We start from the raw sequence: 53381 nt of genomic DNA, 5'->3' as shown, positions 1-53381 counted from the left end.
TAACATTCGAATTCATGGGACACTAGGCTATTTAACTCCAGTGGAATTCAAGCAACAGACCTTATAATTTTTGTCCAGTTTAGTGTTGACATACCAACGTTTAGCGTGGGACATTGCAGTGGCTCCCCCAAAACCCTTATATGATGTAGATACTTTAACAAAAGTCGGGGCAATAGCTCGTAAGTTAGGTATAACATGGGGCGGTGATTGGGCGCGCAGAATTGACCGACCACACTTTGAAGTGAAACGCAATTGGAAGATGCCTAGAGGGTACAAATTAGAAGGACAAGTAATCGTGCCAAGTAACAGTAGAATGAAAGTCCAATTAATTGTGAAAGACAAGAAGGAGGAAATCAACGTGGCAAATACAACATGGAATCCAGGTTCACCAGCAATGAGAACGGAGACGGAGAACTTTATTGCGCAGGCTGTGAAGGATGGTATTATCAATGCTTCACACTTGAAGGATTTACAAGATGGGGTGACGACAACTGATCGATTAATTGGTTTGTACATTACGATTCAACAGCGAAGGAATAAAAAAAGTCAATAGAACAGGAAGGAGGGTTATATGCATATATATTCAGAGAATTTCCTGTGGAAATCAATGCTGATTGTAGTGAAAAGAGAACCGTGTCAATCTACATTGGGGTTGGGGTTTGGACATTGAAAACGTTATTTTTGTATATGAAAGATTCGTGTAGACCTCTTAAATAACATATATGAAATAGAAGAAATATTAAAAAACGTGGGAATTAAATAAATATAATAAAATGATTTTACTTTATTAACATAATAGGTCGTGTATATCAATGATCTATTTTATGAACATTTGATAACAAATTATTTACCAATAATTAAAAAATGTCAATAGAATTAATCTGTTTTGGTGCTTTGTAACTATATTTTATAGGGGGAACGCCGATATTATGGCGTTGTAATTGGCGTAATATGGCGGCATTTATTGTTAATTTAGAAAAAACATAATTATCCCGCCAAAAAAATGGCGTTAAATAGTAATTGAAATGGAATAAATGGGAATGATAGGATGTAAATAACTCGAGGGAATGAAATAATGTTATAACGTTTACACAATTGAAGGATAATATTGGAGGAAAGTAAAAAATGTTGAAAAAAAACTGTGTTAAAAGTTTTGTAGCGTTTATTTGTTTTGTACTAGCATTTACAATGATTTCACCAAATCTTGCAAAAGCTAATGAATACCAAGATTTACAATTAAACAATTCATTTCAGGAAACAACTATAGGTAATGAACTAGAGAACGATTCAATTATACGACTAGATACAAATCAAGATTTAGATGTTCCATTTAATGAGTTGAATAATCCTGATGTTTTAATTGACGCAGAGTTACAACCGTTTATAGCACCAGTTATACCTTTATTAGCAGCTGTTACTATTAGATATGGTGTACCGTTTTTAGCAAAAACTGCTTCAAAACGAATAGTTTATGTATCAAAACATGCTGCTGAACAAGCATATGACCGTGGTATTACAGGAAAAATGATGGATGATGCTTTGTCTAATGGTACAAAATATGTAGACGGTTGGAGTGGAGAAAGAATTGCTTGGTTAGAGAATGAATCAGAAAATAATAGAACCGCAGTATTACTTAAAAAAGTTACAGATGAAATTGATACAGTATATAATCAAAAGTCAAAAAAACTGAAATGGTTGAAAAGCACTTGGCAGTATGTAGGAGATAAATAAAAAATTTGATAATTAAATTTAATTAATATTTTCTGGAATTCTATAAAGAGTATGACAACAATCCATGGTATAGTAACTATGGATTGTTGTTATTTGTCTAGTATTTCCAAATGCTAATTTGTATAAAGGGGATAATTTATGGCTATATTAAAAGATTATTATAATCAACCTAGTTGTGAAGTTGAAATCAATTTAGCATTAGTTAATGAATCTAGTGTTAGATTTAATATTCAATTTCGTTCAGGTGAAAATTTTCCGGAAATTAGTTCTGAAGTAGTTTGTTTGAGAAGAGACTTTGTAAAATTATTAGATGATTTAAGACAAATCGAGCTTACACATCTAAGTATGTTAGAGGCCCATGATCCAGGATTGTGTATATATCATATTCCTCTTTTTGGTACTTACTTTAATCCTGGATATGGTTTATATCAAGTGCCTGAACATGAAAGGGATGAGTGGGACCCTTATTATAGATTAGTTTTTGTGTTAGATGCAGGTGAGAGGAATAATCACATTGCATCAGAAACTGGCCCTGCAATATGTCTAAAAGTTAAAATGGAGCAAATAAACGAATTTGTAGACAGTTTAAAATCAGAGCTAAATAATTTCCATATTGCTTAATCAAGTGAAGAAAGACTTAAAAAATGGTCAGATGACAACGGATTGTTTGAATGGTTTATGTATTACAATTCAACAACGTAGAAGTAAATAAAAGATTTTGACCAGGTTCACTTTAAAGTGATATCCTGGTCTTTTTTAGTAGAGGGCGTAAAACAGAATAAATTAATATAATGCTTAAATTTTATACTTAATGTCTTACGTTTTATGTATTGCTACATAACAACGGTTGGAGAGGGTGTAGTACTTAGGTATGTTAAACAAACATTTAAAACTCAAGTGGAAAAGTTAATTGTTAGTTAAAATTAAAACCAGGCACGATTATAGTACCTGGTTATTCTATAAGTAAGAGATATTCAGAAGTGGCATGGAAATTTTTAGAAATTTATTTCTTTGACGTATTTTGTTTTTCATTTTCTTGAATAATACTATCTACTTTCTTTCTGAACTCATCCCATTGTTTAAGTGCAAGTTCTTTAAAGCTAAAACCTAGACTTTCGTATAAATCAACCTTCGGGTTAAAAATAACATATTCAAGTTTCCCTATTATTTTTACTTCACTTCTTTTTACAATTGTCATGTCATTTGACGAAGAAAGATTGGGCATTAAGAAGTGAAAATCTTTAAGGTTTTTTTCTGAGATATTTTGCAGAAGATCTTTTTGCGTTGCATCTTCTTTTAACCCTTTTATTATCCCCCAAACTAATTTTTGATTTAAAAAATTTCTTAAATAATATTTCTCTTCACTCTTTAAATAAATTAAATAAATATTAGTTACATTTGGTTCTTCATTTGCATTAATACCTTGACAATATAACAAATCGTCCTCTTTTAAACGTCCAGGTGAATATTCAAGATCAGTATTTTCAAAGAAAAAGTACTCATTTTCTTGGTAATCAATCTGACTATTATATAAGTCAGCCTGGAATAAAGGATTATATCCGATACCAGAAATGTCAGGGATAATATAGGGAAACTCTTCAAGGAGGTTATTTTTCTCAATATCTTCTTTATTGTCCTTTTCATTTTCAAAATAAGAATTATCTAAACTAGCACAATATAGAAAATCATCAGCATTATCATACTTACCATCCAAAGTATCTAAATGTATGTTATATAAATCACATATACGCTTTAAAATATTTAATGATGGATTTGTCTTATTTTTTTCGTAGTTATTGTACATTTGAGGTGAGACATCCATTTTTTCAGCAGTATACTTTTGCGTCCAACCTTTGTTCTCTCTTAGAACTTTCATTTTTTCCCCAAAAGTTTTCAACATATTCACTTCCCAAAATTAATAGTTTGTATATCAATGATATCAAATCATAATTAATAAAACAAACTATAAAAATAAAATAAGTTATACTTTGTAATTGAAATCAAATTTAATTTTATTTATAATTAAAATAAATTTGATAAAATGATTAAATTGATACATATACAAGATGTAAACTATTTCTCTGGGGCCGGTGGACTTTAGGAATTTCAACTGGTAAAAAAATATTTTAACATTGATTCTTGGGGCTTAAAGGGGGTGATAAATATAATAAAGACGTTTCTTATTAGAGGAACACATGTTATTGAATTGTTAAAATCGAAGTGAATATTACAAAATCTATATTGAAAGGATTATTGATGCCTAAAAACAGGAGGAATACTACATGAATCAATTAAAAGTAGTTTCATTTAATGGTCAGTTAGTAACGGATAGTCGAGATGTGGCGAAAATGGTAGGGATAAGACATTCTGATTTGTTAGAAAAAATCGGGGGAAGCAAAAAGGTTACACGATACATTACACATTTAACAAACGGAAAATTCCGTTCGTCTGATTTCTTTATCCAACATAGCTATACCGATGATAAAGGAGAAATACGTCCTTGTTATTTACTTACTCGAAAAGGTTGTGAAATGGTAGCTAATAAAATGACTGGAGAAAGGGGTGTTCTATTTACTGCAACGTATGTAACTAGGTTTGAAGAAATGGAACAAATAATAAGCCAAGCTTCAATATCAAAAAACTTTGTGGATTTTGAAAAACAGCTCATTGGAGTGAAGTATACATCAGAAATATTACGAGTGGACGGGCCGTCTAAAATTCGAATGTTAGAGGAAGTTCACAAACAGCATGGAGTCCCAACAAACCATTTGCCTAAATATGTGGAAGAAGAACGAAAGGTTGCACTGACACATTTACTTAAACAACATGGTGTAAAAATAAGTGCTGCTAAAGTGAATACTCGCTTAATTGAATTGGGTTTACTCGAAATTAAGGAGCGACCTTCGTCTAATAGTAGTGTTAAAGAATTTAAGTCTTTAACAGAACAAGGACTCTATTATGGTTCAAATGCTATCAGTCCTCATAATCCTAAGGAAACGCAACCGTTGTATTACCCATCTAAATTTGGTGAGTTACTATCGTTGTTGCTAGGAAATGCAATAGAGGTATCTTAAATGTTTGAAAATAAAAAAATCACAATCTAAGCGCCAACTTAGACTGTGAAATAAAATTCGAGTGACATCCACCCTCAAAAACTAACACTATTATAACCGAAAACGGTTCTAATTAGAAGTGGATGTTACTCCCAGGAGGGAGAACTATGCGAATACCAAGTGAAAGCTGTTTACAAGCCATGATCCATTATTCAGAGTTTTATAATCTGACACCACCACTAACAAATGATTTTCGCGATTGGAGCAAAAGTGTGGTGAATGAAATGGGTGACAGAGAAATCCACCTACTTTATTTGGCGGTGAATGCTGCATTAAATAAAGGTCTGGGTTGTCAAAAGTTAATGACTATAATGTTTTATGAACTTCAAAGACGTAAATCGGAAATAGAATTTTACGTAACTTATGCAAACGCATTATCACAAATCAACACCTAAATTGTAAATGTGAATAATATAAAGGGTGAACCATTTTAGTCAGGGGATCACCCTTTTTGCTATGCTTACTAATTGTTAATTAAGCGGAAAATTTACTCTAATACATAAAAAAAGACAGACAAACGATATTTGTTATCTAAAAGTAGACTTTTCATTTATTGACTTTTATATTTCATTTTGAATAAATATAAAAGTATGAATATTACTACGTTCAGTCATTTTTTTACACCTAAAAAAAGCAACCAAAGCAACAAAAAAGCAACCAAAAATCTGAATGCAGGTGAATATCGGTGAAATCGAAACATTATACAAGTGTGAAAAACCTTGCTATAATGGGCTTTGTGATTACATATGAAAGAGGGTAAAAGCATGAACGCTTACGACGAATGTAAGCGTTCATGCTTTTTCTATGTCTTGAAATATCAACGTTTGCAGGGGTTTTTTGAGGTTGCTTTTTTGGAGAAAGTCATGGAAAGTAAACATTTATTCTTGTTTTAGAAAGTAGTTCTTAGTTAAAGTGGAAATATTTAGATTAAAGATTTAGAATTTAAGATATAGTACGTTTTATTCAAAGAAACTTAAATCTTCCAATTGAATATATATTTTAACTGGGATGTCTTCATCTACATTATCATTATTTGGATTAGGATGTGATCTACTAGTTTCATATTCATATTCTTCAAATAAAAATGTATAGTAAGATTCATTTAATTCCATTATGCGGAATTTAGAAAAGATATTACCTAAAATTTCTTTGTGACTTTCAAAAAGATTATTTATTGATCTTTTTTTTCGAATTATTGTATTTCCAAATAAACCTTTGTCCATTTCAGCTGAATCTATATCACCAACAAACATATCTACATATTCTTCAAACATAGGGTAACATTTATCATGGATAAAATCATTAGTTAACGAAGCTAAGAAATCTTGTGTTTCTTCCTTTGAAATTATTGCTTTAATTACTTGTAATTCTTCGTTAGTTACACTATTTAAGTCATTATTTTTGAATATTTCCGATACAATTGAATAGCCAACATGATATTTATTAATTATTGAATCTAGATCTTCTGAAATTATGTATAGAAAATATGCATCTTCTTTATTCAATTCAATATCACAAATTAAGCAATTTCCTACATAACCCTTTTCTTCAGTTTCAATTAGTATTACTTTTTCTTTTACAAAATAATCTGAATCACAGCATGGACACTTGTGAAATGTAATAAACTTTTTATAGTTTACTTTGGCTATTTCTTGTTTTTTATCAAATTCCCCAGGAGTGGTACGTACGGTTTTAATTGTTTCTTTTCCCAAACGGATTTTATCGTATATAGTAAAAAATCTTTTAAACTTCCAAATTGTTAACTCTTCGATTTGGGCTGATCCATTTAGATTCAAGTCATACTTCTGCACATATTGATTAAATGTAGGAATTAGGTTATTAAATATAGGTGTAACTACTATCAATACTTGAGTTATTAAATAATTTATATGCTTTTCAGTAAAATCATACTCATGATGAGTAATTGCGTTTCTAACATAATTTAAATGCTCAATACTACAATAATCATTATCTGTTAATTTTTGTTTGTTTAAAATAATGGCTCTTTTTACAGATTCCATAAAAGTAATAGTATTGCCATTATACTCTGTCTTACCCTTTTTTCGAATTTTATTTATCTCAGCTGCGAAATATTGATCTAAATCTGAAAAAACAAATCGTGGCTCCACTTCTTGGATGCTATGTTTAAATAACGTTTCTATTGAGTGATGAAGACTTAATACGATTTCTTTAGCAATAATTTCTCTTTCCAATCCATGATTATTATCTAGAATTTTTAAGTTTTGTATTGTTTTTTTATACGAATGCAAACCGTTTTCTAATAGCTTCATTAATTAACCCTCCACTTATTGTTTCACTATTAAAAATAGCGTTACTTCCATTATATACCTGAAACTTAAAATAGTTAACGTATTTGCAGAAGAACTTATAAAAATGGAAGGTAACATCTAAGAGCTTGATAATGTGTGTTCCTATTATTCCATTAATTCAGAGAATTTGGTATGCATCTTCTCAGTAGCAGCAACCCGCATCCCAGCTGTAACATGCAAATAAATCTTCGTAGTTGTCTTAGAATTCTTATGTCCAACTCGATTCATAATAAAATTCAAATCCACCCCAGCCTCTGCCAACAGACTAATATGTGTATGGCGGAGGATGTAGGTGCGGAATTGTTTGTTAATGTCGGTGAGGGCGCCGATGCGTCGAACTGTTTGGTTGAGCATTTTGACGGTAGGGGGAATACCTTCCTTGTCACCGAAAACAAAGTCGGACTTTGCCCATTCGCGAAATTCACGCCATTGGTAAAGCTGCTTTATTTTCTCCACTACAATATCATCAATATCGACGGAGCGGACGCTGCCTGCTGTTTTTGGGGGAGTGAGCTCGAAGTCACCCCTTATACTTTTCTTCGCATACACCGTTTTGTTGATGTGTATGACTTTCTTCTCCAAGTCGACATCCTCATACTTTAAGGCTACAGCTTCGCCTGGTCGCATTCCTGTAAAAGCGATTGCGTAGATCAGCGTGCGATATATAATATTACGATGTTTATCCACGAAACTTAAAAATTCCTTCAGTTCATTTGTTTCTAAATAAAGTTTTGCTGTATCTTCACTGCTAGCTTCCTCTAACGTCATTTTCTTCTTTGGCACAAAAGTTGCCTCTACAGGGTTCATTTCAATCAATCCAGATTCTTTGGCATAGGCAAATAACATTTTGGCTGTATTATGAGTGCCACGGAGCGTATTATAGGCTGTTCCATTAGTAAATAAATGATTGAGTAAACTCTGTAATTCGATAGATGTGATTGCGGTAATTTTCTTTTTGGCCAAGTATCGATTGAGTAGGGTGATGCAATAAGTACGGTGTTCATTTGTCGTTTCCTTGTTGCCCTTCATACGGTAGAGCTTTAACCAATCTTGGCTAAATTCTTCAAACGTTATCTTTGCATCGAAGTAATATGCTTTGTTTAATTCAGCTATAGCTTTTTCAACTCTTTCACGTGCTTCAGTTTTACTTTTACCACGACGTGTAATTTGACGGCGTTTGCCAGTGGCAGGGTTACGGGGGCCCTCACCAGTGCACCGCCATGTTGTCTTATTAATTTGAACGAAATGCATTAGCTGTCACCACCTTTATAAAAGTACTTCCCAAATTATTTTTAGTTTCTCGACATCTTTCTCATTACAGTGGGGTAGAGACTTGTACCATTGCTGTAATGAGGGATTGTAGGGAAACGGTTCTTTTAATGCAGGATTATAAGAAGGGTCATCGGACAAACCTGCAATGTCAATTAGATTTATGTAATCATAGTGATAGGCTGTGGCAATGCGTTGCAATGTTTCAGGTGTTGGTTTGATCGCATTGCCAGTACGACGATCCGTTCCTCTTTCAAGCATAGCCAAGTAAGAAAACGTAATATCCATACGTTTTGCTGCATCACGTAAAGATTCATCACCACGTAGTTCCTTTAATAACTCACCTAAACTCAAATTCGTTCACCTCATTCCATTAGTTTTGAATGCATATACCATCCTGTTTCCAACTATAAAATAGAGTTATCGTTCTGGCTATTCCAATTCAGCATAAGTAACTTTTTACTGCGGTATTGTTCCAGTCGTTTGAATGCAAAGTCATATTCCACATTAAATAGCCGTTGTACATTTTCGACAGTAAGCTCACTAGGGTCTAGTTCATCCAACATAAATGAGGGGACACAGGCATGGTACATAAAGTTGTTTGCTTTATATTCTTGATATTCTCGGAATAGGGGATACATGCAGAATTTATCCCCAGTATGTAATAACACATGTGCTAACTCATGGCAAAAATCCTGCCATCTTTGCTGCTGGGTAAGGGATTCATCTAAGAATATGTAGGGTAGATCGTTAGCATATAACGCTTGACTAGTTTCTGACCAATAGAAAACTTTAATACCTAAATTTTTTGCAATATCTCTGAAATCCAAAAGGGGAGGAGTGGTGATATTCATTTTAAAGTAGAATTCTTTAATGAAATCTTCTGAATGACTGTAGTTCATGTAACCACCTCGGAATGGAACGTATGTTCTTTTTATTTTATAATAAAACCCTACTAATTGGTAGTGGCGTGAAACTTTATCTCATGAAGTATACTTGTATTGTATTTTATATTGTTAATAAATAATAATACATTTATTGATTTAGTTGTTGATTTAATTGGTTTATTGAGTGTATTATAAATGTATTAAAAGGAGGTTTATAATACATTGGGTATAGAAAAATTAGTTTCTCAGTTGATAAGAGCCTCTTTAGATAATAACTCAAGAGAAGTAAGAGCTATTTCAATGAGGATAATTAGAAAAATTAAAGATGATCATCCTAAAATTGCGGATGAAATAGCATCAGCATTAGCAGAACATTCAATAGGCGCAAGTACACAACGATCGATTGGAATATCTCCAACTCCTCAAGATTCAGAGTCTATGAAGGATTTAGTTTTAATTGAAGAATTTATTGATTTGGAGAAACCGATATTTTCTGAAAATATCGCAGAGCAACTAGAGACATTCATTAAAGAAAGAGAACAAAGTGAAAAATTAATGCAAGTGGGACTTACACCACCTTCATCTTTATTGCTTCACGGTCCTCCTGGAGTCGGTAAGACACAAATTGCTAAGTATTTATCTAGCAGATTCGAACTTAGCTTGATCACATTAGATTTATCTAGTGTTATTTCAAGTTATTTAGGAAAAACAGGACAAAATTTAAAAAAAGTTTTAGATTATGTAAAAAATCAACCATCAATTTTACTTTTAGATGAGTTTGATGCTGTCGCAAAAAGAAGAGATGATATGTCTGACTTAGGTGAATTAAAACGAATAGTAAACGTGTTGTTAAAGGAATTAGAAAATTGGCCATCACATACCATTCTTATTGCTGCAACGAATCATCCTAATCTTTTAGATCCTGCGATTTGGAGAAGATTTGATAGAGATATTGAAATTACACTACCAGGTCCAAAAGAACGTAAATTAATGCTTGAAAGTGAATTTAATGATGTTGCTGAAAATCTCAAAGAAATAATCCCTTTATTAGTACAATTTACTGATGGATTATCCGGAGCAGATATTAAGAAATTAAGTGATCGAACAAAACGCCGCGTGATATTACATGATGTTGATTATGCTGAGGCTATTATTCAAGAGTTACTACAATTTAAAAATGATGGCTCTATAGAGTTTAATAAGAAGTTCGCTAAGTTAGCCCATGAACAAGTTAGAATTCCAATCCGAACTATTGCAAAATGGCTAGGCAAAAGTAGTTCAGCTGTACAATATTATTTGAAAAAATAGGGGGTAATGAATATGGGAGAAATGTTTAGACCTATTTTAGGTAAAGGGGAAAATTATATTTATCATGAAGAGCCGAGAAAAGGAGCACCTAATCAAGATAATAGGCCAAGTTTTGATGAAGTAAAAATGAAATTGAAAAATCAAATATCACAAGTTAAACAGCAGATCCTTTATATAGATGCTGAAAATAAATTACCTGAAATAGTTCTTAATTTAAAGTTATCATTAGGTTATTCTGCTAAGTCTTATCATCCAAAAGCACTTATTAGAAGTATGGGAGCTACTGAAATTGGTACTAAAAAATGGAGTGGTATGGTAAATACAAAAAAAGGTGAAAAACTAAAGGATGGTAAAGATATTTTTATTAGGGTTAATGAAGATAATCTTAATGAATTGGAGAAAATCATAGCTTCGTCAGAGAAATTTTTGAGTCAAAATTTAATAAATGAAATAAGAACGGTAGAAGAAATCTATTTAGATTCCCATGAAAGTATGCTAGATATTTTTTCTGAAAATTGGTCAGCTGGTAGAATTGAATTTGTACTTCATCCTTTTGGGGAATTAGAGAGCGAGTTAATTGAGAAGTTTAAACAGTTATTTTCCAAAAATGGAGGAGATGTTTCAACTTTGAAAATTCGAAGTTATTCACCAGGACCAATCTTTATTAGTGCTTATTTAGACAAAGATACGTTAAAAAAATTGGTGAATTTTAATCCATTGCGTACTTGTCACCCACTACAATTCAGAGGGTTACCAAATATTAGGATTAATAATACTGAGGGATTTAAATTGCCGATACCACCTTCAGAAATATTTCAGTCATCTATAAAAGTAGGAGTATTCGATGGAGGGGTAGAGTTAAACTCTCCTTTAGTAGCACCATTTATAGCTGAACACAACCCTATTGAAACTGAAAAAAATTTAAATTATGTACAACATGGATTAGGCGTAGCCGGTACAATACTTTATGGTGATCTTAGGCATTATAGCAGTACTGATCAATTACAGACTCCGATAATTAATGTTGATAGTTACAGAGTATTACCTCTACTTAATGAAAAAGATTTTGATTTATATGACGTAATAGACGTAGTTGAAGAAGTTGTACCTAATCGACCTGATATTAAGGTTTTCAATCTTTCAATTGGTCCTTATGGCCCTATAGAAGATGATTACATATCTCGTTTCACATATGTAATAGATGGGTTATCAAAAAATGGTGAAAGATTATTTGTGGTTGCTGTTGGGAATGATGGAGAACTTCAAAATGGAAATGATAGAATTCAGGCACCTTCAGATACTGTTAATGGATTAGGTGTAGGTGCGTATACAATCAATTCTAAGCAAATTAAAGAGAGAGCTTCATATAGCTGTGTAGGAAGTGGAAGAGAAGGTTCTAAAATTAAGCCAGATATTCTTGATTTTGGTGGTAGTGAAACCACTCCTTTCCATTTAATTGGAGTGGATGGCATGAACAGATATTTATCTGCTGGGACTAGCTTTGCTGCACCGTTAGTTGCAAAAAAATCTGCTGAATTAATTGGGCGTTGTAATATAGTTGATCCTTTAGTAGCGAAAGCGCTGGTAATAAATAGTGCTGTACATCCTGAGGATAAACCTGATAAATATTGTGGTTATGGTTTGGTACCGGATGATGTTGAAGAAATTTTAGGGTGTACTAAAAACAAGGTTACTGTGTTATATCGTAATAGGATTTTACCAAAAAAGTATGCTAGATTAGCAGTTCCAGTTGCTGGGGATTTAGATTATAAGGGAAGAGTTAAAATCCAATGGACGATTTCAGTAGCTACTAAACCTAATGCTGTAAATACTGAAGACTACACTTCTGTAACATTAGAAGATACATTTTATCCTCACAATAATAAGTTTAAGTTAAAAGCGCCTAACGGAGTGAGCCCTAAAACAAAGATAGTCGACGTTATAGAGGAAAAACATCTTGTTAATCAACTACTAGCCCAAGGGTGGGAGATGCCCAAATACCCTATAACAACTGCACCAAAGAAACCAAAAACAGAGGAAGAGCGTAAAGCTGATTTCAAGTGGGACACAGTATTGAGAAAAGAAGCAACAGTTAATTATAAATCTTTAAAAAATCCATATTTAGTTTTACATGCTATGGATCGTTATATTAATGAAGATATGTCAGATTTCTTTAATTACGCTGTAGTTATTACAGTTGAGTATCTTGATTATAAAGATGATGCTTATAAAGAAACTATTAAACAATTTAATTTATTGGAACAAGCAAGTATCCGAAGTAGAAACGAATTAATAATTCGAGGGTAAAAAAGAAGTAGGTTATTTAGGTACTAAAAATAGGCATCCATTCGAAATGGTATGCCTATTTTTTAATAATAGAAAAATTAATAACAAGCTTTTAAGGACATGCAACTGAGCATGTCCTTATTTGATTTCACCGCTATCCTTCAAAATCTCCCACATTTTTCGTAGCCTTTGTAAATCTTCCTCACGATTCTTAGGTAAATCCTTATACCATTTTTGTAAAGATGGGTCGTTGGCGAAGGCTTGGAATTCAGCTTCGTCCTCTGTTTGGTTAAGTGGTATATCATAATCAGTGTTACCAAGTAAATAATCTGTTGTAGTATTTAAGGCTTTTGCTAAAAGTACAAGCATTTCATTAGAAGGAGTGCTATAGCCATTTTCATAATTACTAATTGTACCTTTAGTGGTTTGAACTTGTATCGCAAGTTGTTCTTGTGTAAGTTTTTTTGCCTTTCTGGCTATCTTCAAGCGGTGGTCTAACATTCGATCACTCCTTTGACATATGTAAATAAACTAGAGAAGTAAATAATATTTCTTCTAAAAATATTTTACATACAGAAGTGTCATAACGGATATACAATTGGTGTTACTTTATTTTATCTCACCATTATCCTTCAAAATCTCCCACATTTTACGTAATCTCTGTAAATCCTCTTCGCGATTCTTCGGTAAATCTTTGTACCATTTTTGTAATGAAGGATCGTTAGCAAATGCTTGGAATTCAGCTTCGTCATTTATGGATTGAGTATGAGGGTTTTTAACGTCACTTTCACATAAAATATATGCGACACTAACGCCATATTTTTCAGCTAATTTTTGTAGGCTACTTATTGAAATTTCATTGCGACCTTGTTCGTAATAACCATAGGCACTCTCAGAAATATTCAAGAATTTAGCAATATCAGCTTGTGTTAATTTGAATTCTTTTCTTAATTCCTTAAGTCTTTGTGGGACATTAGGCATGGTTACACCTCTTTCGCATATGTAAATAAACTAGTCAGGTATTATTTTACATCTAGAAGTGTCTTAATGGTATACAAATTGGTGTTACTTTAATTTATCTCACCATTATCTTTCAAAATCTCCCACATTTTACGAAGCCTTTGTAAATCTTCCTCACGATTCTTAGGTAAATCCTTATACCATTTTTGTAGGGAAGGGTCGTTGGCGAAGGCTTGAAAAGAAGCTTCGTCTTTTTCTTGTGGTGTGAGTGCTATTTTATCTGTACGACCTAGTAGGTAGTCTGTACTGACTTCAAAATAATCGGCTAACTTAGAAAGCGTTGAATTGTCAGGTTCACCTAAATTATTTTCATATTTTGCATAGCCTTGTCTAGTGATGCCTAGTAAGTCAGCCATTTCCTGTTGGGTCTTACGTTGCTGGGTTCTTAGGGCTTTTAATCGAATTGAGAGCATTGTAATCCCCCTTTTATAGTAAATATTAAACAATTTTAATTATAACGCAACTATAAGTTACTATATGCAACTAAAAGTAGCAATTATACTTGACAGCAACATTTTGTTGCTTTATATTATGGTTATAAGGTAACTAAAAGTTGCAAAGGAGAGGTGGAGAGTGAGGGAAAAATTAATTATTCTTCGAGGTGAAAAAACAATAACAGAGGTAGCTAAAGATCTTAATATTACAAGACAAATGTTAAGTGCAATAGAAAACAATGCTAGAACTCCTTCTCTAGCATTAGCTAGAAAAATTGCTGTTTATTATTCAACAACAATTGAAGATGTTTTTTTTGAATCTAAATGCAACTAAACGTTACCTTTGGTTAAAAGAGAAATTGGAAAGTTTGGGATGGAGCATGACAAGGTTGCTCTAGTAGCCATAATTTCCACATCCAATCTACCAATATTTTAGCAGATTGGAAGGATTATAAAAAAAGTAGGAGGTTATTTATGAATCCATTACAAGTAATCGTACATGACAATCAGCGTGTGTTAACAACAAATCAATTAGCAGAGAGTTATGAAACAGATGTAAAAGTCATTTCGAATAATTTCACTCGGAACAAAGATCGGTATATCGAAGGCAAACACTTTATTCATCTTTCTGGTGAGGACTTAAAACAATTTAAAGCCATTCATCAAAATGATGAAAGCCTAAAATTTGCTTCTTCGTTATACCTTTGGACAGAAAAAGGAGCATGGTTACACGCAAAATCTCTTAACACGGATAGAGCGTGGGATGCCTATGAAAAACTAGTGGACGAGTATTACAACATGAAAGAAAAGATTGTGCCGTTATCAAAAGACCAAGCGCTTGTCACAGTTCTTCGTACTACTGCAGATTTGGTTGAAGATACGCAGGAGATTAAAAAAGAACAACACGAAATCCGTAAAGAACTGTCACTTATCAATGAAAAGGTTGAAGAGCAAATTACCCTAACGTCAGGTGAACAGCGTGCCGTACAAAAGGCTGTAGCAACAAAAGTCTATGAATGTGAAAAAGACACAACACTACGGCCAAAACTCTTTCGTGAATTATATCGTGAAATTAAAGACCGGTTTGCTGTAGCCAGTTATAAGGATATTCGTCGTCAGGATTTACAACTAGCGCTACGATATATCAATTCTTGGATTCCACGAAAAGTTACATTGGAAGAGGCTGCCGGGCAAAGCAGCCTATAGATTGGAGGGCTGGTAATGTTTAGCGAGGATTTTAAGAAGAATATGATGCTTGAGTTTCGCACGATGATTCGCGAGGAGATGGAAGCAACATTACAGGGGACATATGTACAAATTCAACAGTTGCCACCGTTTTTAACGAAAGAAGAGTTAAAAAAATTGCTTCGAATTGCAGATACAAAGGCTTCAGCGTTGCTTGCACGAGCCGATTTTTCGGTATTGCGAGAAGCGGGTGTTTTAGTACCCTCTCACTTATTTATACAATGGGTTGAAGCCAACACACAGTGGATTGATTTAAATACAGGGTTAGCCCCTCATGCACTAAAAGCATTAAGACCAATTAAGCCCTACATACTTACTTAAGTGATTGGGCATACAACCTCTTGACACTATTTTACCTCAATTATTAACAACAATTGGTTCTGCTTTTGCTATCCCTTGTTCCGCCTTGGAACATTGAGAGGAGGTGAGAACAATGTCATACGGAGCAATTTTAAAAGCGCTACGGGTAAGAGCCAATCTTACACAACAAGAACTCGCAGACAAACTACATCGCAGCCGTTCGTGTATTTCTAAGTTTGAAAAAGAGACTAAAACTATCGATATGCCAACATTCATGCAGTGGATACAAATTACGGATGGGCAAGTTGCAGCGGCTGCCATGATGTTTGGAATGGATGCCTTATCAATCGTAAATCAGATATTACCGTTTATCGGAGGAGGTTTTATATGGTGGATGTCATGACAATAATCAAGCATCGCAAGGCGATTTACGGGGCTTTGGGTGCGGTTGAAACAAATATGGTGTTGGAAGATTACGACATAGCCATTGAAAGAGCTTATGAAATTATCAGTAGTTTAAAAGCTTTACAAGCCAATCAAAAAATAGATTTAGCAGAAGTAGATAGAGTGATAGATCACATCCAGCAGTGGGAGGTTCAAAATGTTCAAGTTTAAACGATGGAGCAAATTATCGTTACAACAACGTCTAGTGTCGGTCGGCAATTGGTGGTGCCGATGGTGAAGTGGTTAGTGGATTACTTCTACATGCCAGACGATGGCCGTGACCACCGCCACAAAGTGTTCTGTGTGAAGTGCGGTCTAATCATCATCGCCATTGGTGTACCAGTAGTTATTGCTTGTTGGCAATAAAAAAAGCTGCTTAATCGCGGGAACGATTAAACAGCAGTGCGGTTTTGTCTACACATATTATACCACAATAATCGACGTTTGCGAGTCGCAACTCGCTCTCGTCAAGCAGTTCATAATCCTCTTCTTTCGTCTGGTTAGCCGAAACATTATGAGCTGCTTGATGGGATATGCCATCAGAAAGAAGGTGAGATATGAAATGAATAGTGCGCCGTTCAAGTACAAGATGCCTGTTGTACGAATAGAGACGGAAGAGTTTGAAGAACGTTTCAGCGAGTATGACATTATCAGTCAATTCAATGGCATCATTCTGACGCTCGTTGCTGTTGAAAATGACGTGCGGTATATATCGTATGTCACAGCATCTTATGCAGAAATTTTACGGAAACAAAAGGAGGAGAAGATGTGAATTTATTGATTGAAAATCCAATGGTATTAGGCACTATTGAGCAAGTAAATCATGCACCAACACTTCATTATGATGAAGATGATTTCCGAGATATCTATGGATCTCTAATCGTTAGTAATGACGATTACATGCAATTTTTAAACGGTGATGTAGTTCATATGGATAACATTCATACGTACTTAGAAGAACATTATCAAGCGGAATTTTGCACAAAAAAATAAACCACTTGGCAGAGTGGTTTAAACAAAACTAATTCTTGCGCTCATTATAGCGCACTACAGGAGGAAGTTCAATGACGAATCTTAATGAACAATTCAATAATTCTCAAATGGGGCAACCTTCGTTTCAGGGTGGAACGTTAGCCCAAGCTAGTGCTTCACGCGAAATGGAAGAAGTAAAAGGTCAAATTTTCATGGCGAAACAGTTTCCACGTAACGTTTTCCAAGCTGAACAACGTATTTTAGATACTTGTCGTAGACCGGCACTAGCACAAGTTGCTATGTATCAATACCCTCGTGGTGGACAGCGAGTAACTGGTCCATCCATTCGATTAGCAGAAGCCATTGCACAAAATTGGGGGAATTTATCGTATGGCATTCAAGAATTAGAACAACGTGATGGTGAATCAGTCGCAAAAGCATTCTGTTGGGACCTTGAAACGAATGTCCGGCAAGAGAAGGTATTTACTGTTAAGCATTCTATGAAAGCGAAAGGGACTATCAAGAAACTTGACGATCCACGTGATATTTATGAAAAGGTAGCAAATGATGGGGCTCGTCGTTTACGTTCATGCATTCTAGGCGTCATCCCAGGTGACATTATTGATAAAGCCATTGTGCAATGTTATGAAACGTTAGCTGGAAATAGCCAGGGGCCATTAAAGGATCGTATTGCCAAAGCTTTGCGAAGTTATAAAGAACAGTATCGAGTTACACAAGAAATGATCGAAGCGAAGTTTGGTTATAATGCTGATTCGTTTACAGAATATGACTATGTAGAGTTGATTAACATATTTAATAGCTTAAAAGATGGTTTGAGTAAAGTAGAAGATTGGTTTAACAAAGAAGATGGTAAAAAGCAATCTAGTGGCTTAGGAGACGATTTCAAAGCTCAATCAGAACCAAAAACAGAGGTGAAATCAGATGCTTCCAACGACATTCCAGTTGAATAGCGATAACTATCACACGAATGAAGCAAATCAACACTACATGTCGGTATCGCAGTTTAAAAGCGCAATGGAATGCGAAGCTAAAACGTTTGCAGAGATGAGGGGCGAGTTTACCCGTCCCCCCTCTACCGCATTAATGGTCGGCTCTTATATACACGCTGCATTCCAAAGTAACAAGGCATTTATTGAATTTCGAGAACTTCATCACCACAGCATTTTTAACAGTCGTGGGAACAAATATAGGGATTATGAAAAAGCTGATGACATGATTGAAACGATTAAAAATGACGAGTTTTGTATGTTCGCTCTACAAGGTCAAAAAGAAGTCATCTACACAGGTGAATTATTCGGTGTTGAGTGGAAAATCAAAGTCGATAACATCAACCACGAGCGTCGATTTTTCAGCGATATAAAGAGTACACAGGAGCTTAGAAAGCGATACTGGAGCGAGAAATATAACACTTGGGTTTCGTTTGTACAAGCCTTTGATTATGTGCTGCAGATGTGGGTCTATCGTGAAATTATTTATCAAAATACAGGTCATTATTATGATCCATATATTGTGGCAGTCACTAAAGAAACGCCACCTGATAAAGCCGTTTTACACTTCGATACAGCACGTTTTAACTTCGAGAAGGAATATGTCGAAACGATGTTGCCAAGTATCCTAGAAGCAAAGAGAGGGGCTAAAAAACCACATTATTGTGATAAGTGTGAATACTGTCGGGCTCATAAAAAATTAAGTGGCACATTTGAAATTGAATACCTACTAGATTAGGTGGTGCAACTGGATGTATAACGTACCACACAAAGTCCTTCTACCTGCTTGGATCTTCGAGCAGGCGAAGGATCCAAACGAATTGAGAAGCCTAGTGTTGGAATACATGAAACGATATCCAGACTATCAAATCATTAAAATAAGCGGTAGTTTCGCAGTTTGTGAGCGAGAACAACCCTTTTTTAGGAGGTAGCTATGATTAAAATTCAATTCGCCATTTTGTTAGCTGAACGTAGCCTAAAAATACGAGACATTCACCAATGTACAGGTATTCCTATAATTACGCTTAGAAATCTGTATTATGGACGTTCGAACAGCATCAAAATAAACGATTTAAAAGCGATATGTAAGGTTTTGAAATGCGATGTAGGTGACATTTTACAATACGTTCAGGAGGGCTAATATGCTTGAACTACGCAGGTTTAGAAGTGAATTAGTCGATGGACAGTAAAACTTGTCATTTCTTGCGCTTACCCGGGAAATTTTTATTTATTTCCTCACTGAAATACCACATTTCGAATAGTATTTTTAACACAAAAAAGGAGAGGCGAGGGCAAATGGGCATTATCCGAGTAGCTAAAAACAACAACTATGTAGTGATGAATCGTACAGCATTAAATGACAACCGTTTATCTTGGAAAGCTAAAGGCATTATGGCTTATATGCTTTCAATGCCAGATGATTGGGTGTTTTATATGGACGAATTAATTACGCATGCTACAGATGGCAAAGATTCGTTCAAAAGCGGACTGAAAGAGCTTAAAGATAACGGGTATGTAGAGCGAAAACCAGTAAGAGATGAAAAAACGAAAAGGATTGTTGCTTGGGAAACGATTGTCCATGAAGCGCCTATCCAACAAGAGGAGAAACCACCAGTAGAAATGCCAACAGTGGAAAAGCCATTAGAGGAAAACCCACAAGTGGAAAACCCACTAGTGGAAAACCCGCCCCTACTAAGTATTGATAATAACCAAGTATTGAATAAACTAAATACTGATATTAACCAAGTACTGACTACAGACAAGCAGCATGCTCAAAAGCTATATGGGTTCTTTGTCAGTCGTCTGCAAAAGTTGCCTAGTAATAAATTACGAGAAGATATTGATTACTATCTATCGACCTATCAAGATGCAAATTTAGTTATTGAAGCGTTTGAGCGAGCTTTGTTAAATGGACGAGTCAGAAATAAAGAAAAATATGCTAATGGTACATTACGCAATTGGAGATATGAGGGCGTAACATCTATGCAACTATTAGCGAAAAAGGAGGCTCAACAACGTGCATCCAATACAGGAAGTACTAGCAAAGGCACAAGCAAAGTACCAAGCATTATTGGGCGAAGAAGCAGTCTCGATTAATGACAAACAGTACGAATGTATGAAGTGCAAAGATGTAGGTGGATTATTTGAAATGAAAGTCGATGAAGATGAAAACAGTATTACTTACGGTAAATCATTTCAAATTTGGGTTGATTGTGAATGCGAGAAAAATAGAGTTGTTAGCAAGCTGATGAAGGCTAGTGAAATCACAGAAGAATTCAAAGCAATGACATTTGATAACTTTTTCACGAATGGAGCACCCAAGGTAGTACAAGACATGCACCTATTGGCTACTAAATACTATGCAGAATTTGAACAAATCCAAAAGACAAAACAAAACAGTATTGCCTATCTAGGTCAACCAGGATCAGGGAAAACACACTTACTTATAGCATTGGCGAACTTAATGATGACAGAGAAACATAAGTCAGTATTGTATTTTCCATTCGTGGAAGGCTTCGATGATTTACGGTCAGATTTCGAAAAGTTAGAGGCCAAGATGATCCGTATGAAGCAGGTCGATATTCTCTTTATCGATGACTTGTTTAAACCTGTTACTAAGCAAATGAAAGATGGGGAAAGGATTAAAGTGCCACAAGGGAGCGAGTGGGAAATTAAACAGCTTTATTCAGTTGTGAACTATCGTTATATGAATCATAAGCCAGTGTTTATTAGCAGCGAACTAACGTTTGACGAAATGATTGTTCAAATGGACGAAGGGCTCGGTACACGCTTTTACCAGATGTGTAAGCAGTTTTTTATTCATATCGATAAGGATTTAGGGTTGAATTACAGATTAAAGTGAGGGGCACCTAGCCCCTTGTTTGGAGGGCGAACGATGAGATATAACAAATTTATCGATTGTGGATGTGGTCATAAAATTGATTTAGACGACTTCTTGAATCTTGTCCGAAACGCAGCCTTAGATGATGGGGAATTAAGTGAATTACAGGAAGAAATAACGTGTGAAGTATGTAATGCCATTTATCAAGTAAGTGCAAGTGCTTATGTACATGTCGATGTTTCACTCGAAAGAGTCGAATTTTTAAGCCAAGGCTTTGTTCTGAATGGTGAAACAGTAAGTTTAGATCAAATTGGCATTGGTGAAGAAGTTGCTTTGCCCGATGGCCAATACCAAGCTGGTAACATGCTTTACAAGATTAGTGGTGGAGTAATTTGCAACATTTACAATGCACAAATCGATGAAAATCAATTAGCTTTGGCTATTTAGGAGGGAGCATGGATGAATAATGATTTGAAACAGATTTTAGCCAAGGTTCGTGAGGCGAGATGTGAGTGGGAACTAAAAAAGCTTATGGATGAGCTTGAGGAATTCAACAAACAAAATTACAAAGCGGCTGCGATCGATATTGCTTTGGAAACTGGTAATAGCAAGGCTTTTATTAAATTGGTGGTGTGTGATACAAATGACTAAAAATTTCACATGGTATGCACCAAATGGAGAATTGCTGAAATGCCCTGTGCCTGGCTGTCATCACATTGGGACCATCATCACGAAAAAGCATTGCTGGCTAGTGCATGGTATGTCGAGAGATGAGGTTGGTGAAAAGTACGGGAAGCCTAAACGTATTTTGAGATATAGCAAGAATCAAATTAAAGCGAGGAATGCGGAATGGGTGAACAATATTTAATCGATCAGTTGGTGTTACACATAGGCCTCTACAAAAAATATCAGTACAAAGAAAACGAGATAGGGTCTTATCAGAACCTAGAAGCTTTACGCGTGCTGAAAGGGTTGAGCACACAGGACGAGGCTTTGGATTATGCTATTGCAGTTACTGAAGAGGTGAAGGCTTCATGAGACTGGGTAATGTTACGAATAGATCATGTCTGAGAGAATATGAAAACTTACCGGTTAGATTCTGTTCTTTCGCTTCTTACCAGTTTCAACACCTATTTCAAAAATAAAGAGGATCATAAGAAAGAAAAATACAATTTTTATATTAGGGTTAGCCGTCCAAAAGCCTAAATAATACAGGAACACAAGGATGATTGACAATAGAGTTTTAACAATTTTTAGAGTCATTCTGAAACCACCTAACATTTGGAATTACTGATTATAAAATAATAGCATAGTTAGGATATTTATAGAACATTGTATTGATTCATTTACTGCACAATTTGAGGATTATGCGAAAAAATGTGCAATAACGGGAGGTGATTGTGTTTGAAGCGAGTTTTAAATTATGTCGGTTCTAAATGGAATCTGGCTAGATGGATAGTAAACCAAATGCCCGAGCATGAGGTGTATCTTGAGCCATTCTTCGGTAGTGGTGCTGTCTTATTCAATAAACCAGCAGCACGGATAGAAACAATAAATGATTTAGATGGCAATATCGTCAATCTATTCAAAGTGATTCGTGACCAGCCTGAACAACTGGCTCAACAAATTCAACTTACGCCCTATTCAAGGCAAGAATACAACGAATCATTTACAGCATTGAAGGATGATTTAAATGCGTTAGAAAGAGCAAGGGTATTCTTAGTTCGTTGTTGGATGTCTAGGGGAGGGAAAACAAGTGTTCGTACAGGGTGGCGTCACAATGTAGACTCGAAAACATTTAGTGCCTTACCTGATTGGCGTAAGCTACCAGCTATCGTTTTAGAAGCAACGGAGCGATTAAAACATGTCCAAATTGAAAATTTAGATGCTGCAACATTGATATGCCGTTATAACAAAGAGGATTGTTTGATATACAATGATCCACCGTATTTATTGAGCACACGTACAAAACGACACTATGCTTATGAAATGACGAATGAACAACATGAAACGTTATTGCGAGCTTTAAATAAACATCGGGGTTTTGCCATGATTAGTGGCTACAACAACGAAATGTATAACGATATTTTACAAGGTTGGACAAGGATTTCGAAGATGGCCACAACCGAAGCCGCGAAAGAAAAATGCGAAAGTCTTTGGTTTAATCCTCAAATAATTGAGCGTGGGTATATACAACAATCGCTTTTTTTAGAAGGTGTAGGGAGGCAGATATGAATGATCTGAAGAATGTTTGGATTATTGAATAATTCATAAAAAATAGCAGTAAATGAAAGTTTCAGCAGATTGTAACTTTTTACTAGATTCTAAGTCTAATCAATAAAACAAATAAGGAGAGGCCTGGAATCTAATGAAAAAAATGTTTATAATATTCGTTTTGTTGTTTCTTGTCGGTTGTAATAATGAAGAGATGAAAACTTTTGAGTTTGCAGATGAAATTCAAAAAATAATTGTGATTGGACAAGGAACAAATGCTAAGTTAGATAAACACGAAGTTGAAAATGCCACTCAAATAAAACTTTTTGAAGATGCAATGCAAGATGCCACTATATTATCACAACCTCATACAGATGAAGGTCCTTTATATAAGCTTGAAGTGATGTACGGTGATAACTCGAAAGAAATCATTGATATATGGTATTACGCAAGTGCAAATACAGGAAGCTTTTATATGAATGATAGGTATTCTTTGAATGAAGAAGCCGTTCCAGCATTAATTGAACTTTTGGAGTCTTATAAAGAAGAAAAATGATTTACTGAACAAAATGAGGAAATTAAGAAGAAAGAGCGATTATAATATCGCTCTAAAAAACTCATAAAACCCCATATTCATAGGGATTGCCCATATAAAGAAACCAAGTAGGGCAATTGGGCCAATAAAGAAATTATATATCTTTGTCGGCAAGATTTTTCCGAATAACGTTTTGTAGATTACTACTCAAACTACCATTACTAACGGTAGTAATATCATTGGTGGTATAAAAAATAACAGACTTCCACCAAGTGATATATCTGAAAAAATGTCCATTGTAATACCTCGTTATGTATATTGTGTAAATTGTACCATAAAAAGCTGCGACGTTTGCGGACGCTACAGCTTGTAAGAAACTATTTAAACTTTTGAGGTTTAGTAACTTTAATTGAAGCTACTTCTCCGCAATTTTGACACACAGTAAAAATAAGTGGTGATCCTATAGAGAGACTATTGTTAACGGGTCTTAATTTAGCGGGGCCATCAAGTTTACCTTCGCCGAATGAACTATAGCCGCAGGACTTGCAGGTTAATTTGTTATTTTCCATAACTAACATCACCTCAATATGTAATTTATGTAAATTATAACATAAAAAAGGCCGCAGCTTCGTCACACGCTACAGCATAGAATTGGTTTATGCCACTTAAGCCTTCTCAAAAGCATTATACCACAGCTTAAGGGGGCTAACCTGATGGGCAAACAAGGGCAAATTAAAGTAACGAAAGAGAATTTACTGCAGTGGATTAAGAATTATCATTGGATGGTTGCGACTATTGAAGAAGCACGGAAGCCAGTAGCAAAGGTTGATAATAATAGTTACATTGGTGCTAAAACAGCTATGTATGGCATAGAGGCAACTTTACCAAAGGCTAGTGGTGTAGAGAGTAATCCTGTATTTATTGAGGTGCAACGACGTTTGTATATTAATAATAAACGCATTCAGGAATACGAGAGAAAGGTTGCTGAAGTGCAAAAACGCATTTCGTTTGTAGAAGGGGATAGAGAGGTTGAAGTCCTTCATAGATTGCTAGATGGCGATAGTATGCGAGCTATTGGTAAACACATGAGTTTGTCTAGTACGACAATATTTAGAGTTAGAAATAATATTTTGAGTCAGATGATGAAGTAGCCGAAAGGTTGCTTCTTTTTAGTTATTTTTAAAAGTATTGTTTCTTCAACTGACGGAGCAGTTTAGTTGAATAAGAATAGATGGTAAATTATGATAATAATAGAAATAAAGTAGGGGGATTAATAATGTATACAGACAATAAAAAAGTTTTGAAATTAGTGGAATTTGATAAATATGATGTCATAGGCTTAGTAGAACTTTCGACATCAGTTGGCTGGGATTATGATGAACAAGAAATTAGAACTGTTATGTCATCTGGTAAAATATACGGACATAAAAATGCTGTGGGCAAAATTGTTTCGAGTGCCGCAATAATACCCTATGATACTGATTTAGCTTCAATAGGTATGGTAATTGTTAATGAAGAATATAGAGGATTAGGCTTAGGAAAGAAGGCTACTCAGAAGTGTATAGACAGTGTTTCTCAAAATACCTCAATAATGTTAATTTCAACCGAGGATGGAAAACCTTTATATGAAAACTTGGGTTTTATTACTGTCGATTCTGTACATAAGTATTTAAGTGATAATTATATTCCAACTAGATTGTTTAATAATCTTCAAGAAATTACTCTAGAGAGATACCAAGAGAAAGATATAAATGAAATTATTGAATTAGATTCAGCTGCATTTGGAAATAAGAGGAGAAAATTACTTCTTAACAGGATAAATCAATCAAAACAATGTTTAGTTGTTAGAAATCTAAAGGGGAAGATTATTGGATTTGGATTATCCATTTTAGGTCCAGAAAATCTATTAATAGGACCTATTGTAGCACCAGATTCACAAACAGCTGCTTTAATAATCGATGGTTTAGTTAATAATCATCAAGGAAAGATAAGGATTGATGTGTCATCCAGTAATGACGAGTTAATGTTCTTCTTGGAGAAAAGTGGATTTATTAAAGTTAGTAATCCTCCAATAATGATAAAGAACTCTATTAAAATGCCATATAGGAATAAACAGTTGTTTGCTATTGCTGCACAAATCTTTGGTTAGGGATACCAATATCCTTATTCAACTAACAGGGGCTTTTAATAAAATTTTTAATGTAACGTTTGGAACAAATGAAACAAAAGGAATAAATGTAAAACATGTAGCATGTTTTGTGATAGCAAAAACATGTTGTAAACTCGGAGGTAGGTTCGGTGCGGTAAAGGTTTCTTCCCTTGGTATTAATAAAATACTAAGCAGACAGACCGACGACCGACCCGCGCTTGGCAGACTTGTTCGGAGCGCAACAAACATGGCCGGCACATATTTTTTAAGAGAATAGGTATCTTAATAAATATAAAGGGCTTAAACAGAATAAGGAGTGGTTATCATGTGAACTTCGTCCACTTTCCCTTTTGATCAGTCAAACTTACTAAACGTGCACGGAAATGCACTAAAAAATACAATTCGATTACAATAATTAATGTGGTGTAGCTCTGCCACGGTTGCTAGAAGTGAGCTAACTCGACAATTAAATATTTTACTGCAATAGACAAGCCTTATCTTTAGCACGGTAAGGCTTTTATTTTATTTTTCTATGGATTGAATTGTTTAAATTTGTAATCTCTCAAGTTATTATTAAATGGGAGGTGACAATTTTGAAAAAGGAAAAACTACGATATGCAATATTAAAGGAAATCGAATCAAATAACTTACCATTAACAGAAGTTGACCTTGATGTAACTGAAGATGAATTTGATGACGCTGTAGGTTTTTTATCTAGAGAAAAGTACTTAATCGGTGATTTTTGGGCGGGTGACAGAGCTCATTTATTTAAAATAGGTCCATCTTTAACAGAAAAAGGTGAGAATTATTTACGCGAAAATAGTGCCTTTGCTAAAACTTATAAAGGTGCGAAAGAAATAAGAGAATGGTTTAAATTATAAACATCCTTCGGGATGTTTTTATTTTGCTTTGGAAACTGCATCAAACAGCCAAAACGCTTTGTGATGAGAGTGTAGAGTTTGGTGTTGTTTTGAGAGCAAAAAGTTATTACTTATATTTCATCTTATGGGTTATGATTTGATGGGAGGTGATAGTGGAGATGATCGATAAAAAGAAAATTTCAGCTAACCTAATAATTATCGAAAGCATGACTCAAAATGGTGCATCACCTAATCTTGATGAGTATTGGAATGAGATAATATCGATGTTGAGCGAAGATTTGAATCAAACAAAAGAATTTCTAAGCAATTGTGAAGAGCATGAGATATGGTTTATGGGTGGTTACTTTGAAGATGTATCTTATAATTTCCAAAGTGAAGAGTTCATTGATTTTCTTAAAATACTCCAAGAGAAGCATCCCGATATTGATATGAGACAAGATATAGAGTGGGCAGAAGACGCCATTTTAGATTAACAAACACTTACTAAGTAATAATAGTAGGTGTTTTTCTTTTGCTTTGAAAAGTGAGTATCGGTGGTCTACCTTACCACGAACGAACGAATGGAGCTTACTATTGAGATCAAAATGTTACCACAATAATTTTATACACTGTTTTATTATTGAAATAGGAGGTGGTTTTAATGAAAAGTGTATTTGTACATCTTCATGATGCTGGCGATATAAATTGGGATAACAGATATTTTGATTTTGACAGGATACCGGTTGAAGGTGAATATTTATCAACTGATGTTGATTGGTATAAAATTGAATTAGTTGTTCATACACCATTTTCTATGGAAATGAGTGCAGAAATATTTGCAGTAAAAGTAGACTTCAACGAAGAAATGAAGAGACAACTTAATACTTAAGTAATCCAGCGTAGGCATCCGATTAGGGTGCTTTTCATTTTACTAAGCAACTAGCAATAATGGGGTGATTACAAAACAAACAAACGAAGATGGAGGTGGTGGTTATGAAATATGGCTAGACCAAGAAACCCAAAACGTGATGAAGCGTTTCAATTGTGGCTCGAAAGCAAAGGGAAAATTTTATTGAAGGATATTGCCAAAAAACTACAATTATCCGATTCACAAATACGAAAGTGGAAGAACCAAGATAAATGGGATGACCATTTGAAAGGTAACGTTACTAAATTCAATGGTAACGTTACTAAACGAAGTCGGGGAGCTCCTGCGGGTAATAGCAACGCTAAAGGGCATGGTGCACCAAAGCAAAATCAGAATGCAACAACACACGGTTTCTTTGCAAAGTTTCTACCCAAAGAAACACTCGAAATCATGGAGGCAATGAACGAGCGTTCTCCAGCCGATTTAATCTGGGACCAAATACAAATACAGTATGCTGCGATCATTCGAGCTCAACGTATTATGCATGTGGAATCAAAAGACGAAATCATAAGAGAGCTCAAACGGGAGAAGGTGCAAGGTGGTAAAAATCCTTCGCACGAAACTGAATACAACTTCCAATTTGCATGGGAACGCCAGGCGCAACTACTCACTGCTCAATCGAGAGCAATCGGGGAGTTGCGTTCTTCTATTCGTCAATTTGTGGAGATGGCTGATCAGGATGATGAACGTCGATTGAAGTTAGAGCACATGCAGTTGAATATTAATAAAACGAAACTTGAAATCGATAAAATCCAGTCTGGAGATACAACAACACTAGAAAGTGAAATTGCTAAGATGTTGCGTAAGATAGCAGGTGATGAATAATGACTGAACTTACTCCAAAGCAAAAAGAGGTCATGGATTCATTTATTCAAGAAAATCCTAAAATACTACTCGCCAGTGGTGCAAAACGAGCAGGGAAGACATTCGTGTTTATTCTGCTTTTTTTAATGCATATTGCTAAATATGAGGGGCAAGGATTGTCTTTTATTATAGGTGGAGCTACGCAAGCAAGTATTAGACGTAACATATTAAACGATATGGAAGTCATTCTAGGCAAAGAGTTAAAGCTTAATAAATCAAATGCAGTTTCTGTTTTTGGCAACAAGATATATTGTTTTGATGGAGCTAATTCTGATACGTGGAAAAAGGCGCGTGGTTAAGTGATAGCCACCTCGTAATTGTGAAGTTACGAGACAAACTCGGTGAACCTGCAAATGCAGGGTGTGGTGATAATATAAGTATCATTGCTAACGGTGGAAAACTAAACGAATACTTCATATAATATTATGAGAGGTGATGTTATATGATGAAAGGTATTGTATATTGTTTTGAATCTCCAAGTAATAAGAAATATATTGGAATAACTACAAATCCTGAATTGAGATATGATGAACATCGCAGACATAGTAAAAGGTTAGATACAGCTTTTTATAGAGCGGTTAGAAAATACGGTTTTGAAAATTTTTCATACAAAGTTTTAGTAGAAGTTTTAGGCGAGTGTAAGAGTGAACTATGGGAGCGGTTGATTGTGCTAGAAAAAAAGTACATCGAGAAATTAGATACGCAAAATCCCACTCACGGATATAATTGCACAGCAGGTGGTGACGGTGTTGTTGGCTACAAATTCACACCAAAGCAACTTCAAAAAATCTCACAATCTCTTAAAGGTAAAATGATTGGCGAAAAGAATCCTCGATATGGGAAAATAGGGACTTTCAAAGGCAAGAAACACACTGATGAAACCAAACGGAAACTTAGTCTTATACATAGTGGAAAGAAACTTTCAGAAGAACATAAGGAGAAAATCCGAGTAACTTCTACTGGGAGGAAGCATACAGCCGAGAGCAAAGAAAAAATGTCAGCTATTCAAAAAGAACTTCACGCTAAACAAGTTTACTGTATCGAATTAGATAAAGTGTTCGATAGTGTAAATGATGCAAGTGAAGCAACCAGTGTCAATAGAAGTGACATTAGAAGAGTTTGCAACGGCTTGCGTATACAGGCTAAAGGCTACACATTCAGATGGTTTAAGAATGGAGCGGTTGAATATATTTCTGTTTCCAATAAAGCTAAAAAGCCTATTAAATGCGTGGAAACGGGAAAAGTTTTCGAAAGCATTTCTCGGTGTTGTGAAGAGATGAATTTGAGACATCAACACGTTAGTGCAGTTCTTAATGGGAGGCAAAAAACAACTAAAGGATATACTTTCGTATTCGCATGAAAATACCGTGCCAAGCCTCAGAGGAAACTCTTTGGAAGGTGTAACGACTAGGATATACAACCTTAGTCGTTTTTTTGTTGAGAAAAAACGATAGGTAATGAAATCCGTACTACGTGAGTGAAAATCTCACGTGGGAAGCGCCGAGCAACTCAATAGAGTTGAAGAGATAGTCTAATCCCTTAAAAATATAGCGAAAGCTAGGGTAGAAAATGTTCACTGCTGCTGGAGCTCTACTTAATGAAGGAACAGCACTTCATGATTTATTCGTGAAAGAAGTTATCTCACGTTGCTCATATCAAGGGGCTCGTATATTAATTGATACCAATACTGAGAATCCAGCACATAGTATTAAAACGGATTATATTGATAAAGATGGTCAAATGTTAGATAACGGCCGTTTAAATATCAGAGCATTTCATTTTACTCTGTTTGACAATACCTTTCTTGATCCTGAATACGTTGAGTCCATTATTGCTTCTACACCTTCAGGCATGTTTACTGATCGCGACATTTATGGTTTATGGGTAGCAGCCGAGGGCATTGTCTACAAAGACTTTAATGAAGATCGTCATTATATTTCCAGTGAAGAGTTCAATAAACTCAACATCGTTAAATACTTTGCTGCTGTAGACTGGGGATATGATCACTTTGGGGCGATGGGCGTATTTGCAGAAGATGAAAAAAGGAACGTTTATTTATGTGAAGAACATGCTAAACAATATGAAGAAATTGACTACTGGGTAGCAGTTGCGAAGAATATTAGCAAACGCTATGGTAATATTAATTTTTATTGTGATTCGGCACGACCTGAGCATGTAAAACGTTTTAGACGTGAAGGCTTACGAGCATTCAATGCGAAAAAGAATGTAATATCTGGGATCGAAGAAGTCGCCAAAATGTTTAAATTAGGGCGGCTTTTTATTGTTGAAGATAAAGTAAAAAGATTCAAAGATGAAATATATCAATATGTATGGAATGGCACAACTGGTGAACCAATTAGATTATGGAATGACGTACTAGACATGATTCGTTATGGTATCTACACACATTATCAAAAAGCAATTTTAAAAGGGAAAAATCGATGAGGAGGTAGTAGATTGAACGAATATATTCAATACATCGATGAAAAAGGCGTTACTCCTCTATTACTTGAGAAGTTAATTTCAGAAACTAAAAATGAACGAAACAAACGATTACTCAACTACAACCGCTATAAAGCTGAAGCAGTGCCCATTTTAACACGTAAACCTGCGGAGTATGCTCAAGGTAATGCACATGTACAACGTGTGGATGACAAGGTAAACAACACACTAAACAATCCACTTGATGCTGAAATCGTAGACACAAAAATAGGCTATATGTTCGGTAATCCAATTTCATATGTGGTAGATAAACAAGCTCAAAGCCTTAAGTCATTAACAGAGGCCATTGAGCTTTTTAATTTGCGTAATTCGATTGATGATTTAGATAGTGAATCAGGGAAAAAAACGGCTATTTGTGGCTATTCTGCTCGGTTACTTTACATTGACACTGAAGGAAATGAACGTGCGATGGTGATTGAGCCCTGGGAGACTATCATCCTTTCAGAGACCGGGGAAGTAAGTGAACCTAAATATGGATTGCGCTATTTTAAAAGCGCGGAACTGGATGCTGAAGGTGAAAAGGTAGAAATCGAGCAGCTTGTATTTTATGATGCAACAACTGAAAAAGTCTATACACGTGCAGATAAAGATTCTCCTTTTGTATTGAAAGATGAGCGCAAGCATCTATTTGACTACTGTCCTTTATTTGGGATTTCTAATAATGAGGAGCTGCAGGGCGATGCGGATAAAGTGTATAACTTGATTGATGCATACGATCGCACTTTATCAGATGCATCGAACGAGATTGAACAATGGCGTTTAGCGTATTTGGTGCTGAAAGGCATGGGGATGGATGAAGAGGATGCACAGAAGGTTACACGCACTGGTATTTTTGAGCTGATGGGTGAAGATGAGGACATCAAATACCTTACCAAAGAAGTCAATGACCAAATGATTGAGAATCATCTAAATCGCTTGGAAGAGAACATTATGCGATTAGCTAAAAGTGTGAACTTTAGCGATGAAGCATTTGCCGGTAACACAAGTGGCGTGGCTATGAAATTTAAACTCATGGCACTTGAGAACAAATGCAAAACGATGGAGCGTAAGTTCACGACTGCTCTACGCTATCAATTCAAAGTATTGTGCAGTGCATGGGCAAAGAAGGGAATCTGTTCGAAAGATGATTACTTGAAACTTTGGTTCGAGTACAAGCGAAACGTTCCAATGGATTTATTAGCTGAGGCACAGGCATCACAAGCTTTAAAAGGGATAGTGTCAGAGCGAACACGTCTTTCTAAGATGTCTATTGTGGATGATGTAGATTATGAACTAAAAGAGATGGAGAAGGACACTAAGGTGTATGGCAAAGACCTAGAGGACTTGGATGACGATCCTGAAGAAGTGGATAAACAATGAATCAGCAAGAGATTAATAAAGTGCTAGATGAACTGGAGAAGAAGGCTGAAAAGGACATTGAAGTAGTCTTTAACAAGCGTTTAAAAGCCATTCTCGACCAAATGCTGCAGATGCATCGTAAGTTTGGTAAGAACGGTGAAGCGACTTGGACTGATGTTAATAAATACAATCGCTTCAATCAGGAAATGAAGCTAATCGCTCAACAGTTAAATGCGGATTACAAAGCGATTATTAAGCTAATAAGAGCGTCAGAGGAACGCCTGTACATTGAGAGGTACTTAATGATGGCTTACCTTTTGGAGCAATCTACAGGCGAGGAAATGAGCTTTGTATTGCCTTCGGTTGAAAAGGCTCTAACTAATCCAGTTGAGTTTTTAACACTTCCTAAGGTATTTGAAGCCCACAGGAACGACATTATCAGACGGTTGAACGTTGAGATAGCCCAAAGCCTACAAGCAGGTGAAAGCTACACGGAAATGGCTTATCGTATAGAACAAGAGATGGGGTGGACAAAGAAGAAAGCCATCCTTGTGGCTCGAACTGAAGGTGGTAGAGTACGGTCACAAGCCGATTTAGCTGTAGAAGAACAGGCTAGTAAAACCGTTCGGCTAACGAAGGTTTGGATGTCGTCACTTGATACGAGAGTACGGAAATCACATAGAAAGCTAGATGGGCAAAAGGCTGATATAGAAGGCTATTATCACTATGGAAAGTGGAAATCAAAAGCGCCAAGGCTATGGGGTATTGCATCCATGGATATTCAGTGCCGGTGCCATTCAATTTACTTGGTAAACGGTAAACTACCTGAATACAGACGAGGCAGAGACTACATGGATGACACGTACCAAAAGAAATTAACAGCTCGTATAGATGCTTACATGGAGGACTTAGGGCTGACCTATAGACAGGCGTTTAACAAAGCTTATAAAGAAGTTAAGCCACCAAGTGTGACTTTGCCTTATGTTAGTTATAAAGAGTGGAGAAAGAAATTTAGCAGAGAAGGGTAGTCTTACGTAGTGCTATAAGCAGATGCAATAAAAAAAATTAAAGGAGCAGAAAAATGGAATATAAATCAATAAATGAAATGTCAGTTGAAGAAATACTCCGCCAACAACTAGTATTGTTAGCGGAGCGGTCTCAATCAGCGCTTGATGAGGAACTAGCGCGATTGACAAATTCAATGATAGAAATTGCAAATTACTTAGAATGAGATTTTTTTCCCTTTCTTATTTTCTTTCATTCTCTGTGTAATTTCATTATAGACTTCATCGTATTTATCAACTAATTGAGATGGTGTTAAATTAGAAATATCTTGTTTCTCTAGATAAAGCATTGTCAAAGCTGCATTTTTATTTGAAGGGAAAGTACTTAGATTTACATCACTCATTTTCCACACCTCCTTATCATTAATCTAGTTCTCGAAATAAAGCTTGATAAAAATCACCTCGTTATTATTTATTAGAGGTGATTTTATTGTTGGATATTTATGTTAAAATTTATTTAGTTTGGAAGTTTAATTTAAATTGTATTCAACAATCGACCATTTAATTGAATAACACTTCTAAGTAAAAAATGGTATTTTGTGTTAAATAAGGATGGGGAGGAGAAGCGATGAAAAAAACTATTAATAAGTTAGATAAGATACAAATTGTTATTGCTAGCGTCGCATTACTACTAGTAATACTTGGGTTTGCTTACGATAATTTAACAGAAATCGCATTCATTTTAATATTTATTGGTTTACTTATAAATGAAGCACGAGATTTTAGAAAAGGCAATAAATCCATTTTTTTTTATTTGAAAATAGTGATGAAGATACTAGCAATTTTCCTTATAATCTATTTTTTATTGAACTAACAGGTGCATTAGTTCAATAATGATCTTCAACAATCTGGCGCGATTCTGTAATATGGATCAGCGGTCGTTTTCATTAAAGGGACAGATTGTGGTATAACTCTCAACAAGAAATATTTGGATATTTATGTTAAGGTTTAATTAATTTTGTGAAGCAAAGTACTTAAACTAACGGGACTGTTTAGTTTAATAAGCGGGTACTTTTTGTAGGGCGTCGAATTAATTTCTAGAAAAGTAAAGGAGGAGGGCAGCATGAAAAATAAGAATAAAAAATTATTGATTTACTTATTTTCAATCGTGGTCATAATGATTATTTCTTTTGGTATTTATCAATATTCGACTCATTTTTCAACTCGTGATGAAGCAATTGAAAAATATATAACAACTGTGTTTGAAAATGATTCTACACAGTTAATAGATGTTGTTGAAACAGAAATTTCTAATACTTATTATTTGCTATTAAGAACAAATGGTTCAGATGTTATTAATACGACATCAAACGTGAAAATCCAAAATAACATATTTGGTTGGCAAGTCACTGCTGGGTACGAAAGTGCGAATGTAGATTTTAGTAAACATCTAATAGATAGAGAAACTAAAACATTAAAATAATTGTGTGAAGGATGTCAATTACTGAATTTAAGGCTACGTAAAAAGAGAGAAGCTCTTAGATTTACGCAAATACCAAAATCTGTTTTATTATGATTCTTTTTAAGGTGCCTAATGTAAAAATGCATCCAAACATCGTTTTGGGAACCTTAACCCCTCTATTTGACATCTTTTAAAATAAGGTATGTAAAAATTTGGGGGTGTAATTATTGAAGAAAAAAGTGGTATATGTAATTCTAATTATTACTGCTATAGGTTTAGCTGTTACTTTATTTGGAAAGCGTGCTAGTCAAGACACGATTTTAGCTAAAGAAATTGACACCCTTTTGAAAAATGGCGAAACACAAATTGATTTAACTGGGGTAACTGATTTCAATTGGAATCAAGTCTCTGTATTTGGACCTTATACATTAGATGAAGTGATTGAAGATTCAATGGGTATCAAATTTAAAGGGGATAATGGTGGAATAGATATCCTGGACGACCGTTTTTTATTAGTATTTGCTGATGAAAAATATGCTATTAAAACCGTTATACTTTCAAGGAAACACGGTTCTTACAGCTTAAAAGATAATAAATTTTTAAGTGTTGAGCAGTAACTTTTTTTATGTTTATAATATGCAATTCACATGGGAATAAAGTTCCCAAATGAAAGCTTAGACATACACCAAAAAGTCACGAATGTTGTTAAATCAACGTTTGTGACTTTTCTTATGCGTATTATTTATTAAGCTTTTTATGCAAAGAGCAGTTTGGCTGGTTAAATTTTTATTATTAATTTTCATGTTTTAAAATTTCCCAAATATCACGTAATCTCTGAACTGCCTCTTCTTTCGAATATGGGAGTTCTTTGTAAAACTTCTGTAGTTCTGGATTGTAGGCAAAGGCTTGAAAGTCTGCATCTTCTTCTTGAGGAGCAAGTTTTTGTTTTTCTGTATGACCAAGAAGGTAATCTATTGAAACATCAAAAAGTTTAGCGATACTACTTAAAGTGTCTATAGGAGGCATTTTTGTGCCATTTTCATAAGCTGTATAAGTAGTTCTTGCAACACCTATTTCCTTAGCAACAAATGATTGGGTATATTCAGGCTTTGATTTCTTTATATTTTCACGAACCTTTTTTAAACGTTGTGCAAGAATATCCATTTATACGCACATCCTTAAATATTATTTGTCTACTTATGATTGTATATGTTACCTAAAGGAACTTCTATATTTAATTATTTATTGTTCCTTAAAGAAACTTTAATATTCAAAAAGTGTTGAATTGTTCCTTGTAGGAACTTATAATTAAATTAATTAATGTTCCTAAAAGGAACTTTTGAAAGGAGAGAGGTTATGAGAAGATGGCTGAAACAGATTCGAATAGCTCAAGGAATAAAACAGGAAGAAATAGCTGATTCTGTGGACATTTCACGTGGGTATTATGCAAACATTGAGCGGGGTGAAAAAACACCATCAGTAAAAGTGGCGAGAAAAATAGCAGCATATCTAAAATTTGATTGGACAAAATTCTTTGTACAAGAAAAGGAGGAAGTTAATCTATGAATCTTACATTAGCAACACAAAATCAATTTAATTCAGTTATGTGTGATTTTTACCAAAATGAAAACAATGAAGTATTTATGACAATTAACCAACTAGCTCAGGCACTTGAATATGCAAGTAAAAAGGGCGTTGAAAATTTAGTAGCTAATAATGAGTACCTTAGAGATGAAGAATTTTCGACTATTGCAAAGGTATCTACAGGTACCCATGGAAAAGGGGGTACCCAAGAAACCCGTATTTTTACTGAGGATGGTATATATGAAGTAACAATGTTATCTAAACAACCTAAAGCAAAAGTATTTAGAGCTTTTGTTCGAAAGACACTTAAAACTTTACGTAAAGGTGAAATGATATTAGTTCAACCCCAAAAGGTAGACACTAAACTTGAAGTACAACGTATGCGTGCTGAGGCAATGTTGAATAACAGCCGTACACGCCAAGCCAAATTAATTCTGGACATGCAGAAAAATAAAATCTTATCTCCCGTAGCTGTTGAGTTGTTACAAGTAAATGCTTTAGAGGTTTTAAGTGACCAAACAATTGATTACCGTCCAGAAGTAAAAAAGACATATACGGCTAGTGATATTGGTTCAGAATTAGGAATTTCACCGCAAAAGGTTGGTAGTATTGCAAATAAACATAACCTTAAAACCGATGAATACGGTTATTTTGCTTTAGACAAGTCACCATATAGTAATAAACAAGTAGAGTCTTTCCGTTATTACGAAAAAGGTCGTCAGAAGATACATGAAATTGTCCAGGGGAAGTTGGTTAACTAAATGGGGTACAAAAAAAGAAAAGCCATGCTTTAAGCGGCAACTTAAAACATGACATAAATTTGAGTGACATCCACCCATAACATAAATCTATTATAACTGAATATCGTTATATTTAGAAGTGGATGTTACTCCCAGGAGGGAGAACTGTGAAGATACCAAGTGAAACATGTTTACAAGCTATGATCCATTATTCAGAGTTTTATAATCTGACACCACCACTAACAAATGATTTTCGCGATTGGTGCAAAAGTGTGGTGAATGAAATGGGTGACAGAGAAATCCACCTACTTTATTTGGCGGTGAATGCTGCATTAAATAAAGGTCTTGGTTGTCAAAAGTTAGTTTCTATAATGTTTCAGGAACTTCAAAGACGTAAATTGGAAATAGAGTTTTACGTAACTTAAATTAACGCTAAGTCATAAAATATAAAGGGTGATACGTATTATTCATAAATATTATGTATCACCCTTTTACTTCTTACTCATTAACCGCGCCCTACGAGTATTTATGTTTATCTGCTGGGGAATTTTACTTAAACTAACAGTGCAGGTTAGTTAAACAGTATTGTTTAACGTTATTCAACAGTTGGGCCAGATTGTGGAATAACGGTTCTAGTCAGATTTATGTGGATTTTACCATGGTAAGAAAAGAAAAGTCCCAACCGACACTTTGGGAAGGTTATACTTCAACTAAAGACAAGGTATAGTTGAATAAAGAAACAAGATGAAACGGGTCACCAAATATTTACATACGTTATATAAAGGAGGCTGTTTATGCGATTACTATCTACTGTTCTTATGATATTCTTAATACCTTTTATACTAATTAGCTGTTTAGGAAGTCCTGGTCAGAATGAATGGGGAGTTTTAAGTAAGGAACAAGTATTAAAACTAAATCCAGATGCAGACATCTTTGAATTTGATGGGAGAGTTTATAAAACGGGTATAAATTGGATTGAAGAGGAAGAATTAATAAAAGATGAACAAATAGGGGAAATATCTGAAGGGATGGCAAATAAATTACCAGTTGGTGCAAAGATATTTTCTTCAAAAGAAAGAAGAGATATTTTGATTGTTGAGTATGATGGGAAAGAAAAGAGGTACTTGCTTCAAGTTGGCGAATAGGTTTATTTTTCTTCAACTAACGGATGCTTCGTTCAATAAGGATTTATATTGTATACATAAATAAACCTAATAACTTTCCCAAATAAAAGTTTGGACGTACATCAAAAAGTCACGAATGTTGTTAAATCAACGTTTGTGACTTTTCTTATGCGCATTATTTATTAAGCTTTTTATGCAGAGAGTAGTTTGACTGGTTAAGTATTCATTATTAATTTTCATGTTTTAAAATTTCCCAAATATCACGTAATCTCTGAACTGCCTCTTCTTTCGAATATGGAAGTTCTTTGTAAAACTTCTGTAGTTCTGGATTGTAAGCAAAGGCTTGAAAGTCTGCATCTTCTTCTTGAGGAGTAAGATTTTGTTTTTCTGTACGACCAAGAAGGTAATCAATTGAAACATCAAAAAAATCTGCAAATCTTTCTAATGTTTCTAAATCAGGTTCACGTATATCATTTTCATAATGGGCATAACGAGCTCGTGATAGTCCTACCGCTTTTGCGATTTCTTCTTGAGTTCGTTTACCTCTTAATTTTTTTAAATTTTTACCTAACAAATGAAATCACTCCAATAAAAGTGGATGTATTTATTATAGATACATTATGTAACAAAAAAAACTTTTGATACAAAATGTATCAAAAAATATTGACGATACATTCTGTATCAATTATTCTGTTAATAGAACCAATGATACATTTTGTATCTGTTAGGAGTTGTTAATTTTGCGAAACGTTCTAATGACAAAAAGAATTGATGCTGGATATACAAGAAAGGAAGTAGCATCAAACATAGGTTTGTCAGAAATATTTGTCCGTAAATTGGAAGAAGGAGGTAGAAACCCGTCTATTAAAACTATGCTAAAGTTTCAAGATTTATATGGAGAACCTATTGAGAAATTATTTCCTGATGTATTTCGAAAAATATAGATTGTTAATTATTTTTAGAAAGGAGAATTACTTATGGATGATTTACAAGTAGTAGAAGAAAAGATGGTTCCTTTCAACGGAATTGAATTATTGGCTATTAAAACAAACGATGGAAAAATTCATGCCGGTGTTAAATGGGTTTGCCAGGGGTTGGGACTATCTGAAGGTCAAACAAAAGCAGAACGAAAAAAATTTCAGCAGGATTTAGTGTTATCTAAAGGAGGACGAAATTTCATACTACCTACAAAAGGTGGTAAACAAGAGGTTTTATGTGTTGAATTAGGGTTCTTACCGTTATGGTTAGCAAAAATAACTCTTACACCTTCTATGCAAAGAGAAAGACCTTGGACAGTTCAAAGATTAGTAGATTTTCAATTAAGAGCAAAAGATGTATTAGAAGAAGCCTTTTTGAATAAACCAAAATCTATTGAAGATCTAATTATTATGCAAGCTCAGTCTATGAAAGATGTTAAACAACGGCTAGAAAATGTAGAGAAGCAACAAGAAAATATAAAGGAAATTATATCATTGAATCCAAATGAATGGCGTAAAAAAACAACTATCCTATTAAATAAAATCGCAGTTGTACGTGGTGGTTTTGAAGAGTACCGAATAGTTCGAAATGAAAGTTATGAGAAATTAGAAGATCGAGCACATTGCAGATTAGAAAGACGATTGACAAATCGAAGGAGAGAAATGGCTTTGAATGGTGTGCCTAAATCAAAGATAGACAGTGTCTCAAAGCTAGATATTATTGCAGAAGATGTAAAATTAATAGAAATTTATTTAGCTGTTGTAAAGGACATGGCAATTGTTCATAAAATAAATGCAGAAGGGTTGGGTGTGTAATGATTTACTTAAAAACTGAACAATTTGAAGGAAAAGAAATTAGGGTAGAAATTTATGAGGATGAATTTTATACTATGTGTCCCAAATGTAGCAAAGAATGTAAAGTTGAATTTGAAGAACTAATTAAAATGTTAAATGAGGGAATAGATTTTAGTTCTACTTCACATTATTGTTCAGAATGTAGCAAGAAAATACTGAATGAACAAAGGAGAAAAGAAAAATCTCAATTAAAATTAATAAAATAAAAAACCACATTCCAAGCGGCAACTTGAAATGCGGTACTTAATTTGAGTGACATCCACTCTAAACATTTATCATAATAATAATAACCGAAAAAGTTATTAATTAAAAGTGGATGTTACTCCCAGGAGGGAGAACTGTGAAGATACCAAGTGAAAGCTGTTTACAAGCCATGATCCATTATTCAGAGTTTTATAATCTGACACCACCACTAACAAATGATTTTCGCGATTGGAGCAAAAGTGTGGTGAATGAAATGGGTGACAGAGAAATACACCTACTTTATTTGGCGGTGAATGCTGCATTAAATAAAGGTCTGGGTTGTCAAAGGTTAGTATCAATAATGTTTCAGGAACTTCAAAAACGTAAATTGGAAATAGAGTTTTACGTAACTTAAAATTAAGTCAAACACTCTCATTTGAGGGTGTTTTTCTATTAAAAAAATTCAATTTTTTCAGCTGAGAATATTGTCGAATCTTCCCTGATTATTTATATTTATATTGAGATGAATTTTTTATAAAGGGAGGAATTTTTTTATGAAAAAGGCATTTAAGTTTGGTTGTGGTGGTATTGTAGCTTTAATTCTTTTAATAGTCATTGTCACTTCTTTGGGTGGCGAAGATTCCAATGAATCGGCGGATAAAGAAAAAGCTCCTGTTACGTCTTCAACTAGTAATGAAGATAGTGAGGAAAAATCTGAATCTAGTGCTAAAGAAAATGGACATGTTGGAATTGGTGAAGAGCTTATAGTAGGTAAAGTTGCTTTTAAAGTAAATTCAATTGAAGAAGTGAATGAAATTAGTGCATCTGATGGATTTATGAAGTATGAGCCTGATGCCGAAGGGGCAGTGTTTTTAACTGTCAATGTGACTGTTCGTAATGATGGAACAGAACTGATTAACACTGATTCAAGTTTCTTTAAATTAATTTCTAGTAATGGAGCTGAATATTCTCCTTCAACAATAATCGTAGCAGATGATAAATACTTTACATATGATGGGATCAATCCCGGGCTCGCTTTAACTGGTAATGTAGTGTTTGAAGTCCCACCAGGATTAACGGGTCTCGATTTACAAGTCCAGACCGGATTCTGGGGTACTGAAACAGGAATAATAAAACTAAATTAAGAGTTTAAAAAGTCACTCATTGAGTAACGGGTTCTGTTTTCGAGTACAAAACTTTAAAAACACTATAAAAGGGGTATCAAATTGAAATGATTTGAATGCCTCTTTTTTATTGATATAAAGCGTTTTTTAACAATTTTCATACGAAATGGTATATCAAATCGCATAAATAAAGTTACATTATAGAAAGTTCTATAACGATGCGAATACATAATCTTTTCTCGCACGAATTAACTGGAGTGATAATTTAAATGGCAAGGAACTATATTCAACTAACGGAGCAGAAGAGTTAAAGAAGAACATCACTGAATAGTATATATATTGTTTCCTTAGAGGCAAATAATGTTAAAATTAAATCACCAAGCTATATGTTGCGGGAGGGGATTTTTAGTGTTGAGATTTGTTGATGACTTAGCAGGTGCTATATATGATATTTTTAAATTTATTATAAGGTCGACTAGCTATTTACTTGCAGGGGCGCTAATTGTTGCAGTTCCAATGTATTTGATAGTTTGGATATTCGGTTTATTTCAGTAATCATATTCAACTAACCCGTGCTTTAGTTAAATTTTGATTCACGAAATATCAAACTAAGTTGTACAAAAAGGTACTGCATTGCAGTACCAAACTCTACTCAGATACCGGTGTAGATCGTTTCACAATCGCATGTTCATTTAGGACGGATTAGGGAGGGAGTCTTTGTGCATAAGCAAATTTATAAAGTGAATAATGGTGGGTTTATTGAGGAAGTATTTTTAGGAGAGTTTGATGGCAAAGGTCATTTGATTGATCCAATTGGGGAGTACGTCACGACAGATTTACCCCAACCTTTACCATTCTATCGTTCAAAATGGGATGGGACTCAATGGGTTGAAGGGGGAACGGAAGAAGAAATAGCGAAGCATAAAGAACAACAATTACTGGAGAATTTAAAGCCGTCAGTGGAAGAAATAATGGATGCTGATTTAGAAGTAAAGATCCTTACCATGTTAATAGAAATGGAGGGATGATACAGTTAAAATAAATCTATACAAATGTATAAAAATATAATTGTTTTATAGTTATTTCAGGTGTTAACTTTTGAAGTATTACGCAATAGGGATATTTGTAAATAACATATTCAAAATAGTGAAAAGGGAGTTACTTGAGGATGATACTAGCAAAGAAAGTTAGGTTGTACCCAAGTGAATCACAAGAACAAAAGCTGTGGCAATCAGTAGGAACAGCAAGATTTGTTTACAATTATACACTTGCTAAACAAGAAGACAATTATAAAAATGGCGGTAAATTTATATCGGATGGTGTTCTTAGAAAAGAATTAACCCAACTAAAGAAAACGGAATTGTCTTGGTTACATGAAGTATCGAACAATGTAGCCAAACAGGCGGTTAAAGATGCGTGTGATGCTTATAAGAAATTTTTCAAAGGTCTAACAAATAAACCAACATTTAAGAGCAGAAAAAAGAGTAAAAAGTCTTTCTACAATGACAATGTAAAGTTAAAAGTCAAAGATGGAAAGATGGTACTTATTGAAAAAGTGGGTTGGATAAAAACAAATGAGCAATTGCCTGTTGGTATCAAATATAGTAATCCAAGAATCAGGTATGACAATAAGTATTGGTATTTGTCAGTAGGAATAGAACAAGAGACTATCAAAGAAGAACTGTCCGATGAAGTGATAGGTATTGACTTAGGTGTCAAAGAGTTAGCTGTTTGTTCAAATGGTCAAATATTTAAAAATATTAATAAGACAAGTGTAGTACGTAAGAGTGAGAAGAAACTGCGTAGATTGCAACGTAGTGTATCTCGGAAATATGAAATGAATAAGGAGGGAAACCGTTTCGTCAAAACATGCAATATTATAAAAATCGAAATGAAGATACAGCACCTACACAGACGATTAAAAAACATACGTGACAATCATATTCACCAAGCTACAAATAGCATTGCGAAAACCAAGCCTTGCAGAGTAGTGATGGAGGATTTAAACATAAAAGGAATGATGAAAAATCGTCACTTATCCAAAGCTGTTGCTAAGCAAAAACTACATGAATTTATTCGACAAATGGAATATAAGTGTGAGAAATACGGCATTGAATTCATTCAAGTAGAATGTTTTTATCCATCTTCTAAAACATGTTCATGTTGTGGCACTATCAAGAAAGATTTAAAACTTTCAGATAGAGTATATAAATGTGAATGTGGTTTAGAAATAGATAGAGATTTAAATGCGTCTATAAACTTAGCTAACTATGGAAAATTAATAGTATAGTCACCCGAAAGATAACTATTACTATGTAGGATTCGTTGTATCCGAATTGACGCTTGTGGAGTGTTATAGCAAACGAAAGTAGCTTAGGCAAAATCGGACACGTAGAAGCAAGAATGAAACAAGATTTATAGATTTTTATAAATTTTTGGCAACGGTTCGTACGATTAAAGATGTGAAACCGGAGGCGTTGCAGAGATACGTTGAGTTAGAAATTGCGGAACGGGAAATTGTTGCACTAGCGTAAATAACAAATATAAATTGAAAAATTATTAACTCCATGGTAATTATAGATAAAAGGAGTTTGATAATAATGGTAAAAGTAGTTTCAAAAACAATTGAGTGTTCTGCAGTTTTTTCTGATGATGAACATTATAGATATCTTTTAACTCGAACTTGGGATAAGTCAAAGCCTAAAGCTACAGTATTAATGCTTAACCCGAGTGTAGCAGACGTATTGAAAATGGATAAAACTATTATGAATGTAATGAATTTTTTAATTGGCAGTGAGGAATATGGAAGTTTATCGGTGGTAAACTTATATTCATATGTTTCTACAGATCCCAAAATGTTGAAACACAGAGACGATGATTTAGAAGCTGAAAATGAAGATTATTTAGACGTAGCTTTTGATGATTCAGAAATAATTATTGTTGCTTGGACAAGAGATAAGTATATAACTAGAAAAAATGAAGTGAAAAACAAACTTCAAAATTACCAGGATAAAATTAGATGTTTTGAAGATGCAGCAGGACTTAAACCAAGACACCCAAGAGATCTAGGAGCAGGGTGGAAAATGGTTATATGTAATTTAGAAGAACTATAAGTACAGATTAGTAGTTCCATATTGTTCTGTAATAAATTAACAAAACAATTTAACTTAACAAAGTATCCTCTACTGAGGATGCTTTTTCTTTTGATTAAAAGGAAGCATATGAATACATGTTAGTTGGTGATAAAACATGCTAGTCGTTACAAACTTCGCAGGTAATCAAACAGAGCCTTTTTTTACAACCTCTGCACCAGTATTTGAGCAAGATACGCAAGGCAATTTAACGCTTGAATTTACAGTCAATAAATCAAATAACGAAGCTGGATTTAATCTTCTTCAAGAAGAATCGATTGTTAGGGCCGCTAATTATGATTTTCGAGTAAAGCAAATTATTGATGATAAACCAGGACGAAAAACCATCCTTGCCATTTCAACATTTTTTGATTTAGCCTATCAGTTTAAAGATAAAACTTTTGGTGGTACTCATAGCAGTCAGGAGTTTGTGAACTACTTGTTTGCTGGTACAGGTTGGACAGCGAAAATAGATTTTACGGAAACTGCAACCATCTATAAATTTGGTTCTAAAAACATCATCCAGTGTGTGAATCAAATCTGTGATGCATTCAATTGTGAATTTGAGATATTACCGAATAATCGAGTGCATTTTAGTAAAACACTTGGACCGGACAATGGTGCACAGTATCGCTATGGACATAACATTAAAGCACTTAGCCGAAAGATTGATACAACGCATCTTCGAACAAAAATTACGGCCACAGGTAAAGAAGATTTAACCGTGACTTATACTTCTCCAAATCACACAATATGGGGTATCCGTATCGCTGATCCAATTAGTGACGAGCGATTTACCAATGCAGATAACTTGTTGAAGAAGGCTAAAGTTTCACTTATTGACTATCCAGAAGTAGCGTTTGAGCTCGATACAATTGAATTATTAGATAAACAGTTAGGTGAGAAAGTATGGCTGATTTACGAGCCGATTGAGGGGCTAGAGCTACAAACTCGAATACTCAAACGCATTTGTATAGTAGACGAGGTTACAGATGAGTTAAAGACGATTGCTGTCACTCTGGGCAACTCCTTACCACGTACAATGTCAGATAACGAAGTGGATACTGAGGAGCTTATTGAAGATACAAAAGAAGAGCTAAGTGAAGTGGTTGAGGAAAATAAAAAGGAATATAAGTCGGCCATTACACAAACAGATAGCCGTATTACTCTTGAGGTAGAAAAATTAAATAAATCAATTGCTACTGTTGATGTGAAAGCCGACCAAATTAGTCTATCAGTGAGTAATCGCATTACAAATGAAGTGGCTGCTATTAATGTTCGTGCTAATCAAATACAGTCAACGGTAAGTGCTCAAAACGTTTCCATTGGCAACTTAAATAACCGTATAGGGAGCGCTGAAAGTAGTATTACACAGCAATCTTGGCAAATCAGTCAAAAGGTTAGTACAACGGATTACAACGGAAATAGAATTGCGTCATTAATTAATCAGACATCTACCACAATTAGCATTCAAGCATCAAAAATCAACCTTGTAGGGGCAGTCAGGGTTCTTTCAGACATTAGTGGTAATTTGGGGACAATTCATGCAGGGAACATTCGTATTAAAGAAGATATTCACATGGGAAATAGACTCTACTTTAGTGATTTGACTTCTGTGGGGGGCGCTAATGGGACGATTCAGTTAAGTGCTTGGAATGACATCGTTTATAGCGGTTCACGTCACTCTTTTAATGGAACAGTTGATTTTAGTGGAGCAAGAGTAGTAGGTCTAGGTGGTGGAGGTAATTATGTGAGTACTAACACACTTGGTCTAGAAATTACACAAAGTTCAAATAATGCAAGAACGATTGTCTTTAAACGATATGGCCGCGATATTGGTACGATTACATTAAGATAAGGAGATATGTAGTATGGAACAAAACTATTTTCTAATTTCAAATGAAGGAACAGCGTTTGCATTAGAGGGGAAAATAGACTTAGTACAGATTCAAAAGGTTTTAAATACACCACAAACTGTAGCTGTGCGATTAGGACGTAAAGTGGTCAGTAAGTTTATGATCCATGCTGTGGCTAAAAATGAGTGTTCGGATATGGAGGATTATAATTTAGGTATCACAGTTGGACAAAGTAAGATAGGTACGAATGCAGAAGAGATAGAAAAAGTATTAGATAAATTGGAATCTGATATTAATAAAATGGAGTATGTCATGATAAATGACGCGATGTTAATTTTTAAACATGCTTTTCAGGTGGCTGAGGCTGAATAATAAGCAAAAACGCTAGCAAAGGCTTGCGTTATTTGTATTGTCATTTTTAGAAGGAAATCATTCCCTTTTGTCGAAAGGTTTAAGATGAAAGGGGAATGTTTTGTGAAATCGATATTAACAAAAATTAAGGAAAGTCTTATAAATACAACACCTAAAGTTCCTAAGAATACTTGCCACTTTTGCAAGCGTAAAGATTCGGATTTAAGAAATTATAGGAATGAGAGGAATCAAAAAATAAAAGTGTGCTATTTATGCGTTGAATACGCTGAGAGGCGGGCTTATCGCAAATAAAATTTTCCTATGCCTTCCACTTGTGGAGGGCTTTTATTATGCAAAGAGGAAGGTGTCCAATGAAAACAGACACATTATATACATCGCTCGTAGGCGGCTCCATGGCAGGAGTCGCTTATTTTGTTGGTGGCATTGACCATTTAATCAAAGCACTAACTATCTTTATGGCGATTGATTATATTTTAGGCGTTATGGTTGCTTTTGTTGTGAAAAACATTGATAGCAGAAAAGCCTTAAAAGGGCTGTTTAAAAAAGTGGCGATGATTTTGATGGTCATTGCTGCAGTGCAACTGGACTTAGCAACCGACAGTGGTAACTTTATGCGCAATGCCATGATTCTTTTTCTAATCGGTATGGAAGGAATCAGTATGATTGAGAATCTTGGTAAGTTAGGATTGAAAGTTCCGAAGTTTTTAACAAATGCCTTTAAGCAACTTCAAAACGACAATGATGATAAAAAAGGTGATAAATAATGAGTGTAACAACAACATGTCGAGATTTAGGTGAACTATTACCAGTTTCACAAACTGCCTGCAGATTGCTATTTCAGGAGTGCTATAAGGCAGGTATTCATAATATCTTTGTCACGGAAACATACAGGTCGCAAGCACGGCAAAATTATCTATATGCACAAGGACGTACAAAACCAGGAAAAATTGTGACGTGGACACTGAAGAGTAATCATACATCACGTTTAGCGTGGGATATTGCTGTGGCTCCCCCGAAACCCTTATATGATGTAGATACATTAACAAAAGTCGGGGCAATCGCTCGTAAGTTAGGTATTACATGGGGCGGTGATTGGGTACGCAGAATTGACCGACCTCATTTTGAAGTGAAGCGCAATTGGAAGATGCCTAGAGGCTACAAATTAGAAGGACAAATAATCGTGCCAAGTAACAGCAAAATGAAAGTCCAATTAATTTTGAAAGACAAGAAGGAGGAAGTTAAAGTGGCAAATACAATTTGGAATCCTGGTTCACCAGCTATAAGAACAGAGACAGAGAACTTTATTGCTCAGGCGGTTAAGGATGGTATTATTAATGCTTCACATTTGAAGGATTTACAAAATGGTGTAATGACGACGGATCGCTTAGTAGGTTTGTATATTACCATCCAACAACGTCTTAAAAATAAAGAGTAGTAAACACTTGTGCAAAAATTTTTATTAAAAGGCTTCCAAACAAAATTACGTTTGGAAGTCATTTCTTGTAAGAAAGTCTATCTTACCTAAATAAACTTGAGATAGATTTCAGAACACTTGATAGTTGCTTGCATGGATTTTCAACTTTAAATAGGCAAGTACTGTCTATAATTTTAGTTCGTAATAACATTTAGCGATAGAAAAACTACACCTCCAATTATTATGTGTCAATTGAGGTGCAGTTCAAAGCTAATTTAGTCAAGCCAGTCGTTTTCATTTATTTATTTTCACTTTGAGAGTGTTGATATCTTTTGAAACTAAAAATAATTGTTCATAAATAAGTCTTAACTGTAATTGACGTTTATAAAAATGATTCACTGGAATTTACTCTTCTAATTAGTAAAATGTCCTTTTATTTTTTATTATAGTATTAGGAGTTAATGTTCCAAATTATATAATATATAATATTTATTTTGTTTTCTTATATAGGTGAATTATACCTAGTACTATAAAAACTATGGATATAAATGTCAGCTGAAAACCATGGATTTCCCTAAAAGCAGTTCCAAAGACTCCATATACTCCACTCCACTCATCTAAGGTTTGAGCGTATAGGCTAGCTGAAATGTATGTAAAGCCAAAAACTAAAATCCCTGAAACTAAAAAACTTAATCCTTTGATTACATTTATCAAATTTAATCAATCCTTTCAAAATCTAAGGCCATTCACAAAATATAATTATCTCGTGACTGACCTTATTTTTTTACAGATTATATTTCATAAACAACGTAACAGTAACCCACATGTCTATACGATGCTCCAGAGCCTAAGTAAACATCAGGTGTTTCAAAAATACCCCAAGGATCATTCCAAACTTCGAAATTTTGTACTTCATAATCATCGTAAGCAATGATTTGATAATTTTTATTGTTTGTGTTAATAGAATGATAAGCATTTTTTGTAAATGTTTTTGTTACATCATATCCTACCGCTGTAGTTAACATTTTTGTGTCTATTTTTATATCTGCTTTATACATATTTGAGACAGTAACGTCTTGATTTAAAACAAGTTTACCATTATTACCAGCTCCTGTTCCAGATGTTCTTGCACGAACAGTCGTACCGCATACAGGAACCTCACTCCTGATTTTCTTTATATATTGACCTCCTCCATTCAATGGTGTGATGCTTTCATCGCTATTTTCTACAACTTCTGTAGACATTAAATCAGAGTGCTTTACATGTACTACCTTTACTAATTTTGCATCAGGTGTTGGCTTCTCCCAATCACACGCTCTAATATACTCTTCTGGGTTTTCTGGAACAAATTCATGAATTAAATTGTTCAATTCATAGACATCGGAACTAGCCTCAGTAGAATTAGTACTAATAAAAAGACTTGCTACAATAATTAAAAAACTTGAAAATAAAACTAGAATCTTTTTCATTTTATTACTCCTATGTAAATATATTGTTGGATTGGTAACAATCCAACAATTAATAGTAACACATAAAAATTATGGTTTAAATAGATAATTTAATTATAAAAATAAAAATGTATAATTATGTTAATGTTGTTTGTTATTTAGACATTTAATGGTGAAATAGTAAGTGAGTTGAACAAATAATTAAAAGAGCAATTGTTTTTTTGTGGCAGTGCAACTTGGTTAGATGATAATATCATAGTTATGTCCGGTATAAATCATAAAGCAACCTAACAGTTTTTAGGTGTGTAACAAACCTACAACCAACCCCTCTTCGTTACACAAAAAAAGTCACGAAAGTCACGAAAAAGTCACATTTCTCCCGAAAACATGTGATTTTGGGTGAAAACAAGTTTTTGTACATTCGTGAAAAACCTTGCTATAATGGGCTTTGTGATTACATATGAAAGAGGGTAAAAGCATGAACGCTTACGACGAATATATGAAACAGGTAGTGAAGCCGATGCGTGAAGAGTTGGTGGAGGCTGGGTTTAGTGAGTTGACAACGGCTGATGCTGTTAATGAATTTATGGCGGAGGCAAAAGGGACTTCTTTGGTTGTCATTAACTCGGTATGTGGATGTGCGGCTGGGTTGGCTCGTCCAGCAGCACGTGAAGCGGTAGGTACGGTAAAACCGGATAATCTTGTAACAGTATTTGCTGGGCAAGATCCTGAAGCTACTGCTGCTATGCGTGGTTTCTTTGAGGATGTGCCACCAAGCTCGCCGTCAATGGCTATTTTAAAAGATGGGGAATTGGCTTATTTTATTCCACGTGAACAAATTGAAGGTTTTCCAGTGGAGCAAATTACAGCGCATTTAACAGGCGTTTTAGAGCAAACATGCGAGAAATAAAAACGATTGTGACTACAGCGGGCAGACCAGACGACTTGTCGATGGTGCTCGCTGATTTTGTGTGTGACACGTTACATGTCCCGTTTGTGGCTCGTAATAAGCGTTCAATTCGTAAAATTTCTGAGGAAATGCAAGCAAATGTTATTATTGCAGGAAAAAATCGCTATGAATATTATGCATTTGGGGCAGAAGAGCCTTTTTTCTTTCATCCAAATTCAGCGGCATTTCGTTTAAAGCGAGTGGCACGCGGAGAAATCGAGCCGTTTTTAGAGGCCGTACAGCTAGAAAAAAATGACACGGTATTGGATTGCACGCTAGGTTTAGGTGCAGATGCGATGTTAGCTGCCTTCATTGTTGGGAAATCTGGGCGAGTAGTTGGGCTAGAGGCAGATCCTAATGTGGCGTTTATTGTGGCACACGGGATGGACACATATGATACATCCGAGCTTCCATTAACCGCATGTATGCGACAAATCGAAGTTGTACAGGCAGAAGCTATAGCATATTTAAAATTACAGCCTGACAATGCATTTGATGTCGTCTATATGGATCCGATGTTCGAAGAAATTATAGAGGAATCGAATAATTTTCAAGCACTTCGCAAGGCTGGAGCACATATAACATTAACCGATGAATGGGTAACAGAAGCGAAACGAGTTGCAAAAAAACGAGTCGTTTTAAAGGCTCACTTTCGGTCGACATGGTTTGATAAATATCATTTTTCAAGATTGACACGTTTAACTTCAAAATTTCATTATGGCGTTATTTTGAAGCAATAAGTCCATAATTCGCTTAAGTTATACTTTCAGGAACAGACCGATTTTAATGTCTGTTCCTTTTTTTGTCAAAAATCACACCTTTACAAAAGAAAAATAATCACTTGAAAATATTATTATTTAATTTGAGTTAACTTTAGATATAAAATAAGTTTACACAAATGAATTTTAGCGCTATTATAATTCACATACAAAGAAACCGGTTTTTTTGCATAAATTTTTTTAAGGTGAGGTTTTTTATATGACAACTAAAGAAATGGTATATGCGGCACTTTTCGCAGCATTAATAGCGGCATTAGGATTGATTCCTCCAATTTCAGTAGGCTTTATTCCTGTACCAATAACAGCACAAACATTAGGTGTAATGTTAGCAGGAGGATTTTTAGGAAAGAAAACTGGGGCAATTAGTCTCGTACTGTTTATTGTTTTAGTAGCATTAGGTTTACCTTTATTATCTGGTGGTCGTGGTGGCTTTTCGGTATTAGTTGGTCCATCAGCAGGCTATATTTTTAGCTGGCCGATTGCAGCTTTTCTAATTGGCTATACAACTGAAAAAATATGGTCTTCTATTAAGACTTGGAAATTATTAATTATTAATTTTGTATTTGGTGTATTACTAGTTAGTTTAATTGGAGCACCAGTTATGGCATTGATTACACAAACGTCTATTTGGGCTGGTTTAGTAGGAGCGTTAGTGTATTTACCTGGTGATTGTATAAAAGCAATTATCGCGGCGATTATCGTCTTGCAATTAAAGGCAGTTAGTCCAATCGAACAAAAGCTAAATAGTGAAGTAGAATAAGATTTTTTAAAGGTGTGTGAAGAAATGAACATCATCGAGCCCATTATCGAACATGCAGTTCGTCAGCCAAAGGGAATTGCGCTAATTCATGAGGAACGATCTTATACATACGAACAATTAGTAAGTGCCATGAAAAAAATTGCAAAAGGCATTCAATGTAATGGACTTGAGCACGAAAAAATTGCGATTTTATCTAGTAATCGAATTGAATTTGTGGAAGTTTTCTTAGGGATTATGTATGCAGGTTGTGTGCCGATTTTACTTGATCCAAAGTGGAGTTTACTTGAAATTGAGTTGGTATTGAAACAAGCACAACCGAAGATGATTTTTCTTGAGTGTATGTATGAAGAAAATTTGCATATTTTCGATCAAATAGACACGTATGTATTTTCGGACAAGCAATTAGCTTCCTATAATGAATGGTTTTCTACTTTAACAGAAGAAGCTACGGTTAATAAAGCGAAAGATCCGTTATTTATAGGCTTTACCTCTGGTACAACTGGCATGCCAAAGGGTTACGAACGAACACACAATTCTTGGCTGAAGAGTTTTATTGCGACAAAAGAAGCATTCCTGTTAAATACTTTAGAAAATTTTCTAGCACCAGGACCATTCGTGCAGTCACTGTCATTATTTGCGCTAATGCAAAGTTTATATTTTGGTGGGACGTTTTATATTATGACCGCTTTTGAGGAAAAAAAGGTTGTTAAGTATTGTAGGGAAGTTTCTAATATGATTTTATTTCTTGTGCCAACAATGATCGAAAAGCTACTTAGGTTAGATAGTTTGCAAGAAATGCATGCACAAGCAATCATTTCTTCCGGAGCTAAATGGTCAGAACGATCGAAAGTACGTGCGAAAAAGGTCTTTGGTACAACAAAATTATTTGAATTCTACGGCTCTTCTGAAGCGAGTTATATTAGTTATTTAGATGTTCATCAAACAATGCAAGAACATACAGTTGGAAAACCTTTTCGTGGTGTAGAGATTTCCATTCGAGATAACGAACAACGTGAAGTGACAATTGGCGAAGTTGGATTA

At 34.7% G+C, this 53381-nt stretch carries 72 protein-coding genes and 2 pseudogenes (1 of these 74 cut by a window edge); 62 read left to right on the top strand and 12 right to left on the bottom strand.

Features of this window, described 5'->3' with window-relative positions:
- The first annotated feature begins 4 nt into the window (after window positions 1-4).
- From ACQKNX_RS07190 to ACQKNX_RS07175, 4 genes are all read left to right on the top strand, one after another.
- Window positions 5-67, top strand: coding sequence for a hypothetical protein (locus tag ACQKNX_RS07190; RefSeq protein ID WP_416493008.1), 63 nt, complete (start codon window positions 5-7; stop codon window positions 65-67).
- Window positions 68-118: 51 nt separating this feature from the next.
- On the top strand, window positions 119-553 hold the full coding sequence (locus ACQKNX_RS07185; RefSeq protein ID WP_427428239.1) for a M15 family metallopeptidase: 435 nt from the start codon (window positions 119-121) through the stop codon (window positions 551-553).
- A 572-nt stretch (window positions 554-1125) separates the two neighbouring features.
- Window positions 1126-1731, top strand: a complete 606-nt coding sequence (locus ACQKNX_RS07180; RefSeq protein WP_427428238.1) for a hypothetical protein — start codon at window positions 1126-1128, stop codon at window positions 1729-1731.
- Window positions 1732-1869: 138 nt separating this feature from the next.
- A complete protein-coding gene (locus ACQKNX_RS07175) occupies window positions 1870-2352 on the top strand; it encodes a hypothetical protein (protein WP_427428237.1) in 483 nt (160 codons plus the stop codon).
- A 382-nt stretch (window positions 2353-2734) separates the two neighbouring features.
- Here ACQKNX_RS07175 and ACQKNX_RS07170 read toward each other — a convergent pair whose 3' ends face one another.
- Window positions 2735-3631 carry a helix-turn-helix transcriptional regulator gene (locus ACQKNX_RS07170; protein WP_427428236.1) on the bottom strand — a complete coding sequence of 299 codons (897 nt, stop codon included), beginning with the start codon at window positions 3629-3631 and terminating at the stop codon, window positions 2735-2737.
- Window positions 3632-4013: 382 nt separating this feature from the next.
- Between ACQKNX_RS07170 and ACQKNX_RS07165 the strand changes: the two genes are divergently transcribed.
- Complete coding sequence (locus ACQKNX_RS07165; RefSeq protein WP_427428235.1) at window positions 4014-4805, top strand: Rha family transcriptional regulator; 792 nt, start codon at window positions 4014-4016, stop codon at window positions 4803-4805.
- A 146-nt stretch (window positions 4806-4951) separates the two neighbouring features.
- Window positions 4952-5239, top strand: coding sequence for a hypothetical protein (locus ACQKNX_RS07160; RefSeq protein WP_427428234.1), 288 nt, complete (start codon window positions 4952-4954; stop codon window positions 5237-5239).
- A gap of 564 nt (window positions 5240-5803) precedes the next feature.
- Here the strand turns inward: ACQKNX_RS07160 and ACQKNX_RS07155 are convergent.
- The 4 genes from ACQKNX_RS07155 to ACQKNX_RS07140 form a co-directional block, all read right to left on the bottom strand.
- Complete coding sequence (locus ACQKNX_RS07155; protein ID WP_427428233.1) at window positions 5804-7135, bottom strand: hypothetical protein; 1332 nt, start codon at window positions 7133-7135, stop codon at window positions 5804-5806.
- A 144-nt stretch (window positions 7136-7279) separates the two neighbouring features.
- Window positions 7280-8425, bottom strand: coding sequence for a tyrosine-type recombinase/integrase (locus tag ACQKNX_RS07150; RefSeq protein ID WP_427428232.1), 1146 nt, complete (start codon window positions 8423-8425; stop codon window positions 7280-7282).
- 15 nt (window positions 8426-8440) lie between these two features.
- Window positions 8441-8797, bottom strand: a complete 357-nt coding sequence (locus tag ACQKNX_RS07145; RefSeq protein ID WP_427428231.1) for a helix-turn-helix domain-containing protein — start codon at window positions 8795-8797, stop codon at window positions 8441-8443.
- A 53-nt stretch (window positions 8798-8850) separates the two neighbouring features.
- A complete protein-coding gene (locus tag ACQKNX_RS07140) occupies window positions 8851-9345 on the bottom strand; it encodes an ImmA/IrrE family metallo-endopeptidase (RefSeq protein WP_427428230.1) in 495 nt (164 codons plus the stop codon).
- Between the two features lie 207 nt (window positions 9346-9552).
- Here ACQKNX_RS07140 and ACQKNX_RS07135 point away from each other — a divergent pair, with 207 nt between their 5' ends.
- Both ACQKNX_RS07135 and ACQKNX_RS07130 read left to right on the top strand, forming a co-directional pair.
- Window positions 9553-10638, top strand: a complete 1086-nt coding sequence (locus tag ACQKNX_RS07135; RefSeq protein WP_427428229.1) for an AAA family ATPase — start codon at window positions 9553-9555, stop codon at window positions 10636-10638.
- A gap of 12 nt (window positions 10639-10650) precedes the next feature.
- Window positions 10651-12945: a S8 family peptidase gene (locus ACQKNX_RS07130; protein WP_427428228.1), complete on the top strand. Its 2295-nt coding sequence runs from the start codon at window positions 10651-10653 to the stop codon at window positions 12943-12945.
- A 117-nt stretch (window positions 12946-13062) separates the two neighbouring features.
- Here the strand turns inward: ACQKNX_RS07130 and ACQKNX_RS07125 are convergent, their stop codons facing one another.
- The 3 genes from ACQKNX_RS07125 to ACQKNX_RS07115 form a co-directional block, all read right to left on the bottom strand.
- Window positions 13063-13425, bottom strand: a complete 363-nt coding sequence (locus ACQKNX_RS07125) for a helix-turn-helix domain-containing protein (RefSeq protein ID WP_229386897.1) — start codon at window positions 13423-13425, stop codon at window positions 13063-13065.
- Between the two features lie 108 nt (window positions 13426-13533).
- Window positions 13534-13905 carry a helix-turn-helix domain-containing protein gene (locus ACQKNX_RS07120; RefSeq protein ID WP_108030164.1) on the bottom strand — a complete coding sequence of 124 codons (372 nt, stop codon included), beginning with the start codon at window positions 13903-13905 and terminating at the stop codon, window positions 13534-13536.
- Between the two features lie 89 nt (window positions 13906-13994).
- Window positions 13995-14357 (bottom strand): helix-turn-helix domain-containing protein, encoded by a 363-nt coding sequence (locus tag ACQKNX_RS07115; protein WP_427428227.1) that lies wholly within the window; start codon window positions 14355-14357, stop codon window positions 13995-13997.
- 160 nt (window positions 14358-14517) lie between these two features.
- Here ACQKNX_RS07115 and ACQKNX_RS07110 point away from each other — a divergent pair, with 160 nt between their 5' ends.
- The 30 genes and pseudogenes from ACQKNX_RS07110 (at window position 14518) to ACQKNX_RS06965 (ending at window position 33809) form a co-directional block, all read left to right on the top strand.
- Entirely contained in the window at window positions 14518-14712 is a 195-nt protein-coding gene (locus tag ACQKNX_RS07110; RefSeq protein ID WP_024364742.1) for a helix-turn-helix transcriptional regulator, read from the top strand.
- A 140-nt stretch (window positions 14713-14852) separates the two neighbouring features.
- Entirely contained in the window at window positions 14853-15584 is a 732-nt protein-coding gene (locus ACQKNX_RS07105) for an ORF6N domain-containing protein (RefSeq protein WP_427428226.1), read from the top strand.
- Window positions 15585-15599: 15 nt separating this feature from the next.
- The gene (locus ACQKNX_RS07100; protein ID WP_427428225.1) at window positions 15600-15944 is read left to right on the top strand and encodes a DNA-binding protein; all 345 of its coding nucleotides are present in this window, start codon (window positions 15600-15602) and stop codon (window positions 15942-15944) included.
- A 112-nt stretch (window positions 15945-16056) separates the two neighbouring features.
- Entirely contained in the window at window positions 16057-16326 is a 270-nt protein-coding gene (locus ACQKNX_RS07095; RefSeq protein ID WP_427428224.1) for a helix-turn-helix domain-containing protein, read from the top strand.
- Window positions 16311-16538, top strand: a complete 228-nt coding sequence (locus ACQKNX_RS07090) for a hypothetical protein (RefSeq protein WP_427428223.1) — start codon at window positions 16311-16313, stop codon at window positions 16536-16538. The genes ACQKNX_RS07095 and ACQKNX_RS07090 overlap by 16 nt, the downstream gene beginning before the upstream one ends.
- Before the next feature lie 391 nt (window positions 16539-16929).
- Window positions 16930-17139: a hypothetical protein gene (locus ACQKNX_RS07085; protein ID WP_427428222.1), complete on the top strand. Its 210-nt coding sequence runs from the start codon at window positions 16930-16932 to the stop codon at window positions 17137-17139.
- A complete protein-coding gene (locus ACQKNX_RS07080; protein WP_427428221.1) occupies window positions 17136-17360 on the top strand; it encodes a YqaI family protein in 225 nt (74 codons plus the stop codon). The genes ACQKNX_RS07085 and ACQKNX_RS07080 overlap by 4 nt, the downstream gene beginning before the upstream one ends.
- Before the next feature lie 71 nt (window positions 17361-17431).
- Window positions 17432-18310, top strand: a complete 879-nt coding sequence (locus ACQKNX_RS07075) for a hypothetical protein (protein WP_427428220.1) — start codon at window positions 17432-17434, stop codon at window positions 18308-18310.
- Window positions 18282-19085 (top strand): PD-(D/E)XK nuclease-like domain-containing protein, encoded by an 804-nt coding sequence (locus ACQKNX_RS07070; protein ID WP_427428219.1) that lies wholly within the window; start codon window positions 18282-18284, stop codon window positions 19083-19085. Before ACQKNX_RS07075 ends, ACQKNX_RS07070 begins: the two co-directional genes overlap by 29 nt.
- 195 nt (window positions 19086-19280) lie before the next feature.
- Window positions 19281-19487, top strand: coding sequence for a helix-turn-helix domain-containing protein (locus ACQKNX_RS07065; RefSeq protein WP_427428218.1), 207 nt, complete (start codon window positions 19281-19283; stop codon window positions 19485-19487).
- 155 nt (window positions 19488-19642) lie between these two features.
- Window positions 19643-20443 (top strand): DnaD domain-containing protein, encoded by an 801-nt coding sequence (locus ACQKNX_RS07060; RefSeq protein ID WP_427428217.1) that lies wholly within the window; start codon window positions 19643-19645, stop codon window positions 20441-20443.
- A complete protein-coding gene (locus ACQKNX_RS07055; protein WP_427428216.1) occupies window positions 20364-21209 on the top strand; it encodes an ATP-binding protein in 846 nt (281 codons plus the stop codon). The genes ACQKNX_RS07060 and ACQKNX_RS07055 overlap by 80 nt, the downstream gene beginning before the upstream one ends.
- A gap of 33 nt (window positions 21210-21242) precedes the next feature.
- Window positions 21243-21635 (top strand): hypothetical protein, encoded by a 393-nt coding sequence (locus ACQKNX_RS07050; RefSeq protein WP_427428215.1) that lies wholly within the window; start codon window positions 21243-21245, stop codon window positions 21633-21635.
- Window positions 21636-21647: 12 nt separating this feature from the next.
- Entirely contained in the window at window positions 21648-21839 is a 192-nt protein-coding gene (locus tag ACQKNX_RS07045; protein WP_427428214.1) for a hypothetical protein, read from the top strand.
- Window positions 21832-22056: a hypothetical protein gene (locus ACQKNX_RS07040; RefSeq protein ID WP_427428213.1), complete on the top strand. Its 225-nt coding sequence runs from the start codon at window positions 21832-21834 to the stop codon at window positions 22054-22056. The genes ACQKNX_RS07045 and ACQKNX_RS07040 overlap by 8 nt, the downstream gene beginning before the upstream one ends.
- Window positions 22038-22226, top strand: coding sequence for a hypothetical protein (locus ACQKNX_RS07035; RefSeq protein ID WP_427428212.1), 189 nt, complete (start codon window positions 22038-22040; stop codon window positions 22224-22226). The genes ACQKNX_RS07040 and ACQKNX_RS07035 overlap by 19 nt, the downstream gene beginning before the upstream one ends.
- A gap of 366 nt (window positions 22227-22592) precedes the next feature.
- Window positions 22593-23423 (top strand): DNA adenine methylase, encoded by an 831-nt coding sequence (locus ACQKNX_RS07030; protein ID WP_427428211.1) that lies wholly within the window; start codon window positions 22593-22595, stop codon window positions 23421-23423.
- Window positions 23424-23556: 133 nt separating this feature from the next.
- Complete coding sequence (locus ACQKNX_RS07025) at window positions 23557-23958, top strand: hypothetical protein (RefSeq protein ID WP_427428210.1); 402 nt, start codon at window positions 23557-23559, stop codon at window positions 23956-23958.
- A gap of 692 nt (window positions 23959-24650) precedes the next feature.
- Window positions 24651-25088 (top strand): hypothetical protein, encoded by a 438-nt coding sequence (locus tag ACQKNX_RS07020; RefSeq protein ID WP_427428209.1) that lies wholly within the window; start codon window positions 24651-24653, stop codon window positions 25086-25088.
- A 125-nt stretch (window positions 25089-25213) separates the two neighbouring features.
- Window positions 25214-26086 carry a GNAT family N-acetyltransferase gene (locus ACQKNX_RS07015; protein ID WP_427428208.1) on the top strand — a complete coding sequence of 291 codons (873 nt, stop codon included), beginning with the start codon at window positions 25214-25216 and terminating at the stop codon, window positions 26084-26086.
- A gap of 584 nt (window positions 26087-26670) precedes the next feature.
- On the top strand, window positions 26671-26967 hold the full coding sequence (locus ACQKNX_RS07010) for a YjcQ family protein (RefSeq protein ID WP_427428207.1): 297 nt from the start codon (window positions 26671-26673) through the stop codon (window positions 26965-26967).
- 152 nt (window positions 26968-27119) lie between these two features.
- Window positions 27120-27440, top strand: coding sequence for a hypothetical protein (locus ACQKNX_RS07005; protein WP_427428206.1), 321 nt, complete (start codon window positions 27120-27122; stop codon window positions 27438-27440).
- Window positions 27441-27607: 167 nt separating this feature from the next.
- Complete coding sequence (locus tag ACQKNX_RS07000) at window positions 27608-27835, top strand: hypothetical protein (protein ID WP_427428205.1); 228 nt, start codon at window positions 27608-27610, stop codon at window positions 27833-27835.
- Window positions 27836-27946: 111 nt separating this feature from the next.
- On the top strand, window positions 27947-28699 hold the full coding sequence (gene terS, locus ACQKNX_RS06995; RefSeq protein ID WP_427428204.1) for a phage terminase small subunit: 753 nt from the start codon (window positions 27947-27949) through the stop codon (window positions 28697-28699).
- Window positions 28699-29034, top strand: a pseudogene (locus tag ACQKNX_RS06990) (PBSX family phage terminase large subunit); the annotation flags it as partial. The gene terS and the pseudogene ACQKNX_RS06990, both read left to right, overlap by 1 nt.
- Window positions 29035-29180: 146 nt before the next feature.
- Entirely contained in the window at window positions 29181-30098 is a 918-nt protein-coding gene (locus ACQKNX_RS06985) for an NUMOD3 domain-containing DNA-binding protein (RefSeq protein WP_427428203.1), read from the top strand.
- 212 nt (window positions 30099-30310) lie between these two features.
- Window positions 30311-31183: pseudogene (locus tag ACQKNX_RS06980) on the top strand (PBSX family phage terminase large subunit); the annotation flags it as partial.
- Window positions 31184-31195: 12 nt separating this feature from the next.
- Window positions 31196-32599 carry a phage portal protein gene (locus tag ACQKNX_RS06975; protein ID WP_427428202.1) on the top strand — a complete coding sequence of 468 codons (1404 nt, stop codon included), beginning with the start codon at window positions 31196-31198 and terminating at the stop codon, window positions 32597-32599.
- A complete protein-coding gene (locus ACQKNX_RS06970; protein ID WP_427428201.1) occupies window positions 32596-33606 on the top strand; it encodes a phage minor head protein in 1011 nt (336 codons plus the stop codon). The genes ACQKNX_RS06975 and ACQKNX_RS06970 overlap by 4 nt, the downstream gene beginning before the upstream one ends.
- Before the next feature lie 53 nt (window positions 33607-33659).
- The gene (locus tag ACQKNX_RS06965; RefSeq protein WP_427428200.1) at window positions 33660-33809 is read left to right on the top strand and encodes a hypothetical protein; all 150 of its coding nucleotides are present in this window, start codon (window positions 33660-33662) and stop codon (window positions 33807-33809) included.
- Here ACQKNX_RS06965 and ACQKNX_RS06960 read toward each other — a convergent pair.
- Window positions 33801-33986, bottom strand: coding sequence for a hypothetical protein (locus tag ACQKNX_RS06960; protein ID WP_427428199.1), 186 nt, complete (start codon window positions 33984-33986; stop codon window positions 33801-33803). The genes ACQKNX_RS06965 and ACQKNX_RS06960 overlap by 9 nt on opposite strands.
- Before the next feature lie 224 nt (window positions 33987-34210).
- Here ACQKNX_RS06960 and ACQKNX_RS06955 point away from each other — a divergent pair, with 224 nt between their 5' ends.
- The 3 genes from ACQKNX_RS06955 (at window position 34211) to ACQKNX_RS06945 (ending at window position 35661) form a co-directional block, all read left to right on the top strand.
- Entirely contained in the window at window positions 34211-34456 is a 246-nt protein-coding gene (locus ACQKNX_RS06955) for a hypothetical protein (RefSeq protein ID WP_427428198.1), read from the top strand.
- Between the two features lie 249 nt (window positions 34457-34705).
- Window positions 34706-35065 (top strand): hypothetical protein, encoded by a 360-nt coding sequence (locus ACQKNX_RS06950; protein WP_401012070.1) that lies wholly within the window; start codon window positions 34706-34708, stop codon window positions 35063-35065.
- 206 nt (window positions 35066-35271) lie between these two features.
- A complete protein-coding gene (locus ACQKNX_RS06945) occupies window positions 35272-35661 on the top strand; it encodes a hypothetical protein (RefSeq protein WP_427428197.1) in 390 nt (129 codons plus the stop codon).
- Window positions 35662-35836: 175 nt separating this feature from the next.
- Here ACQKNX_RS06945 and ACQKNX_RS06940 read toward each other — a convergent pair whose 3' ends face one another.
- Window positions 35837-36208 carry a helix-turn-helix domain-containing protein gene (locus ACQKNX_RS06940; protein WP_427428196.1) on the bottom strand — a complete coding sequence of 124 codons (372 nt, stop codon included), beginning with the start codon at window positions 36206-36208 and terminating at the stop codon, window positions 35837-35839.
- Between the two features lie 192 nt (window positions 36209-36400).
- Between ACQKNX_RS06940 and ACQKNX_RS06935 the strand changes: the two genes are divergently transcribed.
- The 4 genes from ACQKNX_RS06935 (at window position 36401) to ACQKNX_RS06920 (ending at window position 38513) form a co-directional block, all read left to right on the top strand.
- A complete protein-coding gene (locus tag ACQKNX_RS06935) occupies window positions 36401-36610 on the top strand; it encodes a helix-turn-helix transcriptional regulator (RefSeq protein WP_108030190.1) in 210 nt (69 codons plus the stop codon).
- The gene (locus ACQKNX_RS06930) at window positions 36607-37389 is read left to right on the top strand and encodes a BRO family protein (protein WP_427428195.1); all 783 of its coding nucleotides are present in this window, start codon (window positions 36607-36609) and stop codon (window positions 37387-37389) included. Before ACQKNX_RS06935 ends, ACQKNX_RS06930 begins: the two co-directional genes overlap by 4 nt.
- A gap of 146 nt (window positions 37390-37535) precedes the next feature.
- Window positions 37536-37793, top strand: coding sequence for a hypothetical protein (locus ACQKNX_RS06925; protein ID WP_427428194.1), 258 nt, complete (start codon window positions 37536-37538; stop codon window positions 37791-37793).
- A 369-nt stretch (window positions 37794-38162) separates the two neighbouring features.
- The gene (locus tag ACQKNX_RS06920) at window positions 38163-38513 is read left to right on the top strand and encodes a hypothetical protein (RefSeq protein WP_427428193.1); all 351 of its coding nucleotides are present in this window, start codon (window positions 38163-38165) and stop codon (window positions 38511-38513) included.
- 208 nt (window positions 38514-38721) lie between these two features.
- Here ACQKNX_RS06920 and ACQKNX_RS06915 read toward each other — a convergent pair whose 3' ends face one another.
- Window positions 38722-39066, bottom strand: coding sequence for a helix-turn-helix domain-containing protein (locus ACQKNX_RS06915; RefSeq protein ID WP_427428192.1), 345 nt, complete (start codon window positions 39064-39066; stop codon window positions 38722-38724).
- 166 nt (window positions 39067-39232) lie between these two features.
- Between ACQKNX_RS06915 and ACQKNX_RS06910 the strand changes: the two genes are divergently transcribed.
- The 13 genes from ACQKNX_RS06910 (at window position 39233) to ACQKNX_RS06850 (ending at window position 48425) form a co-directional block, all read left to right on the top strand.
- Window positions 39233-39436, top strand: coding sequence for a helix-turn-helix transcriptional regulator (locus ACQKNX_RS06910; RefSeq protein WP_402887036.1), 204 nt, complete (start codon window positions 39233-39235; stop codon window positions 39434-39436).
- Window positions 39437-39469: 33 nt separating this feature from the next.
- Entirely contained in the window at window positions 39470-40285 is an 816-nt protein-coding gene (locus tag ACQKNX_RS06905; protein WP_402887037.1) for a phage antirepressor N-terminal domain-containing protein, read from the top strand.
- Window positions 40285-40530: a hypothetical protein gene (locus ACQKNX_RS06900; RefSeq protein ID WP_402887039.1), complete on the top strand. Its 246-nt coding sequence runs from the start codon at window positions 40285-40287 to the stop codon at window positions 40528-40530. Before ACQKNX_RS06905 ends, ACQKNX_RS06900 begins: the two co-directional genes overlap by 1 nt.
- Window positions 40531-40664: 134 nt before the next feature.
- Window positions 40665-40922, top strand: coding sequence for a hypothetical protein (locus tag ACQKNX_RS06895; RefSeq protein ID WP_427428191.1), 258 nt, complete (start codon window positions 40665-40667; stop codon window positions 40920-40922).
- A 139-nt stretch (window positions 40923-41061) separates the two neighbouring features.
- A complete protein-coding gene (locus tag ACQKNX_RS06890; RefSeq protein ID WP_427428190.1) occupies window positions 41062-41652 on the top strand; it encodes a DUF4352 domain-containing protein in 591 nt (196 codons plus the stop codon).
- Window positions 41653-42039: 387 nt separating this feature from the next.
- Window positions 42040-42186 (top strand): hypothetical protein, encoded by a 147-nt coding sequence (locus ACQKNX_RS06885; RefSeq protein WP_427428189.1) that lies wholly within the window; start codon window positions 42040-42042, stop codon window positions 42184-42186.
- Window positions 42187-42350: 164 nt separating this feature from the next.
- Window positions 42351-42659, top strand: coding sequence for a hypothetical protein (locus ACQKNX_RS06880; protein ID WP_427428188.1), 309 nt, complete (start codon window positions 42351-42353; stop codon window positions 42657-42659).
- 140 nt (window positions 42660-42799) lie between these two features.
- The gene (locus tag ACQKNX_RS06875) at window positions 42800-43921 is read left to right on the top strand and encodes an RNA-guided endonuclease InsQ/TnpB family protein (RefSeq protein ID WP_427428187.1); all 1122 of its coding nucleotides are present in this window, start codon (window positions 42800-42802) and stop codon (window positions 43919-43921) included.
- Window positions 43922-44231: 310 nt separating this feature from the next.
- The gene (locus ACQKNX_RS06870; RefSeq protein ID WP_427428186.1) at window positions 44232-44744 is read left to right on the top strand and encodes a DUF1643 domain-containing protein; all 513 of its coding nucleotides are present in this window, start codon (window positions 44232-44234) and stop codon (window positions 44742-44744) included.
- A 136-nt stretch (window positions 44745-44880) separates the two neighbouring features.
- On the top strand, window positions 44881-46620 hold the full coding sequence (locus tag ACQKNX_RS06865; RefSeq protein ID WP_427428185.1) for a phage tail spike protein: 1740 nt from the start codon (window positions 44881-44883) through the stop codon (window positions 46618-46620).
- A gap of 13 nt (window positions 46621-46633) precedes the next feature.
- Window positions 46634-46990: a hypothetical protein gene (locus tag ACQKNX_RS06860; RefSeq protein ID WP_427428184.1), complete on the top strand. Its 357-nt coding sequence runs from the start codon at window positions 46634-46636 to the stop codon at window positions 46988-46990.
- A gap of 350 nt (window positions 46991-47340) precedes the next feature.
- Window positions 47341-47754, top strand: a complete 414-nt coding sequence (locus ACQKNX_RS06855) for a phage holin family protein (RefSeq protein ID WP_427428183.1) — start codon at window positions 47341-47343, stop codon at window positions 47752-47754.
- Window positions 47754-48425 (top strand): M15 family metallopeptidase, encoded by a 672-nt coding sequence (locus tag ACQKNX_RS06850; protein WP_427428182.1) that lies wholly within the window; start codon window positions 47754-47756, stop codon window positions 48423-48425. Before ACQKNX_RS06855 ends, ACQKNX_RS06850 begins: the two co-directional genes overlap by 1 nt.
- 770 nt (window positions 48426-49195) lie before the next feature.
- Here ACQKNX_RS06850 and ACQKNX_RS06845 read toward each other — a convergent pair.
- Window positions 49196-49873 carry a hypothetical protein gene (locus ACQKNX_RS06845; RefSeq protein ID WP_427428181.1) on the bottom strand — a complete coding sequence of 226 codons (678 nt, stop codon included), beginning with the start codon at window positions 49871-49873 and terminating at the stop codon, window positions 49196-49198.
- Between the two features lie 457 nt (window positions 49874-50330).
- Here ACQKNX_RS06845 and ACQKNX_RS06840 point away from each other — a divergent pair, with 457 nt between their 5' ends.
- The 4 genes from ACQKNX_RS06840 to ACQKNX_RS06825 form a co-directional block, all read left to right on the top strand.
- The gene (locus ACQKNX_RS06840; protein WP_172771689.1) at window positions 50331-50762 is read left to right on the top strand and encodes a BrxA/BrxB family bacilliredoxin; all 432 of its coding nucleotides are present in this window, start codon (window positions 50331-50333) and stop codon (window positions 50760-50762) included.
- Window positions 50750-51541 (top strand): class I SAM-dependent methyltransferase, encoded by a 792-nt coding sequence (locus tag ACQKNX_RS06835; protein ID WP_427428180.1) that lies wholly within the window; start codon window positions 50750-50752, stop codon window positions 51539-51541. The genes ACQKNX_RS06840 and ACQKNX_RS06835 overlap by 13 nt, the downstream gene beginning before the upstream one ends.
- Before the next feature lie 238 nt (window positions 51542-51779).
- Window positions 51780-52340 (top strand): biotin transporter BioY, encoded by a 561-nt coding sequence (locus tag ACQKNX_RS06830; protein WP_427428179.1) that lies wholly within the window; start codon window positions 51780-51782, stop codon window positions 52338-52340.
- Between the two features lie 24 nt (window positions 52341-52364).
- On the top strand, window positions 52365-53381 hold the 5' portion of the coding sequence (locus ACQKNX_RS06825; RefSeq protein WP_427428178.1) for an AMP-binding protein. It continues 462 nt past the right edge of the window; the window shows 1017 of its 1479 coding nt (coding positions 1-1017); its start codon is at window positions 52365-52367; the stop codon falls past the right edge of the window.

Source organism: Lysinibacillus sp. NPDC093712, from assembly GCF_050280025.1.
Taxonomy (GTDB): Bacteria; Bacillota; Bacilli; order Bacillales_A; family Planococcaceae; genus Lysinibacillus.
This window is presented reverse-complemented; position numbering and strand designations above follow the sequence as displayed.

Bases quoted from the DNA above. Each gene is read 5' to 3' on its own strand.
- ACQKNX_RS07180 (WP_427428238.1), top strand. From the start codon at position 1,126: ATGTTGAAAAAAAACTGTGTTAAAAGTTTTGTAGCGTTTATTTGTTTT.
- ACQKNX_RS07175 (WP_427428237.1), top strand. From the start codon at position 1,870: ATGGCTATATTAAAAGATTATTATAATCAACCTAGTTGTGAAGTTGAA.
- ACQKNX_RS07170 (WP_427428236.1), bottom strand. From the start codon at position 3,631: ATGTTGAAAACTTTTGGGGAAAAAATGAAAGTTCTAAGAGAGAACAAA.
- ACQKNX_RS07165 (WP_427428235.1), top strand. From the start codon at position 4,014: ATGAATCAATTAAAAGTAGTTTCATTTAATGGTCAGTTAGTAACGGAT.
- ACQKNX_RS07160 (WP_427428234.1), top strand. From the start codon at position 4,952: ATGCGAATACCAAGTGAAAGCTGTTTACAAGCCATGATCCATTATTCA.
- ACQKNX_RS07155 (WP_427428233.1), bottom strand. From the start codon at position 7,135: ATGAAGCTATTAGAAAACGGTTTGCATTCGTATAAAAAAACAATACAA.
- ACQKNX_RS07150 (WP_427428232.1), bottom strand. From the start codon at position 8,425: ATGCATTTCGTTCAAATTAATAAGACAACATGGCGGTGCACTGGTGAG.
- ACQKNX_RS07140 (WP_427428230.1), bottom strand. From the start codon at position 9,345: ATGAACTACAGTCATTCAGAAGATTTCATTAAAGAATTCTACTTTAAA.
- ACQKNX_RS07130 (WP_427428228.1), top strand. From the start codon at position 10,651: ATGGGAGAAATGTTTAGACCTATTTTAGGTAAAGGGGAAAATTATATT.
- ACQKNX_RS07125 (WP_229386897.1), bottom strand. From the start codon at position 13,425: ATGTTAGACCACCGCTTGAAGATAGCCAGAAAGGCAAAAAAACTTACA.
- ACQKNX_RS07120 (WP_108030164.1), bottom strand. From the start codon at position 13,905: ATGCCTAATGTCCCACAAAGACTTAAGGAATTAAGAAAAGAATTCAAA.
- ACQKNX_RS07115 (WP_427428227.1), bottom strand. From the start codon at position 14,357: ATGCTCTCAATTCGATTAAAAGCCCTAAGAACCCAGCAACGTAAGACC.
- ACQKNX_RS07105 (WP_427428226.1), top strand. From the start codon at position 14,853: ATGAATCCATTACAAGTAATCGTACATGACAATCAGCGTGTGTTAACA.
- ACQKNX_RS07100 (WP_427428225.1), top strand. From the start codon at position 15,600: ATGTTTAGCGAGGATTTTAAGAAGAATATGATGCTTGAGTTTCGCACG.
- ACQKNX_RS07095 (WP_427428224.1), top strand. From the start codon at position 16,057: ATGTCATACGGAGCAATTTTAAAAGCGCTACGGGTAAGAGCCAATCTT.
- ACQKNX_RS07090 (WP_427428223.1), top strand. From the start codon at position 16,311: ATGGTGGATGTCATGACAATAATCAAGCATCGCAAGGCGATTTACGGG.
- ACQKNX_RS07085 (WP_427428222.1), top strand. From the start codon at position 16,930: ATGAATAGTGCGCCGTTCAAGTACAAGATGCCTGTTGTACGAATAGAG.
- ACQKNX_RS07075 (WP_427428220.1), top strand. From the start codon at position 17,432: ATGACGAATCTTAATGAACAATTCAATAATTCTCAAATGGGGCAACCT.
- ACQKNX_RS07070 (WP_427428219.1), top strand. From the start codon at position 18,282: ATGCTTCCAACGACATTCCAGTTGAATAGCGATAACTATCACACGAAT.
- ACQKNX_RS07065 (WP_427428218.1), top strand. From the start codon at position 19,281: ATGATTAAAATTCAATTCGCCATTTTGTTAGCTGAACGTAGCCTAAAA.
- ACQKNX_RS07060 (WP_427428217.1), top strand. From the start codon at position 19,643: ATGGGCATTATCCGAGTAGCTAAAAACAACAACTATGTAGTGATGAAT.
- ACQKNX_RS07050 (WP_427428215.1), top strand. From the start codon at position 21,243: ATGAGATATAACAAATTTATCGATTGTGGATGTGGTCATAAAATTGAT.
- ACQKNX_RS07045 (WP_427428214.1), top strand. From the start codon at position 21,648: ATGAATAATGATTTGAAACAGATTTTAGCCAAGGTTCGTGAGGCGAGA.
- ACQKNX_RS07040 (WP_427428213.1), top strand. From the start codon at position 21,832: ATGACTAAAAATTTCACATGGTATGCACCAAATGGAGAATTGCTGAAA.
- ACQKNX_RS07035 (WP_427428212.1), top strand. From the start codon at position 22,038: ATGGGTGAACAATATTTAATCGATCAGTTGGTGTTACACATAGGCCTC.
- ACQKNX_RS07025 (WP_427428210.1), top strand. From the start codon at position 23,557: ATGAAAAAAATGTTTATAATATTCGTTTTGTTGTTTCTTGTCGGTTGT.
- ACQKNX_RS07020 (WP_427428209.1), top strand. From the start codon at position 24,651: ATGGGCAAACAAGGGCAAATTAAAGTAACGAAAGAGAATTTACTGCAG.
- ACQKNX_RS07015 (WP_427428208.1), top strand. From the start codon at position 25,214: ATGTATACAGACAATAAAAAAGTTTTGAAATTAGTGGAATTTGATAAA.
- ACQKNX_RS07000 (WP_427428205.1), top strand. From the start codon at position 27,608: ATGAAAAGTGTATTTGTACATCTTCATGATGCTGGCGATATAAATTGG.
- terS (WP_427428204.1), top strand. From the start codon at position 27,947: ATGGCTAGACCAAGAAACCCAAAACGTGATGAAGCGTTTCAATTGTGG.
- ACQKNX_RS06985 (WP_427428203.1), top strand. From the start codon at position 29,181: ATGATGAAAGGTATTGTATATTGTTTTGAATCTCCAAGTAATAAGAAA.
- ACQKNX_RS06970 (WP_427428201.1), top strand. From the start codon at position 32,596: ATGAATCAGCAAGAGATTAATAAAGTGCTAGATGAACTGGAGAAGAAG.
- ACQKNX_RS06965 (WP_427428200.1), top strand. From the start codon at position 33,660: ATGGAATATAAATCAATAAATGAAATGTCAGTTGAAGAAATACTCCGC.
- ACQKNX_RS06960 (WP_427428199.1), bottom strand. From the start codon at position 33,986: ATGAGTGATGTAAATCTAAGTACTTTCCCTTCAAATAAAAATGCAGCT.
- ACQKNX_RS06955 (WP_427428198.1), top strand. From the start codon at position 34,211: ATGAAAAAAACTATTAATAAGTTAGATAAGATACAAATTGTTATTGCT.
- ACQKNX_RS06950 (WP_401012070.1), top strand. From the start codon at position 34,706: ATGAAAAATAAGAATAAAAAATTATTGATTTACTTATTTTCAATCGTG.
- ACQKNX_RS06940 (WP_427428196.1), bottom strand. From the start codon at position 36,208: ATGGATATTCTTGCACAACGTTTAAAAAAGGTTCGTGAAAATATAAAG.
- ACQKNX_RS06935 (WP_108030190.1), top strand. From the start codon at position 36,401: ATGAGAAGATGGCTGAAACAGATTCGAATAGCTCAAGGAATAAAACAG.
- ACQKNX_RS06930 (WP_427428195.1), top strand. From the start codon at position 36,607: ATGAATCTTACATTAGCAACACAAAATCAATTTAATTCAGTTATGTGT.
- ACQKNX_RS06920 (WP_427428193.1), top strand. From the start codon at position 38,163: ATGCGATTACTATCTACTGTTCTTATGATATTCTTAATACCTTTTATA.
- ACQKNX_RS06905 (WP_402887037.1), top strand. From the start codon at position 39,470: ATGGATGATTTACAAGTAGTAGAAGAAAAGATGGTTCCTTTCAACGGA.
- ACQKNX_RS06900 (WP_402887039.1), top strand. From the start codon at position 40,285: ATGATTTACTTAAAAACTGAACAATTTGAAGGAAAAGAAATTAGGGTA.
- ACQKNX_RS06890 (WP_427428190.1), top strand. From the start codon at position 41,062: ATGAAAAAGGCATTTAAGTTTGGTTGTGGTGGTATTGTAGCTTTAATT.
- ACQKNX_RS06875 (WP_427428187.1), top strand. From the start codon at position 42,800: ATGATACTAGCAAAGAAAGTTAGGTTGTACCCAAGTGAATCACAAGAA.
- ACQKNX_RS06870 (WP_427428186.1), top strand. From the start codon at position 44,232: ATGGTAAAAGTAGTTTCAAAAACAATTGAGTGTTCTGCAGTTTTTTCT.
- ACQKNX_RS06865 (WP_427428185.1), top strand. From the start codon at position 44,881: ATGCTAGTCGTTACAAACTTCGCAGGTAATCAAACAGAGCCTTTTTTT.
- ACQKNX_RS06860 (WP_427428184.1), top strand. From the start codon at position 46,634: ATGGAACAAAACTATTTTCTAATTTCAAATGAAGGAACAGCGTTTGCA.
- ACQKNX_RS06855 (WP_427428183.1), top strand. From the start codon at position 47,341: ATGAAAACAGACACATTATATACATCGCTCGTAGGCGGCTCCATGGCA.
- ACQKNX_RS06850 (WP_427428182.1), top strand. From the start codon at position 47,754: ATGAGTGTAACAACAACATGTCGAGATTTAGGTGAACTATTACCAGTT.
- ACQKNX_RS06845 (WP_427428181.1), bottom strand. From the start codon at position 49,873: ATGAAAAAGATTCTAGTTTTATTTTCAAGTTTTTTAATTATTGTAGCA.
- ACQKNX_RS06840 (WP_172771689.1), top strand. From the start codon at position 50,331: ATGAACGCTTACGACGAATATATGAAACAGGTAGTGAAGCCGATGCGT.
- ACQKNX_RS06835 (WP_427428180.1), top strand. From the start codon at position 50,750: ATGCGAGAAATAAAAACGATTGTGACTACAGCGGGCAGACCAGACGAC.
- ACQKNX_RS06830 (WP_427428179.1), top strand. From the start codon at position 51,780: ATGACAACTAAAGAAATGGTATATGCGGCACTTTTCGCAGCATTAATA.